Genomic DNA, 57,378 nt, shown 5'->3' on the forward strand with positions numbered 1-57,378 from the left:
CGGCACGCCCTCGCGGGCCGTGCTCGACAGCGTCGCGGTCGCGACCGCCGTCCGGGCGAAGGTAATGGTCGTCGACTGCGTGGTCACCCCGTCAGCCGCCGTCACCGTGATGACGACCCCGTCGGTCGCGTCAGCCGCAGCGCGAGCAGCAGCCGCCGGTGCCGCTTCGAGTGCCTCGATCGTGACCGTCGCGTCGCGGTCGGCGGGGATGGCGTCGACCACCGGGTCGGCGGACCCTGCCAGCGGCACCTCGTACTCGAGGACGCCGGCGTCGAAGCCCTCGACCGGCGTTCCGTTCACCCGCAGCGCGGCGAGGCTCGCCTCGGTCGCGACCGACGGTGCGAGCGCGTAGATCTCGACCTCCGAGACGACCAGGTGCGTGTTCGCATACGCCGTCATGACGACTCGGACGGCACTCGTCGTGACGCCGTCGAGGTCGACGTCGACGACCGGAGCCGTCCCATCGGTCGGGACCGGCACGGCGACCGCCCCACCCGGAGCGTCGATCCACGCGCCGCCGGCGTCGCGGACCTGCACGGTCAGTGCACTCGGCCAGCTGTTGGTGCTCCCGTCCTTGTAGGCGTAGAAGGTGACGTGCTCGATCGTGTGCTCACCGCCGAGCTCGTAGCTCAGGGTGTCGCTCGCCGGCTTGTTCGACGAGCGCCAGTTCGACCAGCCCTTGTCGTTGCGCACACCGTTCTTCGTGTTGCTCGCCGGGTAGCCGGACTCGGTGGACGTCGCACTCGCGACGGTCGTGGCGTCCGGAGCGATGTTCCGCTCACCGGGCGCCGTGACGATGATCGACAGGAGTGCGTCGACCGGTGCCGCGGCCGGGTCGTTCGATGCGGCCGCACCGCGCACCTGCACCACACCGGTGTCGGCGAGGTCGGCGTCGTCGAGGGTGCTGAAGTCCCACGTGACGGCCGTGTCGAAGCGGTTGGCACTCGCACCGATCTGCGCCGGGACCGTCGTCGGTGCCGCAGCGATGACGGCGCTCGCCGGGGACCCCGCCGCGACCGTCAGGGAGACCGGTTCGGTGGTCGTGAAGCCGCCGATGTCGACGGTGGCCTGTGCGGTGAACGCCGCGCCCCACCCGTCGGTGCCGGAACCGTTCACGACGATCGTTCCCGGCGTGTTCCAGTCCACGCCCGAGGTGTCCCAGGTGACCGGAACCGGAGCGCCCTGGACCGCGCCGTACAGTGGCACTACGGTCGCGGGCAGCGCCGCCGGAACACCGGCGACGGTCTGCAGCGCGACCGGCTGCACTCCCGTCAGGGCGGTGTCGACGATGTTCCACGTCTGGTTCGCGCCGTTGTTCGACTGGTAGACGCCGACGGCGGCACCCGTGGTGGTGGACTGCCCGCCGACCTCGAGGGCCTGGCTCGTCCCGACGTTCACGAGGCTCCACTCGGAGCCGTTGGTCGTCGTCGGGATCCACTGCAGCGAGGGGTCGGCCGCAGCCTGTTCCCGCGTCGCAGCGACGAGCGAGGTGCCGGCGGAGTTCGCGGCGAGGAGTGCCCCGGACGAGCTGCGGACGGCGTAGCGGTCGGTGTTCGTGCCGCCGCCCGAGAGGAGCTCGGCGGTCCACACCTGTGCGGCACCGGTCGTGGCGTCGGAGGCGCGCGGGGTGATCGTGCCGGCCGGGACGGTCCCGGTCGTGGCCGCGGCGGTGAACGCCTTCGCGCTCTGCTTGCCGACGAGCTGGTAGGCGTGTCCGTCCTGGAACGGCGCCGCGTCGGCTGCGACACCGGTCGCACCGTCGACGAGGAAGGTGGTGACGGACTTCGCCGGGACGGTGAGCGTCGCCTGCTTCGTCACCGGGTCGATCGACACGGCGTCGCCCTGCACGAGTGCGTTGGCGGTGACGTCGTCCGCGGGGGACTCCGTCGTCACGATCGGCGTGACCGTCGCCCCGGGAGCGATGTCCGCGAACTTCGACAGGTCGATGGTGATCGTCCGAGCCGAGGTCGACGGGTTGGCGTGCACGAGGGTCGCGCCGGTGCCGTCGGCACGGAGTGCCGTGGTGGTCTGCGCGTCGGTGGACGGGATGAGGTGGTCACCGGGCTGCACGTAGTGGGTGAAGTTGCGGAGCGTGTTGTACTTCGCGTTCGTCTTCACGGAGCAGCTCGGGTCGGCGTCACCGTCGGCGATGCGTCGCTCGGAGTCGCCCTCGGCGTTGCAGTCGAAGTCGATGAGGACGCTGCCCCAGTTGAGCTTCTCGACCTTCTCCATGTTGTAGAGGTCCTCGACGGGCTGCCACAGCACCCACGCCGTCGGCTCCAGGTTGCGGAGGTCGTCGATGAGGTGCGTCGCCATACCGATGCCGTTGTCGATGTTCGTGAGGTTGTGCTTGCCACTGGAGTCCCAGTTGCCCTCGACCTCGCTCATCCACAGCGGCTTGCCGGCGGTCTTCGCGATGTCGCGTGCGACGACGCTGCCGCCCTGGCCGTAGCTGTGGACGTTGAGCTGCGTGACGAGGTCCTTGGCGGTCTGTGACCAGCCGTTCCAGTTCGTCGCGAAGATGCCGGGGTTGGTCTCGTCCATGGCCGCGATGACGGCCTCGGTCGAGGTGCCCTCGGCGGCGAGGCGCTCGGCGAGGGCCTTGATGACGGTGTCCTGCATGGCCGGGCCGATGTGCGCGCCCTCCTGGCGTCCGCCGCTCGGCCAACCGGTGCTCTGGTCGATCGTCGTGCCCCAGTAGTTGGTGTTCGGCTCGTTGAACGGGTCGATGGTGTCGAAGTCGATGCCCGTGTCGGCCTCGAGGTGGTCGACGACGGTCGTGAGGTACGCGACGAAGTCGCCGACGCTCTCCGGCTTCAGCTGCTCGTCGGCGGCGTTGAAGTTGCCCGACGCATAGCCGCTCTCGGTCATGAAGTAGGGCGGGGAGTTGCTGAAGGCCTCCCACTTGGTGATCTTGTCCTTGAGGGCCGTGAGCCACCAGCGCTGGGTCTCATCGGCGTCGAAGTCGTAGGAGGCCGGGTCGTCGGCGTCCCAGGCGGCGGCGTAGCGGTCGCGGTCGGCGTAGTCGGAGGTGATGGGGCCGTCGGAGTCGCTCGCGGCGAGGTCCGGGTTCCACCAGCCGTCGACCGCGCCGCCGGCCCGCAGGTAAGGCGGGACGTCGCTCGCGTTGCCGCCACCGATGTTGTAGCGCGCGATGTTGAGGTTGAGGCCGTCCTCACCGAACACCTTGTCGAAGAGGTCCTGGCGGACGTCCGCGGGGTAGTTCCCGGTCGCGTTGGCGAACCAGACCAGGCTCGTGCCCCAGCCTTCGAACGCCTCGTTCTGGTAGGCCGGGTTGGGGGTGATGGTGAGGGGAGTGCTCTCCGCGGCGGCCGCAGGTGCGGCCTCCACGGTGGCGAGTGCTGGTGCGATCGCGGCGATGCCGAGGGCGACGGCGACGGTCGCTCCGATCGTTCGTCGGCGGACTGGTGACGGCAGTGTCATCGGTGGTTCCTTCGTTGGAGGCCGTGGTGCAGGGGATGTTCACGTGAACATCCGGCGGCGTCGAACCACCGTGTTCACGTCAACATTTCCGACGAGTATGGGCGACCCCTCGCTCGGGTGTCAAGGCTGGCCCGGTCGCTGAGGTCCCCGTTCCGGTCCTTTCCGGTCACTGAGGCCCCTACGCCGGTCACTGAGGTCCCCGTTCCGGTCACTGAGGTCCCCGTTCCGGTCACTGAGCCTGTCGAAGTGCGGAGGTGGGCATGTCGACCGGCGCAAAGACCGGGGCTTCGTTCGCCGAGCTGGTCGAGGTGTCGCCGGGGGCATTTCGACAGGCTCAATGACCGCGTGGAGTGTCTCGCTCGCCTCAGCGCGCGGGCGGGGGAGCGGTGCTCGCGCGGACCACGAGGGAGGTCGGGGTGAGGGGCTCGGTGGAGAGCTGCGGCCCCTCCTCGATCTCGCGGAGGAGCGTGGTGATCGCCCGGCGTCCGATCTCGTCGAAGTCCTGGTGCACTGTCGTGAGCGGCGGCCAGAACGAGTCCGACTCCGGGGTGTCGTCGAAGCCGACGACGCTGATCGACTCCGGCACGGCCCGCCCGCGCTCGTGCAGGGCTCGCAGGAGTCCGAGCGCCATCTGGTCGTTCGAGGCGAAGACGGCCGTGATCTCCGGGCGCTCGGCGATCTCGAGGCCGATCTCGTACCCCGAGGTCGTCGACCAGTCGCCACGGAACGCGGGCGGCGGCGTGATCCCGGCCTCGCGCAGGGTGTCGGCCCAGCTCTGCTCGCGACGAGCCGCCGAGTACGAGGTGCGGGGGCCGGCGATGTGCCAGACGCCCTGGTGCCCGAGGTCGAGGAGGTGCTGGGTGGCGAGTGCCGCACCCTGCGCCTGATCGTTGTCGACGACGGGGTAGTCGGTGCGTGCCGCGGAGTCGATGACGACGACGGGGAGACCTGCGGGCAGTTCGACGTCTGCGCCGTCGACGATGTGCGACTCGATGACGATGATGAGTCCGTCGACGTCCTGCTCGCGCAGGCTGTCGAGGGCGACCGCGACGTCGCGTTGCGTCGGGTACTCGACCGGGACGACCGTGACTGAATAGCCGGCCCGTGCGGCCTGGACCGTGATCGCGTCCAGGGTGCGCATGTTGCCGTAGGAGGAGAGCGTGAACATTGTGATCCCGATGCTGCGGGTGCGACCCGATCGCAACGCCCGCGCGGCCTTGTTGGGACGGTAGCCGAGCTCGGTCATCGCCTCCAGCACGCGGTCGCGGGTGCCGTCGTCGACGTTGGTCAGCCCGTTCGCGACGCGGGAGACGGTCTGGGAGGAGACGCCGGCGTGCGCCGCGACGTCCGCCATCGACGGTGCTCGCCTGGCGCGGCCAGGCGCTCTCCGGGTGGTGTCCGTCATGGTCTCCCTATCGTCGCATCCATCCTTGCATGTTGACGTGAACATGCTATGGTACCGATCAGATGTTGACGTAAACATCCACCGCGATCCCTCCCCCGCACGGCTCCACCGCACGACGGTTCCGCCCGAATCCCAGCAAGGAAGCTGCCCATGACCACCACGACCGCTCGCACCGGCCGGCCACCAGCGGTCCGTGTCCACCGACGCGACCGCCGGGATTGGAAGGGCTGGGCGTTCATCGCCCCCTTCATGATCGTCTTCGCGCTGATGATCATCGCCCCGCTCGTCTACGCGCTCTACCTCAGCTTCTTCCAGGAGAAGCTCATCGGCGGCAACGCCTTCGTCGGCTTCGACAACTACGCCCAGGTGCTCCAGGACCCGAAGTTCTGGGAGCCGTTCGGTCGCGTCGCACTGTTCTTCGTCGTGCAGGTGCCGATCATGCTCGCCCTGTCGCTCACCGCGGCGCTCGCGCTCGACAGCGCCAGGCTTCACGGCGCCGCCTTCTTCCGCATCGCGCTCTTCCTGCCGTACGCCGTCCCGGGCGTCGTCGCGGCGCTCATCTGGGGCTTCATCTACGGCGACCAGTTCGGTCTCGCCGGCAGCTTCAACGACCTCGTCGGCGCCCAGATCCTCGAGCCGTTCAGCTCCCAGGCCGTCCTCGCCTCCATCGGCAACATCGTGACGTGGGAGTTCATGGGCTACAACATGCTCATCTTCTACGCCGCCCTCCGCGTCGTGCCCGGTGAGATCTATGAGGCGGCCGAGATCGACGGGGCCGGACAGTTCCGCACCGTCTTCAGCATCAAGATCCCCGCCCTCCGCGGAGCGCTCGTCATCGCGACGATCTTCTCCGTCATCGGCTCCTTCCAGCTCTTCAACGAGCCGAACCTGCTGAAGAACCTCGCGCCCAACGTGATCACGAGCAACTTCACGCCGAACATGTACGCCTACAACCTGTCCTTCGCCGGTCAGCAGTTCAACCTCGCGGCGACGGTCGCGATCATCATGGGCGTCATCACCGCCGTCATCGCCTACGTCGTGCAGGTGCGCGGCTCCCGACAGGAGAACAGCTGATGGCCACCGTCTCGAACCCGACCGTCCGCCCGCAGACCGTGTCGACCCGGACCGCCCGCAACCCGCGCGCCTTCGACCGGCCCACCCGGAAGCGCCACGACCCGCGCCGCAAGCGCTCGATCGTCCTCACGATCGTCATGGCCGTGTTCCTCCTCTACTCGGTCGTCCCGATCCTGTGGCTCCTGATCAACGCGACGAAGTCCCAGCCCGACCTCTTCTCGTCCTTCGGCCTCTGGTTCGGCGACGGCGGGTTCAACCTCTGGCAGAACATCGTCGACACGCTCACCTACCGCGACGGGCAGTTCGTCGGCTGGTTCGGCAACACACTGCTCTACGTCGTCGTCGGCGCCGGTGGGGCGACGCTGCTCGCCACGATCGGCGGGTACGGCCTCGCCAAGTTCCGGTTCCCGGGCAAGCGCGCCGTGTTCGCGATCATCCTCGGCTCCATCGCGGTGCCGGGAACCGCGCTCGCCGTCCCGACCTTCCTGCTGTTCAGCCAGGTCGGCCTGACGAACACGCCGTGGGCGGTCATCCTGCCCTCGCTCGTCAGCCCCTTCGGCCTGTACCTCATCTGGACATACGCGGTGGATGCGGTCCCGACCGAACTGCTCGAGGCCGCCCGCATGGACGGCGCGGGGGAGTTCCGCACCTTCTTCACGATCTCGCTGCGACTCCTCGGCCCCGGCATCGTCACGGTGCTCCTCTTCGCGATCGTCGCGACCTGGAACAACTACTTCCTGCCGCTCATCATGCTGTCGGAGCCGACCTGGTATCCGCTCACCGTCGGCCTCAGCCAGTGGAGCGCCCAGGCCACCGGTGTCGCCGCGCAACCGATCTTCAACCTCGTGATCACCGGATCGCTCCTGACCATCGTCCCGATCGTCATCGCGTTCCTCTTCCTGCAGCGCTTCTGGCAGTCGGGCCTCAGCGCCGGCAGCGTCAAGGGCTGATCCTTCCTGCGGTCTCGGTTCCTGAGCTTGTCGAAGGGCCACCCGCACCCAACCCGCTTTCCCACCGGTCCCTGAGCTTGTCGAAGGGCCACCCGCATCACCTCCTCCTCCCAACGCAGTGAAAGGAAACACCCATGAAGCGCATCTCACCGTCTCGCACGGTTCTGCGCCGCGCGGCCACGGCGGCCGTCGCGTCCGCGATGATCGGAGCCTCGCTCGTCGCCTGCTCGTCCGGCGGCGGCAGCACCGCCTCGGGCGACGCCAAGGACATCGAGTCCGCCCTCGAAGCCGGTGGCGAGATCACCTACTGGTCCTGGACGCCCTCCGCCGAGGCGCAGGTCGCCGCGTTCGAGAAGGCCTACCCCAAGGTCAAGGTCAACCTCGTCAACGCCGGCACCAACACCACCGAGTACACGAAGCTGCAGAACGCGATCAAGGCCGGTAAGGGTGCCCCCGACGTCGCGCAGGTCGAGTACTACGCCATCCCGCAGTTCGCGCTCAGCGACTCCCTCGTCGACCTCAACGCCTACGGTTTCGGCGACCTCAAGGACGACTACAGCCCCGGCCCGTGGAGCTCCGTCAACATCGGCGACGGCCTCTACGCCCTCCCGCAGGACTCCGGCCCCATGGCCATGTTCTACAACAAGACGGTGTTCGACCAGTACGGCATCGCCGTGCCGACCACCTGGGACGAGTACATCGCGGCAGCCGCACAGCTGCACGCGGCCGACCCGTCGAAGTACATCACCAACGACTCCGGTGACTCCGGCTTCGCGACCAGCATGATCTGGCAGGCCGGTGGACGTCCGTTCACCGCCGACGGCACCAAGGTGAGCGTCAACCTCGCCGACGAGGGCTCCAAGAAGTGGGCCGACACCTGGAACCAGCTCGTCGAGGGCGACCTGCTCTCCAGCGTCCCCGGGTGGAGCGACGACTGGTACAAGTCGCTCGGCAACGGCAGCATCGCGACGCTCATCACGGGCGCCTGGATGCCCGGTGTGCTCGAGTCGTCCGTCGCCGAGGCCTCCGGCCAGTGGCGCGTCGCCCCGATCCCGACCTACGACGGCAAGCCCGCCAACGCCGAGAACGGTGGCGGTGGCCAGGTCGTGCTGAAGCAGAGCAAGAACCCGGCGCTCGCCGCGGGCTTCCTCAAGTGGCTGAACAACGACGAGGACAGCGTCAAGGTCTTCCTCGACAACGGTGGCTTCCCGGCGACGACCGCCGACCTCAACTCCGACGAGTTCCTCTCCGCAGCTCCCGAGTACTTCGGTGGCCAGAAGATCAACGAGGTCCTCGTGCAGGGCGCGAAGGACGTGTCGACCGGTTGGCAGTACCTGCCGTACCAGGTCTACGCGAACAGCATCTTCGCCGACACCGTCGGACAGTCCTACGCGAACAAGGCCGACCTGAACGACGGTCTCGCCGACTGGCAGAAGCAGCTCGTCGAGTACGGCAACACGCAGGGCTTCACGGTCACCGAGAAGTAGTCGAACGGCACCTGTAGCACCAGCACCATCGACCGCGGCCGGTCGGAGGGTCCTCCGGGATCCGCTCCGGCCGGCCGTGGTCGCTCCATCCGCACCCCTTCATCACGGAGCCCCAGCATGCCCACCTTCTCCATCGGCGCCGACGACTTCCTGCTCGACGGCCGGCCGTTCCGGATCCTCTCCGGAGCCCTCCACTACTTCCGGGTGCACCCCGAGCAGTGGGCGGACCGCATCGCGAAGGCGAAGCTCATGGGCCTCAACACCATCGAGACCTACGTCGCGTGGAACCAGCACAGCCCCGAGCGCGGCGTGTTCGACACCACGGGCGTGAACGACCTCGAGCGCTTCCTCGGCCTCGTCGCCGACGCCGGCATGTACGCGATCGTGCGTCCCGGCCCCTACATCTGCGCCGAGTGGGACAACGGCGGCCTGCCCGGCTGGCTGCTGCACGACCCCGAACTCGGCCTCCGTCGCAGCGAACCGCGCTACCTGGCCGCCGTCCGCGAGTACTTCGAGGCGCTGCTCCCGATCGTCGCCCCGCTGCAGATCGACCGCGGCGGTCCCGTCATCCTCGTGCAGGTCGAGAACGAGTACGGCGCCTACGGCGACGACCACGACTACCTCCGCACGCTGACCGCGTGGACCCGCGAGCTCGGCATCACCGTGCCGCTGACGACCGTCGACCAGCCCACGGCCCAGATGCTCGAGGACGGCAGCATCCCCGAACTCCACAAGACGGGCTCCTTCGGCAGCCGCTCGCTCGAACGCCTCGCGACCCTGCGTGAGCACCAGCCGACCGGGCCGCTCATGTGCTCGGAGTTCTGGGACGGCTGGTTCGACCACTGGGGCGAGCACCACCACACGACGCCGGTGGCGGAGACGGCAGCCGACCTCGACGCGCTGCTCGCGGCCGGCGCGTCCGTGAACATCTACATGTTCCACGGCGGCACGAACTTCGGGTTCACCGGCGGCGCGAACGACAAGGGGCAGTACCGCTCGCACGTCACCTCCTACGACTACGACGCGCCCCTCGACGAGGCCGGCCATCCGACGGAGAAGTTCTTCGCCTTCCGCGACGTGATCGCGAAGTACGCCGAGGTGCCGACCGAGATTCCGCCCGCTGCGACGGACGCCCCGGCGTTCACCGCGTCCTTCGGGCAGGAGGTCCCGTTCGCGGACGTGGCCGACGAGATCGCGCCGCTCCAGGCGTTCGACCGGATCCCCACGATGGACGAACTCGGAGCGTTCAGCGGTCTGGCGCGCTACCGGGCGTCGCTCGGTGGACGCGGCGGGGTGCTCAGGTTCGCCGAGGTGCGCGACCGCGTGGTCGTCTCCGTCGACGGCGTGCCGGTCGGCGCGCTCACCCGCGAGTTCAAGGAGCGATCGATCGTGATCCCGGCGGGTGAGACGCTCGAACTCCTCCTCGAGAACCAGGGTCGCGTCAACTACGGCAAGCGCCTGGGAGAGCCGAAGGGGATCATCGGGCCCGTGTCGCTCGACGGCGTGGAACTCACGTCGTGGGGCATCGCCCCCGTGGCCCTCGACCGTCTCGACGCCGTCGTGGACGCCGCAGTCACGCGCACGGCTGACGCGCCGATCAGCGGTGCCGGGCCGGTCCTCCTCACCGCCAACGTCACGCTCGACGCGCCCACCGACCTGTTCCTCGACACCGCGGCCTGGGGCAAGGGGCTCGTCTGGGTGAACGGCTTCCTGCTCGGTCGCTACTGGTCGCGGGGGCCGCAGCACACGCTGTACGTCCCCGGTGGTCAGCTCCGTGCCGGGGAGAACCGCTTCACGGTGTTCGAGTTCCACGCGCTCACGACGCCGACGCTCTCCTTCCTCGCCCGCCCCTCGCTCGGCCCGACCGAGTTCTAGCCGCCCACCCGCCCCGGTCCCTGACCCCAATCCCGGTCCCTGAGCTTGTCGAAGGGCCCCAAAACCGCTCCCCGCCCTTCGACAGGCTCAGGGACCGATCCAAACGCAGCACCGCAACCCCGGTCCTTGACCGCAACAACCCCGGTCCCTGACCTCAACCCCGGTCCCTGAGCTTGTCGAAGGGCCAGCGCACCACCCCGCAGCACCCCACGATGACGTGAAAGGACGCCGCAGCATGCGACGAGCGACGAGACGACCCGACCGATCGACACCGGATGGAGGTGCCGCCGTCCTGCGGCGGGGCGGTCTCGCCGCCGGTCTCCTGACGGTCGCGATCGTCGGAGCCACCGCCCTGACGGCCGGGAGCGCGACCGCTGCCGAGGCGCCCGCGGCGACCCTGCTCAGCTGGGGCGACCCGGCGGCTCCCGCGGAGCTCGTCGGCACTCCGGTCACCGGTGTCGCCGCCGGTCTGGGCCACGCCGTAGCGCTCGGCGCGGACGGCACCGTGCTCGCGTGGGGCGCCGACGGCTTCGGCCAGGCGACCGTCCCGAGCCTCACCGGGACGATCACCCAGGTGGCAGCCGGCACGAACCACTCGCTCGCGCTCGCCGCCGACGGCACCGTCACCGCCTGGGGTCGCGACGCCGACGGCCAGGCCACGGTCCCCGCAGGACTCGACCGGGTCCTCCGTGTCGCCGCCGGCGGACCGAACTCGGCCGCCGTCCGCGCCGACGGCACGCTCGCGCTCTGGGGTGACGACGCGTTCGGACAGAACGACCTCCCGACCGCGCTCGACGGTGCACGCGTCACCGACGTCGCCATCGGATCCGGCTTCACCGTCGCCCTCACCGACGACGGCACGGTCGTCCCCTGGGGCCGGAGCGACGCCGGGCAGCTCGAGCTCCCGACGGCGCTCGCCGACGAGGACGTCGTGCAGCTCGCCGCCGGCACCGACCACACGCTCGCCCTCGCCGACGACGGCACCGTCCTCGCCTGGGGTGCGGACGGCTCCGGCCAGACCGAGGTGCCGGCGTCCCTCGACGGGGTCGACGTCGTGCGTGTCTTCGCTGGTCCGTACCTGTCCGGGGCGATCGCCGCCGACGGATCGGTCACCGTCTGGGGCGCCGACGACGCTCGTGCGGCACTGCCCGACGGTCTACTCGCGGCCGGTGTCGCGCTCAGCGAGACGGGAGCTGTCGCCGCGGCCGGTGCGGTCCCCGTCGCCGGTGGCACGAACGGCGGCCCGGGCAACACCGTCGACTCCCTGCCAGGCGGCACCGATCCCGGAACCGGGTCGGGCGGCGAGCCCGGGGCGAACCCTGGGGCCGGTCAGGCGGGTTCGGGCACGAACGCGGGCGGCGCCGGTGGGCTCGCCGTGTCGGGCGTCTCGATCGCCGCCGCGGTGATCGTGGCCGCGGTGCTCCTGCTCGCGGGGGCGCTGCTCATCCTCCGCCGCCGTCGGATCGCAGCCTCGAGCGCCGCCGAGGACGCCTCCTCCAGCGGCGGTGTCGGACGCAGTGGCGTCGCGGGCGCGGTCGTCCTCGCCCTCGGGCTCTCCGGTGCCCTCGTCACGGCGGACGCACCACGTGCCGAGGCCGCACCGAGCTACCCCAGCCCGACGGTCGACGAACTCGTCGCGAACGACTTCGTCCTCTACTTCGCGAACGCCGGCAGCACGGTGACCGACGCGGTCTCCGCCGGCGACCACATCGGGCTGTACCAGTCACGCACCGACCAGGCCTACGGGGTCGACGCCGCCACCGGCGCGTCCTGGGGATTCGTCGCCGACGAGAACAGCAACCCGACGCCCAACAGCTCCTCCGGGACCGAGAAGACCGCCTCCCTCCGGTACGACGCACCGCCCGCGGGCAGCTCACTCCCGACGCGGTCGGTCGACTACGCCTTCGACCTCCCTGCCGGCGACTACGAGGTCACCCTCGGGTTCAACCTGCCGAGTGGCTGGGCGGCACGACCGCTCGACCTCCGGGCCGAGGGCGAGACGCTCGCCCAGGTCATCGCGCCGGCTGGCGCCCTCCTCGAGCAGCAGCTCACCGTGAGTGTCGACGACGGCACCCTCGACCTCGAGGTCCACAGCCCCGCGGGTCGGACCAACACCTACACGGACCCCGCGGTCAACTCCATCGTCATCCGGGCACCACACACGGCGTCCACCGAGGTGCTCGCGGCGAAGATCCGAGCCGTCACGCTCGACGAAGGGCAGCGCGCCGGTTACGTCGCCGACTCGCTCGCCGTCCTCGACGCGGCGATCGCCGACGCCCAGGCGCTCGTGGACGCCGGGTCGACCGACACCGCGGCACTCACGGCCGCCTACGACGCGCTCGGGGCCGCACTCACCGCACTCCGGCCGATCGTCACCTACGACTCGTTCCGCCCGGGCCAGGCCTGGGTCGACGACCAGGGCAACCCGATCCAGGCGCACGGCGGGCAGGTCGTGCCGTCGACGGACGCCGACGGCCAGCCGATCTACTACTGGTACGGCGAAGACCGGTGGAACGGCTACGCGAGCAGCCGCGGGGTGCACGTGTACTCCTCGCGCGACCTCTACAACTGGACCGACGAGGGCCTCGCGCTGCAGGCCCTGTCGACCGCCGACCAGCTCACGACCGATCCGGCCGCAGCCGAGCTGTACGCCGACTACACAGCCCGGCAACGCGCGGCGGTCGTCCGCGACCTCCTGACGGTCCCGAGCGACCCGGCCGTCCCGGCGGCGATCCTCGAGCGGCCGAAGGTCATGTACAACGCCGCCACCGAGCAGTGGGTCATGTGGATCCACACCGACGGACCGAGCGCGACGTCCGACGCGCAGTACGCGAAGGCGACCGCCGGGGTCGCGGTCTCCGACTCACCGACCGGCCCGTTCCGCTACGTGGACAGCTACCGCCTGAACGTCGCGCCCGAGGGCGAGCCGAACTACCAGCCCGACAGCCCCGGTATGGCGCGCGACATGAACCTCTTCACCGACGTCGACGGCACCGGCTACATCATCTACGCGAGCGAGGAGAACCTGACCCTCTTCATCTCCAAGCTGTCGTCGAACTTCATGTTCCTGTCGGCACCCGTCGACCGCGCCGTGAAGGGCGAGGACTTCACCCGCACCTACATCGGTGGGCAGCGCGAGGCGCCGGCGGTGTTCGTCTACGACGGCACGTACTACCTGATCACCTCGGGCGCGACCGGCTGGAACCCCAACCCGGCCAAGTACGCCACCGCCGACTCGATGCTCGGGGAGTGGACCGACCACGGCAACCCGGTGACCGGCTCCGGTGCGTCGACCACCCACGGCAGCCAGAGCACGTCGGTGATCCCCATCGACGCGGCCGCCGGCAAGTTCATCTACCTGGGCGACCGCTGGACGCCGTCCGACCTCCGAAACGCGCCGGCCGTCTGGCTCCCGCTCGAGTTCGGCGACGACGGGTCCCTGTCGCTGAAGTGGTACGACGAGTGGACGCTCGCGGACCTCGAGGGGAAGGGCAAGGTCGCGGTCGACGTCGACGTGCCGGCGACCGTCCGGCTCGGCGACGCGAGCACCCTGCCGAGCGAGGCGCAGGTCACGGAGGGCGGCACGACGACCACGCGGACGATCACGTGGGACACCGCGGCGCTCGCCGTCCCCGGCCCGGTCTCGCTGACCGGCACGGTCGAGGGCGTGTCCCGCCCGGTGACCCGGCAGGTGACGGTCGTCCCGAAGGACCTCGTCTACCTCGTCGACGCCGGGGGATCGGCGTCGCCCGAGTACGACGCGATCCGCTCGGTGGCGGACGCCGACGGCACCCTGCTCAACTCGACGTTCGACCGCACGCTCGGGGCCGACCCGGCCACCGGCGCGAACTGGGGCGTCGTCGGCGCGGAGACAGGCACGACCGACGGGCCGTTCTCGGAGTCGCTCCGCTACGTCGCGAGTTCCGCGACCGACCGCACGCTGGAGTACGCGTTCGACTCCCTCGACGCGGGGAGCTACGACGTGTACGTCGGGCTCTACGACCCGTGGTCGCAGTGGGCGGACAACCGGCGGGCGGACATCGGGGCGAACGGGACGACGCTGCTCAGCGCACAACCGATCACCGGCACCCCGACCGTGGCGACCCTGTCGTCCGTGCAGCCGGACGCGGACGGACGCCTGTCGATCACCCTCGACCCGGTCGGCTCCGGTGGCGGCACCGACGTGCAGCTCTCCTGGATCATGATCGTCCGACGCTGACGGCATCCGCCTGAGGCACACGTTCCCTCGCCCATTCCCGGGCGAGGGAACGTCCGTCCGCCCGAATCCGGGCGAACGGACGGACCGGCGCGGGACGTCAGCTCGGGTGGTCGGACTCGTCGAGCCACCGGAAGGTGTGCGCGACGGCGTCGACGAGGGCGACGAGGACTTCGATCGCCGACTGCGGGAGACGTTCGGACCCGACACGCCCGAGGACGCTGCAGGACAACACGAGGGCGAGGGAGCGAGGCCGGTCGACCTGCCGGGGGACGAAGTAGTCGATGCGCACCAGGTCGAGCGGCTTCCCGTCGGCGGTCTCGCGGTCGACCCGAAGCGCCCGGGTCACGGGCAGCGGCCCGAACCACTCATCGGTGATCGTCACCGGGCGGCCGCCGACGGGAGGCCGGGACCAACGCTCGGGCAGCCGGTCGTCGAGGTACCCGAGTCGGGCCTCCGCCGTCGCCTGCGCCACGAGGATGTTGGCTGGGATCATGGCGCCGCCGCGAGGAGCGACGGGCAACAGCACATCGACGCCGCCGTTCGCCGCGGCGTTCGAACGGAGCGCTCGCAGCTGGTCGCGGAGGACCGCTCTGAGCCTGGCGATCTCCGTCGACGACGCGCGAGCAGGGTCCGACGGCACCAGCCGATCGACGATCGCCTCGATGGGCTCCTCCGCCGGCAGATGGGCCCAACCGGGCGGGAGGACGAAGCCGTAGCGTCCGACAGCGGCACTCCGGGTGGCGCCCCCGTGTGTCGGCATGGTCATGGGTGCTCCGTTCCGGTTGTCCGGAGGTCGCGCGCGGCGTCGGCCGCGCGGCGCTCGGCCCAGAACGCGACGAGCTGACCGACGACGATCGCGGCGAGGCCGAGCCACACCGCGACGGCGAGATCGTGCGGCCACCCGGGGTCGAACGGGAGCTTCGCCTCGACGCGCTGCGAGACCAGCACCCCGGCGAGCTGGATGCCGCCGAAGACGCCGGCGAAGGCCTGTCCGGTACGTCGGTGCCGCCCCCACCAGGCGAGGCGCAGGGTGGGGACCAGGAGCGCGACCGGGAAGACCGCGTACCACCACGCCGCCGGCGTCCACGGTCTCGGACCGTCGCCGGGGAAGGCGAGGGGGACGACCGCCGCGATCAGCCACGTCACGATGAGGACGCCGGTTGCGAGCAGCGCGACGAGGACCGATCGGGGGACGGCGACGCGGGTCGATCCGGTCGCGGTCACGAGCGCCCCGCCTCCGGATCACCGGGAGCGGCGGACCCGCGAAGCACCTCGTCGAATGCCAGCGACCTCGCGAGGACGTCGAGTTCGGGCTGCAGTCGCGCCATGAGTGACAGGTCGTAGTCGGCATAGGCGATCGACACATAGGCCGTCTGGAGCCGCCAGCCGTAGCTGCGCACCGCCGTGAGCGTGCCGTCTGCCGCACGACGACGCTTCACCGCGACGACTCCGTCGCCGAGATGCGGCGAGACGAACGGCTCGATCTCCGGTACCCCGTCGAGCCCCGGCTGGTCCAGCTGGAGGAACGACTCGAGCGAGCGGTACGGACCGAGACGGGAATCCGTCGCGGTGATGCGGACGATGCGGGCCGGTCGGCTGAGATCCGGGGCGTAGGCCACGGACCAGGCGGTGCCGGTGCCGTCTCGACTCAGCGACAGCTGGATGAGGTCGTCCCGCAGGGCGGTCCGCTTGAGGAAGGCGAACCGTGAGCGCTTGGCCACCCGTCTGGACACGGCGTCCGCCCAGGAGCGCGGCTCGTCGAAGTCGCCGAAGGGCCACACGTGCGGGACCCAGTGCCAACGGTCGAGATCGATGCCGCGCAGGTGCACGGTGAGGACGGCCGGGTGGACCTCGGCGCCGCCTCGGGAGCCGTCGGTCACGGTCCGTCTCCGTCCGTCGTCCCTGCTCCGCTCAGCGAGGGGAAGGTCTGCGGTTCGATCAGGTCGAAGGCGAACGGTCCGTCGGGCGCCGGCCGGACGATGCCGTTGTGGCCGCCCGAATCGGTCGCCGTGTACGACCCTTCGAAGTCGGGCACCGTGGGCACGAGCGCGTACTCGTCGACCTGTTCGCGCTGCGTGTCGCCCGTGAGCGGGATCAGGGGGATCGGCTCCTGATGGGCGGCTGGAGCGCGATCGTTGGGTGCCAGGTCGGGCAATGCGCTGGGCGAGCCCGCGGCGATCGCCCTGCCCGTCGTCGTGCCGATCATCGCGAAGATGTCGATCTTGTTCGTGAGGTAGTACTCGGCGGCCGCCTGCTGATCCGCGCCCTGCCGTACGAGGGTGTCGAGGAAGTCGTCGGCGTTCGCGTTTCTCGACGTGGTCGTGGGGATGCCGGAGAGCGATCCGACACCTCCGGGCGGAGCATCCATGTTGCGGAGGAGCGCTTTGATCGGCCCCTTCGCGAAGCGGCTGAACGGGATGAGCCCGATGAGGTCCCACGTGAGCTGTGACTCCAGGCCGCGTTCGCCGGTTGCCATCGCGGCACCGGTCATGCCGGCTTGGAGCAGGCCGACCCCGAGTCCCATCGCACCGACGATCCCGATGGCGATCGGGATGCCGGGTACGGCGGCCAGGCCACCCGTCACGACGGTCGCGACGACGAGCGCGGCGATGGCGAGGACGGCGGCGATGACGAGGACGACGACCGCCGCCACCGTGAGGAAGTCGTAGACGGCACGACCCCAGTCGTCCCACCAGGTGTCGTTCATACCGTCGCCGTCGACGGCGGTGGTGATCATCGACGCGGCGGTGCGACCGGCGTTCTCTGCTCGGATCGTCGCGTTCTCCAGGTCGACCTGCGCCTGCGACTGGGCGATCCGTGCGAGTTCCAGGCGGTTCCAGGCCAGGTTCGACGTCTCCCGGGTGGACGCCGCGTCCGTCGCCGCAGGGTCTGCCTGCGCAGTCGCAGCGGCCTCGAACTTCTCCAGGTAGTCGGTGTTGGCGCTCGCATGCTCGCTGTCTGCGGCCTCAGCGGCGGCGATGGCGTCGCGTTCGTCCTGTTGCGCGGCTTCGAGCTCGGTCGCGTAGTAGTCGAGCGCCTGCTGCACCGCGCGGTAGCGGGGCTCGGTGAGCGCCAGGTTCTCTCCGAGGTACTCGGCGTTGTTCCGGTACTCGATGACCGCGAGGCTCGTCTGCTCGCCGAGCTCGATGGACTGCAGCTGGGCGGCCGCCTCGGTGATGGTGTCGGCGATGCTGCCGTACGTGCCCGCCCAGGTGCGGAGAGCAGCCGGGTCTCCTGCGATGGGGCTCATCCTTCGTCCTCGGTTCCTGCAGCGGCCGCCGCGCTGTCGGTCTCCCAGCTGTCGACCTCGTCGGCGATCGCGGTGCCGAGTCCGTTGAGCGTGGTGATGGCCTCGGAGAAGTCCTTTCGGCGGCTGTCCCAGCCTGCCGCGAACTCCTGCAGGGTCCTGGCGAGCAGCTCGTGCGGCACGAGGTCGCCGGCCGTGGCGGTGTTCTGCTCGGCCTCGTCGAACTCCGCTTTGATCACCGCGAGATTGGCGGTGGTGTCACGGATGAGCCCGGTGTCGACCACGAACTGGTCCATCGATACTCCTTTCGGCGGAAGCATCCAGTCTATGAAGCCGGGAACGCGCCCTCCATGGGGAGGACTCCCCACGCCCGTCGTCGGGTCCCGGGATCGGGCCGCGATGTCGGGGGCGACGGCTACCATTGGTGGGTGGTCACAGCTCTGTATCGCCGGTATCGGCCCGAGACGTTCGCCGACTTGATCGGTCAGGCGCAGGTGACCGATCCCCTCATGACGGCCCTGCGCACCAACCGCGTCAACCACGCGTACCTGTTCAGTGGTCCACGTGGTTGCGGCAAGACGACGTCCGCGCGCATCCTCGCCCGTTGCCTCAACTGCGCCGAGGGCCCGACCGACACCCCGTGCGGTGTCTGCGCGAGCTGCGTCGACCTCTCCCGCGACGGCTCCGGCTCGCTCGACGTCGTCGAGATCGACGCAGCCAGCCACAACGGTGTCGACGACGCCCGCGACCTCCGCGAGCGCGCGATCTTCGCGCCCGCGCGCGACCGCTACAAGATCTTCATCCTCGACGAGGCGCACATGGTCACCCCGCAGGGCTTCAACGCCCTGCTGAAGATCGTCGAGGAGCCACCGGAGCACGTGAAGTTCATCTTCGCGACGACCGAGCCCGACAAAGTGATCGGCACGATCCGCTCGCGCACCCACCACTACCCCTTCCGGCTCATCCCGCCGGCACAGATGCTCGACTACGTCCAGCAGCTGTGCGAGAGCGAGCACGTGGGTGTCGAGGCCGGCGTGCTGCCGCTCGTCGTCCGGGCCGGTGGCGGTTCCGCCCGCGACACGCTGTCCCTGCTCGACCAGCTGATGGCCGGCTCCGAGGGCGACTCCGTCGACTACGAGCGCGCGGTCGCCCTGCTCGGCTACACCCACACGGCGCTGCTCGACGAAGTGGTCGACGCCCTGGCCACCCGCGATTCCAGTGCCGCCTTCAGCACGGTGGACCGCGTCATCCAGACCGGCCAAGACCCACGTCGCTTCGTCGACGACCTGCTCGAGCGACTCCGCGACCTCATCGTCGTGGCCGCCACGGGCGAGAACGCGGCAGCGGTCCTCCGAGGGCTCCCGCAGGACGAACTCGACAAGATGCTGGCCCAGGCGCGGGCGTTCGGCATCGCCGAGCTGTCGCGCACGGCCGACGTCGTGAACGAGGCGCTCACCCAGATGACGGGCGCGACGTCGCCCCGGCTCCACCTCGAGCTCATGATGGCGCGCATCCTCGTGCCCGCAGCCGACGACTCCGCTCGTGGTGCGTTGGCACGGGTGGAGCGGCTCGAACGTCGCATCGGCGTCGAAGGAGCTGCCGCCGAGGGCGGCCAGGCAGCGGTCACGGCACAGCCTGCGGTCTCGGCGCAGACCGTGGTCGCCGACCGCGCTCCGGCCCCTGCCGGCGCGGTGCCCACGAGCACCGCGGCTCCCACCCCGACCACCGGTTCCACCGCGCCCGCACCTTCCGGCCCGTCCGCGGCTCCCGATCGTCGACCGGTGCAGGAGTCCGACCACGCGCAGCCCGCCGCCCCTCGGGTCGGCCCGGTCACCCTGCAGCACATCCGCGACGCCTGGCCCGAGATCGTGGCGCGGGTCGAGAAGGCCGACCGCAAGGCATGGATGATCGTCGTCAACACCCAGGTCGGCGGGTACTCGGACGACGACGTCCTGACGCTCGTCTTCGCGAACAACAGCGACCTCAACGACTTCAAGGCACGTCACGCCCCCGGCACCGGTGTCGCGGAGGTCCTGCGCACGGCGGTCCTCGACGTCCTCGGCGTGCGGGTGAAGTACCTCGCCAAGGTCGCCGGTGCCGACGAGCCGCCGGCACCGCGGGCCACTGCGCCCGCCACCGGCGCTCCGTCGTCGGAGTCGTCCGCCTGGTCGACCCCGAGCCTCCCGCAGACGGTCGCCGCCCCCGCCGCCCCGGAGTCGTCCGGCGGCACCGGCGGGTCGGGAGCCCGCTCCTCGTGGCCCACCGTCGCACCAGCCGGTGGCGAGTCCCCAGCCGCCGAGCCGACGAACGCCGATCCGTCGGCTGCTGCGTCGTCGGCACCCGCGTCGTCGGTCACCGCCCCGGTCGAGGAGCAGACCTCCGTGTCCGCTTCCTCGTGGGCGACGGTCGCGCCGCCGGCTGACGAGTCCGAGCCGTCCCCGGTCCCTGAGCCGTCTGCGGTCCCTGAGCCGTCTGCGGTCCCTGAACCTGTCGAAGGCCCCACGTCATCGCCCACGCCTGCCTCGGCGTCCCAGCCGTCCCCGGTCCCTGAGCCTGTCGAAGGGCCCACGTCGTCTGCCGCGCCTGCTTCGGCGACCCGGCCGTCTTCGGTCCCTGAGCCTGTCGAAGGGCAGCCCGGACGACCCGCCGGATCCGGAGCACCCGAGACGCCGGCCGGCTCACCCGCGCAGCGGCAGCCGTCGACCCCGCCGCGCCAGCAGGCACCAGCCCGAGGCCCGTCCAACGGCGACGCGCTCGGCTCGCGCACCGTCACCTGGGACGTCGTCTCGATCCCGTCAGACGACGACGCACCGCCGCCGGACGACGAGCCGCCGTACCCCGACCCGTTCGAGTCGTCGGCTCCTGCTCCGTCCCCTGCGGCCGGCGCGCCAGCAGTAGGTCCCGCCGGCGCACCGCAGGCCGCATCGGCTGCCGCGCCCGTCGCCGAGCAGCGCCCGCAGCCCCCGGTCCGGATGCGCCAGGCGCCTCCGGTGCCGACCACCCACCCCGCGGGCGACAACCGGTACGGCGAGAGCGTCGTCCGCGAGCTCCTCGGCGCCACATTCATCGAGGAGCAGCCGCACGAGCCGCGCTCCGGAGGGCGGTAGGCCATGTACGAGGGAATCGTCCAAGATCTGATCGACGAGTTCGGGCGGCTGCCCGGTATCGGTCCGAAGTCGGCGCAGCGCATCGCGTTCCACATCCTCCAAACGGAGTCGTTCGACGTGTCGAAGCTCGCCGAGTTGCTCACCGTCGTCCGCGAGAAGGTCAAGTTCTGCGAGATCTGCGGCAACATCTCCGAGCAGAACCTCTGCAGTGTGTGCCGCGACCCGCGCCGTAACCCGGCTCTGATCTGCGTCGTCGAGGAGCCGAAGGACGTCGTCGCCATCGAGCGCACGCGTGAGTTCCGCGGCTTCTACCATGTGCTCGGCGGCGCGATCAGTCCGATCGACGGCGTCGGCCCCGACGACCTGAACATCCGTCGCCTCATGCAGCGCCTCGCCGACGGCACCGTCACCGAGGTCATCATCGCGACCGACCCGAACCTCGAGGGGGAGGCGACCGCCACCTACCTCAGCCGGCTGCTCCTGCCGATGGGCATCCGTATCACGCGCCTCGCCTCCGGTCTCCCCGTCGGCGGCGACCTCGAGTACGCCGACGAGGTCACCCTCGGTCGTGCCTTCGAGGGTCGCACCGTCGTCAGCGGCTGATCACCCCGCCTCGTCGCCCGCCCCTCCACCCCCTCTTCTTGCCATCGGTCCGTTCTCAGGAGTCGGCCGGTGTGTCGGGGCTGGTGGGTTCCGCCGCGCCGACGGACTCCTGAGTCAGGGCAGCCGGGCGCGCCTCAGGCGTCGGCAGAGGGCGCCGGCCACTCGGCGACCACCGGGCGGGCCGACAGTTGTCGGCCGATGGCGGAGAAGCCGAGCTTGCGGGCGACGGCGCGTGAGCCGGGGTTCGTGTCGGCGGCCCGCCACTGGGGGAGGAGTCCGGCGGCGAGTGCGTGCTCGACCGCGGTCGAGGCGAGCCGGGTCGCGAGGCCGGTCCCACGAGCCTCCGGGGCGGTCAACGCCGTCACGTGCGCGACGCCCAACGGCCACGACCGGTAGCCGGCGACGGCGAGGACCCGACCGTGCTCGCGCACCGAGAACAGCGGAGACGTGATGCCGAAGATCCCGCTCTCCGAGGCCTCGTCGTCGCCCACCTTCGACAGCAGCGACTCGATGGCAGGGTCACTCGCCTTGCTCGCCACCACGTCGATCTCCTCGGCCGGTCGGAACCGCCCGGGCAGCAGGTAGTCGAGTGTCGCCGGTCCGAGGACCTCCGCGACCTGCACCCGTGAGCGGAGGAACTCGACCGTCCCGACGCTCCTCGGGGATTCGTCCTCGATGGCGAGCCGCCTGGCGGTGTCCTCGTCGGGCACGATCGCGAGGGCACTGCCGTCGATCTCGACGACGCCGATCCATCCGGGCGGGCACGCCATCGAGCCGGCGTTCACGACGACGGCGACGCGGCCGGCGGAGAACCGTGCGGTCGGCGAGGCGAGTCCCTGCCAGAGGCGTCGCACCGTCGCGAGCACCCGCGCGTCTTCCTGCTGCATAGGCCAACCCTACCGAGGCCCAACCGTCTCACCGCCGCAGGAGATCGGGCCGACAGCAGGACCGGACGGGCCGAAGCATCCTGCTGCCGGGCGGATCTCCTGCCTCTGAGCGGGTGAGGGTGCCCTTCGTCACATGAACGGCGCGGAATGCCCGGATGGGTAGGATGATCGCTGGGCCGCTCGTGCCCGCACCGACTTCCCCAGGAGATCCGATGGCATTGATCGTGCAGAAGTTCGGCGGGTCCTCCGTCGCGGACGCCGAGAGCATCAAGCGCGTGGCGAAGCGCATCGTGGAGACCCGCAAGGCGGGCAACGAGGTCGTCGTCGCCGTCTCGGCGATGGGCGACACGACCGACGAACTGCTCGACCTCGCCCACGAGGTGACGCCCATCCCGGCGCCCCGCGAGCTCGACATGCTGCTGTCCAGCGGTGAGCGCATCTCGATGGCGCTCCTCGCGATGGCGATCAGCAGCATGGGCTACGTCGCACGCTCCTTCACCGGCAGCCAGGCCGGCATGATCACCGACGCCCAGCACGGCGCCGCACGCATCGTCGACGTCACCCCCGTGCGCCTGCGCGAGGCCCTCGACGACGGTGCCATCGTCATCGTCGCCGGTTTCCAGGGCTTCAACCGCGACACCCGCGACATCACCACGCTCGGTCGCGGCGGCTCCGACACCACGGCCGTCGCGCTCGCCGCAGCCCTCGACGCCGACGTCTGCGAGATCTACACCGACGTCGACGGCATCTTCACCTCCGACCCCCGCGTCGTCCCGAAAGCCCGGAAGATCGACCGCATCTCCAGCGAGGAGATGCTGGAGCTCGCGGCCTCGGGTGCCAAAGTCCTCTACATCCGCGCCGTCGAGTACGCACGCCGCCACGGCGTCACCCTCCACGTCCGGTCGTCCTTCAACAACAACGAAGGCACGCTCGTCCTCAACGACGCGAGCCGCAACAACCCAGGAGCAGGTGAGGCACCCATGGAGCAGCCCATCGTCGCCGGAGTCGCGACCGACCTCAGCGAAGCCAAGATCACCGTCGTCGGTGTCCCCGACCTGCCGGGCAAGGCGGCGGAGATCTTCACGATCGTCGCGAAGTCGGGTGGCAATGTCGACATGATCGTCCAGAACGTGTCGACCGCCGTCTCCGGCGTCACGGACATCTCGTTCACCCTGCCGAAGCCCGAGGCGCAGCAGGTCCTCCGCGCGCTCGCGGCCGAGCAGGAGCGGGTGGGCTTCTCGGCCATCCAGCACGACGACCAGATCGGCAAGCTCGCCCTCGTCGGGGCCGGCATGCGCACGAACACCGGCGTCTCGGCGAAACTCTTCGAGGCACTCAGCGCAGCGGGCATCAACATCGAGATGATCTCCACCAGCGAGATCCGCATCTCGGTCGTGACGCGCGCCGACACCCTCAACAAGGCCGCCAACGTGGTCCACTCCGCGTTCGGTCTCGACGGCGAGGACGAAGCCGTCGTCCACGGCGGCACCGGCCGCTGAGCCGGCCCTTTCGGCAAGCCGAGCCGACCGAGGACCGACGGGCGCGATCCCGCCGATCCTGATGCAAGATGGTTCACAACAACCCCCTGAAACCAGAGGAATCCCCATGAGCAACGGTGTACGTGTCGGTGTCGTCGGAGCGACCGGTCAGGTCGGCAAGGTCATGCGCCGCCTGCTGGAGGAACGCGAGTTCCCGATCAGCGAGATCCGCTTCTTCGCGACGGCTCGCTCGGCGGGCACGACGCTCCCGTTCCGTGGCCAGGACATCGTGGTCGAGGACGTCGAGACGGCCGACCCGAGCGGCATCGACATCGCCCTGTTCTCGGCCGGCGCCACCGGCTCCCGCACGCAGGCTCCGCGGTTCGCCGCTGCCGGTGCACTCGTCATCGACAACTCGAGCGCGTGGCGGATGGACCCCGAGGTCCCGCTCGTCGTCAGCGAGGTGAACCCGCACGCCATCAAGGATGCGGTCAAGGGCATCGTCGCGAACCCCAACTGCACGACCATGGCGGCCATGCCGGTCCTCAAGGTCCTCGACGCCGAGGCCGGGCTCACGCGCCTCATCGTCAACACCTACCAGGCCGTCTCCGGGTCCGGGCTCGCCGGTGCGGCTGAACTCGCCGGCCAGATCGAGGCCGCGGTCGCTCAGGGCGACCTCACCCGACTCGTCCACGATGGTTCGGCGATCGACTTCCCGGCCCCCGAGAAGTACGTCGCCCCGATCGCCTTCGACGTCATCCCGCTCGCCGGTTCGATCGTCGACGACGGACTGGGCGAGACCGACGAGGAGAAGAAGCTCCGCAACGAGAGCCGGAAGATCCTCGAGCTCCCCGAGCTGCTCGTGTCGGGTACCTGCGTACGCGTGCCGGTGTTCACGGGCCACTCGCTCTCCATCAACGCCGAGTTCTCGCGCGACCTGTCGGCGGAACGAGCGATCGAGCTGCTCCGCGATGCTCCGGGCGTCCAGCTGTCGGACGTTCCGACGCCGCTCGAGGCCGCCGGTGCGGACCCGTCGTTCGTGGGGCGCATCCGTCCGGATCAGAGTGCGCCGGCCGGGAAGGGCCTCGCGCTGTTCATCTCGAACGACAACCTCCGCAAGGGTGCCGCCCTCAACGCGGTGCAGATCGCCGAGATCGTCGCCGCCGAGCTGCTCGCACAGCCCGCAACGGTCTGACCGGCCTTCCCTCCATCCGATCGGGGACGACGACATGGCCCGCCAGCGACCACGCCTGCGCCGACGGTGGTTGGCCGCGTTCATCGCGGCGGCCATCGCCGTCACCGCGGTGATCACCGTGAGTGGTCTGCGTGCCGACGTCCAGCAGACGACGGTCGCGCGCGCCGACACGGCCGGCTCCGAGGTCGCCGTCGGACCACTCGTCGCGTTCTACGGCGACTCGTACACGAAGGGCTCGGCGGCGTCGTCGCCGGCCGCCCGCTGGTCATCGCTCGTCGCGCAGGCCGAGGGTTGGACGGAGTACAACGCCGGCTACCCGGGTCTCGGGTTCGTCCGCAAGCGCGACAAGGTCGGCGACGTCACGGGCGATGTCATCGCGCAGCACCCCGAGGTCCTCATCGTCGCGCTCGGCATCAACGACAACTTCGAGTGGACCGGCAACGAGCAGGCGATCCAGGAGGCGATCCTGCCGGAGTTCCAGCGGCTGCGCGACGGGCTGCCCGGCACCCGCATCATCGTGGTGGAGCCCTGGTGGTACACCGCTGAGCGGCCGGCGTCCGTCGATCAGATCATCGGATGGGTGCACGACGCCGCCGACACCATCGGGGCCGACTACATCTCCGGTGCGTCGCACTGGCTGGACGAGGACCCGGCGACCTGGATCTCAGCCGACGGCCTCCACCCGAGCGACGCCGGGTACGCGCACCTCGCGCAGCGCATGCTCGAGGAGCTCGACGCCCTCACCCCTGCGCTCCCCGGACGCTGAGCCGGCGGCCAGGCAGTCGGGACGAAGTGTCTCGACATCGAGCGATCTCACCGCACGCGATCAGCGACAGCACGCGGGTGGAGAGCTCGGGCCTCGCCGCGACTAGACTGCTCTGGTGACCGAAACCATCGACGTAGCCCTCATTGGTGGTGGCATCATGAGCGCCACGCTCGCCGCCCTCATCCACCAGGTGCAGCCTGACTGGAAGGTCGAGGTGTACGAGCGCCTGAGCGACGTCGCACTCGAGAGCTCCAACCCCTGGAACAACGCCGGGACGGGCCACGCCGCGCTGTGCGAGCTCAACTACATGCCGCAGGACGCCCACGGCCAGGTCGACCCGGCGAAGGCCATCGGCATCAACGAGCAGTTCCAGCTCAGCCGTCAGTTCTGGTCGCACCTCGTCGAGGAGGGCCTGCTCGGCGCACCCGACACCTTCATCAACCCGACCCCGCACATGACCTTCGTGCGCGGCGAGAAGGACGTGGAATACCTCCGGAAGCGCTACGAGGCACTCAAGGACCAGCCGCTCTTCGCCGGCATCGAGTTCTCGGAGGACCCGGCCGTCATCGCCGAGTGGGCTCCGCTCCTCATCAACCGTCGTGCCGTCGGGGAACGCATCGCGGCCACCCGGATCACCGCGGGCACCGACGTCGACTTCGGTTCGCTGACGCACAAGCTCTTCGGTGCGGCACCGAACACGCACGTCCGCACCAACCACGAGGTCCGGTCGCTCAAGCGGCTGAAGGACGGCACGTGGCGCATCCGTGGCCGCCAGACCCTCGGTCGTTCACCGATGGAGATCAACGCCCGCTTCGTCTTCGTCGGCGCCGGCGGATGGGCGCTCAAGCTGTTGCAGAAGTCCGGCATCCCCGAGATCAAGGGCTACGGCGTCTTCCCCATCGGCGGGCAGTTCCTCCGCACCGACAACCCTGCAGTGGTCTCGAAGCACCAGGCCAAGGTCTACAGCCAGGCCTCGGTGGGCGCGCCGCCGATGTCGGTCCCACACCTCGACACCCGCGTCGTCGACGGTCAGGCGAGCCTCCTCTTCGGTCCGTACGCGACGTTCAGCCCGAAGTTCCTCAAGCGCGGATCGATGCTCGACCTCGTCACCCAGGTACGCCCGCACAACCTCCTCCCGATGCTGGCGGTCGCCAAGGACAACCCGAGCCTCATCACGTACCTCATCGGCCAGCTCCTGCAGTCCCGCAAGCAGAAGATGGACAGCCTCCGCGAATTCCTGCCGACGGCGAAGGACGAGGACTGGTACCTCATCGAGGCCGGGCAGCGCGCCCAGGTCATGAAGAAGGACAAGGCCAAGGGCGGCGTCCTGCAGTTCGGCACCGAGGTCATCACGGGCGCGGACGGCACGATCGCGGGACTGCTGGGCGCTTCCCCCGGCGCGTCGACGGCCGTACCCATCATGCTCGACGTCCTGCGCAAGTGCTTCCCCGACCGGATGACCGCGTGGGAGCCGAGGCTCCGCGAGATGATCCCGACCTACGGCTCGACGCTGAACGACGTGCCCGCGACGGCCGCGAAGGTCCTCGAGAGCACCGCCGAAGCCCTCGACATCTCGCTGTAGCCGCTGCACGGGCGCTCGCCCGGTCTGTCGTCGGATGCCACAGGTGTAGCTCGGGAACCCTAAGCTTGCCTGGTGGCGAAACTGTACTTCCGATACGGGGCGATGAACTCCGGCAAGAGCACCGCTTTGCTCCAGGCGGCGTTCAACTACGAGGAGCGCGGCCACCGCGTCCTCCTCGCCAAGCCCTCCCTCGACACCAAGGGCGATGCCGCCATCGTCAGTCGCCTCGGCGTGACCCGCGACGCCGACTTCCTTCTCGGTCCTGACGACGACGCCGTCCGGGTGTTCGCGGAGCACCGTCGCCGCGTGGCGCAGGAGACCAGCCAGGACGTCAGCTGCCTGCTCGTCGACGAAGCCCAGTTCCTCCACGGGGAGCAGGTGGACGACCTGCTGCGGATCGCGCTGCTCGAGGGCATCCCGGTCCTCGCCTACGGCATCCGGACCGACTTCCAGACCGTCGCGTTCCCCGGGAGCCGCCGCCTCCTCGAAGTGGCCCACAGCCTCGAGGAACTCAAGACGATCTGCCGGTGTGGTCGGAAGGCGATCTTCAACGGTCGGCGGTTCGGCGACACCTTCGTGTTCGACGGCGACCAGGTCGCCATCGACGGCACCACCGTCACCTACGAATCGCTCTGCGGCGTCTGCTACCTGCAGGAGTCCGGCGGACGTCTCTCCAGCACCCCCACCGCTCGTCCCACCAACGAAGGATCACACGCATGAAGCTCTCCGTCATCGGCTGCGGCTACCTCGGGGCAGTGCACGCCGCCGCCATGGCATCGATCGGGCACGAGGTCGTCGGTATCGACGTCGACCCGGCCAAGATCGAGGCGCTCGCCGCCGGGCGCTCACCGATCTTCGAGCCCGGCCTACCGGGGCTGCTGCTGGCAGGCGTCGAGTCGGGCCGCCTGCGGTTCAGCACGGACATGGCCGATGCGGCCGGGGCCACCATGCACTTCGTCGCGGTCGGCACGCCGCAGAAGGCCGGCTCCAACGCGGCCGACCTGCGCTACGTTGACGCGGCGGTGACGGCACTCCTGCCGCATCTGTCGGCAGGCGACGTCGTCGTCGGCAAGTCGACCGTCCCCGTCGGCACCGCTGCGCGGCTCGCTGAACTCGTCGCCCCGACCGGCGCCGTACTCGCATGGAACCCCGAGTTCCTGCGGGAAGGCTTCGCCGTACAGGACACCATCGCGCCCGACCGACTCGTGTACGGGCTGCCGCCGGCTCCCGAGGACGCCGCCGTCGCGCGAGCCGCCTTCGACGAGGTCTACGCCCAGGCACTCTCGACCGGCACACCGCTCGTTGCCACCGGGTACTCGACCGCGGAGCTCGTGAAGGTCGCCGCGAACGCGTTCCTCGCCACGAAGATCTCCTTCATCAACGCGATGGCGGAGATCGCCGAGGTCACCGACGCCGACGTCACGGAGCTCGCCGACGCGATCGGCTACGACGCCCGGATCGGTCGCCGCTTCCTCAACGCCGGTGTCGGGTTCGGCGGCGGCTGCCTGCCGAAGGACATCCGCGCCTTCACCGCTCGCGCCGAGGAGCTCGGTCGTGGGGAGTCGGTCGCCTTCCTCAAGGAGGTCGACGCGATCAACCTGCGTCGCCGCCAGCGCGTCATCGACCTCGTCGTCGAGGAGCTCGGCGGGAGCGCCTACCAGAAGCGGGTCGCGGTGCTCGGGCTCGCCTTCAAGCCCGACAGCGACGACGTCCGCGACTCGCCGGCCCTCGACGTCGCCGTCGGCCTCAACGGCCTCGGCGCAGTGGTGCTCGCCTTCGATCCGGAAGCCGTCCCCAACGCGCGTCGGCTCCACCCGCAGCTGACGTTCGCGGACTCGGCCGAGCAGGCCGTGACGGACGCGGACATCGTCGTCGTCGTGACCGAGTGGAAGGCGTTCCGCGCCTTGGACCCGTCGGCCGTCGCCGAGTTGACCGCGGGCAAGACGATCGTGGACGGACGCAACTGCCTCGACGTGGACGCCTGGCGGGGCGCCGGGTGGCGTTACATCGGTCTCGGTCGTCCGTGACCGGCGACGAGTAGCCGGACGACGAGCACGATCGTCGCGCCGAGCAGTCCTCCGGCCGCATTGGCGTAGACGTCGGCGATCGTCGCGACGCGCTCGGGGAGCAGGGTCTGTCCGAGTTCGATCACGACCGAGAACAGGGTCGTCGTCAGCGGCGCGATCCACCAGAGCCGCAGCGGCAGCTCCAGGGCGAGCAGGGCACCGAGCGGGATGAACAGCACGACGTTCGCGGCGGATTCGACGAAGCGGTAGTCGAACCATGCCGGGGCACCGGCGGCCTGCAACCGGTCGAGGATCGCGAGCAGCGTCGTCCGGCCGTCGGCGTCGACTGGCGTCGGCCAGAATGCGATGCCGAGCATGACGCACAGGCAGAGCAGCAGCAGGATCCCGATCACGATGCGCGGCGTGCGGGTCATCTGCGGTGCGGCTCCGGATCGGTCGACAAGGGTGCTGACAGCACCCCGTAATCGTAGGCCATGAGCGGCCGTGAACCCGGTTGTCGCGTGCGCCGTCCACCCCTGAAAGGGGGCGTGCACCGACCCTCGGAAGCCGTCACCCGGCGGTTAGGCTGTGCCTACCCGAACAAGGAGCACTCTTGGCTGACCCACGCCCGGCGACGGCCGGCATCCGCCTGCCCGGCCGTCGGCGTTCGCGTCTGTGGTGGATCGCACTCGCCGTCCTCCTCGTCGTCCTCGCGCTCGGAGCATGGCTCGGCATCCGGGCGTCTCTGGCGAAGAACGCGCTCGAAGCCGCCCAGTCGGAGGCGAAGTCGCTCCAGTCGGCCGTGCTCGCGGGCGACGCGAGCGGCACCGAGGCCACGCAGCGAGCACTCACCAAGCACACCGGCGAGGCGGTGTCCCTGACGAGCGATCCCATCTGGCGGGCGGCCGAGGCGGTCCCCTTCCTCGGCGTGAACTTCTCCGCGGTGCGACAGGCTGCCGCCGCGACCGCCGACGTGGCGGTCGATGTCGTGCCGAAGGTCGTCGAGATCGCCGATCAGGTCAACCTGTCGTCCCTGCTCCCCGGGGACGGCTCGATCGCGACGGAGCCGCTCCGCGCCGTCGCGCCGACCGTGGCCGAGGCGGCAGCATCGGCCGACGCCATCGCCGGGCGCGTGGACACGATCGGCACGGACGGCGCGCTGCCGGTGGTCGCCGACGCCGTCGAGAAGCTCACCCGGACGATCACCGGTGCCTCCACGATGCTCGACACCGCGGCGCGGGCCACGGCGCTCCTGCCGGACATGGCGGGTGGAGCCGGCCCCCGGAACATCATGGTGATGATCCAGAACAACGCGGAGCTGCGCTCGAGCGGTGGCATCGCCGGGGCGGTGGCCCTCATCCACGCGGAGAACGGCGTCATCTCCTTCGTCGGCACCCGGGGGAGCGACGACTTCTCCGGGTTCCCCGCCCCCGTGCTGCCACTCACCCCGTTCGAGCAGAACGTCTACACCGACAACCTCGGTCGGTACATCCAGGACACCAACCTCACGGTCGACTTCAGCCGCACCGGGGAGCTCGCCGCAGCCATGGGGACCCAGGTGTTCGGCGTGCCCATCGACACCGTGGTCGCCGTCGACCCCTACGTCCTCGCACACCTGCTGGAGGCGACCGGACCCGTCGCCCTTCCGGACGGCACCGAGCTCACCGCCGACAACGCCGCGAAGACGCTGCTGAGCGACGTCTACGCCCGGTTCCCCGACCGGCTCGTCCAGGACGCGTTCTTCGCCGCGGTCTCGGGTGCGGTGTTCGAGGGCATGATCTCCCGCTCGCCCGACCCCGGGGCGCTCGTCCAGGCCCTGTCCGAGTCCGGCGCGGAGAACCGTCTCCACGTGTGGAGTGCGGTCCCCGCCGAACAGGCGTTGATCGCCCAGACGAGCCTCGCCGGGATCCCACCGGCGACCGATGACGCGGCCGTGTACACCGGGGTCTACCTCGAGGACCTGACCCGCGCGAAGATGGACTACTACCTGGAGACGAAGGTCGACATCCGCGACGCCCGGTGCACGAAGCAGGGCGCCGAGTACGTCGTCGCCGTGACCCTGACGTCCACCGCGCCGGCGGATGCCGCGACTTCGCTGCCGGACTACGTGACCGCGGGCGGGCGCTTCGGCACCCCCGCGGGAGACATCGCGACGCGCGTCGTGATCCACGGTCCGCTCGGCGCAACCCTGCTCGGTGCGAGCGACGGCGAGGACCTGCCGGTCAAGGCCGTGGCCGACCCGAACGGGCGTCTCTACGCCCAGACCGACGTGACCCTCACTCCGGGGGCGACAACGGAACTCGTCTTCACGGTGCTCGCTCCGAAGGCCTCCGACGTACCCCCAAACCTGGTCACAACCCCCGGAATCACGGGCAAAACGACCATTTCGGCCTTCCCTCGGTGCGGCTCCTGACATAGCATGACAACACCTCAGGAAGCCACGCACCCGAATTCGTGACCCTGGGGAACCTCGCGCGGACGCCCACCCGAAATCGGCGGACGCAGGGGGTATTCGACGTTCCTTGGGGATATCAACATGAAGCGCACCCTTGCCCTAGCATCGCTCTGCCTCCTGGCAGTCTTCGCGGCCCCGACCGCCGCGAGTGCAGCGACCGACTCGTCCACCTACGGCCCTGCCGGCTGTGCGACCCTCACACCGGTGTCGGTGACCCAGGGGGAGTCGACCGTCTTCCGCTGCGACGGCACCTTCGATCCCGGCACTCCGGTGACGGTCACGGTCGCCGGGCCCGGCTGCAGCATTCCCGCTGCGAAGCCGAACACCGCCGGCGCGACCGAACAGGCCGCCGAACAGAGCGCCGTCCCGACGTCCGGCACGTTCAGCACCGACGCCGCCCGCGCGTTCGCGGTGACGATCGAGACCAGCAAGACCGCCTCCGGCACCTGCATGGTCACGGCGACCCAGGGCGCGACCACGGAGAGCGCCTCCTTCCAGGTCTCGGAGCGCGAGTTCGCCTCGACCGGCTTCGACGGTGGAGCGCTGCCGTGGATCGGCGGAGGCCTCCTCGTCGTCGGTGCCGGCGTCGTCGGCGCGATGGCGATCCGTCGCCGCAAGACGGCCTGATCCGTCGGTCGGGATGCGTGGTCCGGGCGGTCATCCGCTCGGACCACCGATCCCGACGGGAGGGCACCTCACCCTCCTGGACGGCGGCGTGGCACGGTTCTCGCCCGGCTTGGCGTCAGACGGACAGGTCGTACCCCCAAAGGTGGTCACATCCGCGGAATTCCGCGGTTTTTCAGCCCTCGTGAGATGACGGCTGCCCTAGCATGATGACGGCCATGGAGGCCACGAGTGATCAGTGCTCGGCTCCAGGCCGTGTCCGCATGTCGCATCACGCAGCGCATGCGCCATCCGCACACCTAGGGGCCCGCACATGAAACGAACTCTCTCCGCCGCCGCACTCGTCCTCCTCGCCGTCGTCGCGCTGCCCACCGCAGCCAACGCGCTCGAGGGCGACAGCTACGGTCCTGGCAGCTGCAACTCGATCACACCGGCGAGCGTCGCGCGCGGCGCGGCCGTCTCATACTCGTGCTCGGACTTCTGGGCGGCGAACCAGACGGTGTCGATCACCATCGACTCCTCCGCGGCCGGCGCCTCCGCTCGCACGCTGTCGACCGTCGCCGACGCCGCCGGCGACATCCAGGTCTCCATCGACACCGCTGCGGACCCTGCCGGCACCTACACGCTGACCGCGACCCAGGGTGCCGTGACCGACTCGTCGGACTTCACCGTGCTGGACCCCGCAGATGCTGCTGCGGCCGCCGCATCAGCATCCGACCCGTCTGCCGGAGGCAACGCCCTCGCCGACACCGGGTTCGCCGGAACCGCCCTCCCGTGGGTCGCCGGCGGGCTCCTCGCCGTCGGTGCCGCCGCGCTCGGTACCGTGGTCGTTCGTCGCCGCCAGCAGGCGTGAGAGCACGGGTCGGCCGGGCGGCGATGGCGGCGTCCGGCTGATCCGGTCCGGGATCCACCGATTCCAGGAAGTGGCGAACAGCCGCTGAAAAATCGGCTATCCTAGACAAGGCCTTCGGGCCATCGGGGTGTGGCGCAGTTTGGTAGCGCGCTTCGTTCGGGACGAAGAGGTCGTGGGTTCAAATCCCGCTACCCCGACAGCAAAGCCCGGTCAGACGAGAAATCGTCTGGCCGGGCTTCTCTGTTTCCTCGGCTGGTGGTCCGCCGGGCTGGCGGGTTGCACATCCCGCTACCCCGACAGTACAAGCCCGGCAGATACGCAAGTATCCGCCGGGCTTCTCTGTTTCTCCGGGGGTCCCGGTCCCTGAGCCTGTCGAAGGGCGGCCACCACCGGGGGTCTCGGTCCCTGAGCTTGTCGAAGGGCAGCACTTCGACAAGCTCAGTGACCGGCGGAGGGCGCTCAGTGACCGGCGGAGGGCGCTCGATACCAGCGGAGGATGCTCGGTCCCGGGGGTCTCGGTCCCTGAGCCTGTCGAAGGGCGGCCACCGCCGGGGGTCCCGGTCCCTGAGCCTGTCGAAGGGCAGCCACCACCGGGGGTCTCGGTCCCTGAGCTTGTCGAAGGGCAGCACTTCGACAAGCTCAGTGACCGGCGGAGGGCGCTCAGTGACCGGCGGAGGGCGCTCGGTCCCGGGGGTCCCGGTCCCTGAGCCTGTCGAAGGGCAGTCGGCCCCGGTCAGACCACCGTGCGACGGGGGAGGAGCGTCACGAGCGACGCCTCCGGCCGACAGGCGAAGCGCACGGGCGCATAGATGGACGTCCCGACACCCGCCGAGACGTTCAGGTACGCCGAGCGGAGGGCATGACGCCAGACGCTGAGCCCCTTCACCTGCTTGCGAGGGATGTCGCAGTTCGTCACGAGTGCCCCGTAGCCCGGCACACAGACCTGGCCGCCGTGGGTGTGCCCCGCGAAGATGAACTGCGCCCCCTGCGTCACGAACGCGTCGAGCACGCGCCGATACGGAGCGTGCATCACGCCCACGGTCACGGTGTGCGCCAGCGACGGGTCGTCGGTCTCCAACGTCTCCGCGTCCAACCGTTCGTCGATGAGCGCCGTGAGCGTGTCCAGGCGGTCGAAGTGCTTGTGCGGGTCGTCGACGCCGAACAGGTCGAGGCGGGTCCCGCGGACCGAGATCTCACCGACCGCGTTGTTGAGGTCGATCCAGCCGAGTTCGTCCATGAAGAACCGCTCGAGCGCGCCAGTGTCGAGGGTCGTCGGGGAGACGTGCTTCGAGGAGGTCTGTGTGAAGTACTTGAAGGGGTTCTTCGCAGACGGCCCGTAGTAGTCGTTCGAGCCGTGCACGAACGCCCCCGGAATCCCGGCGAACACCGAGAGCGCAGCCCGGATCCCGTCGATGCCCTGCTCGTGTCCCAGATTGTCGCCCGTGTTGATCACGACGTCCGGCCGGAGATCCGCCAGCGACCGCAGCCAGGCCTGCTTCCGGCGCTGCCAGGGCGCCATGTGGAGGTCGGACAGGTGCAGCACGGTGATCGGCTCGGCGTCGTGTGGGAGGACCGGGGCGGTCACCCGGCGCAGCGTGAACGCGTTGCGCTCGATGACCGACGCGTACCCGAAGGTGAGGGCCCCGAGCCCTGCCGCGACGGCCGCTGCCGTTCCGAGTCTGCCGCCGGTGCTCATGGGTGCCGCCATCGATCGTCTCCTCCTCGGTCGCAGAGTGGTGCCGACCGTCCCACGAGCGTACCCGCTGGCCCCTCCGAAGACGCCCGGAGCGGTCCCCGCACAGACGACGGAGGGCCCGATCGAATCCGATCGGGCCCTCCATGCTGGCGTCAGGACGCTAACAGCTGGTCTTGGAGACCGTCACCGTCACCTTGCCGTCCTTGCGCGCCGCCGTACCGGCCGGTGGATCGACGCCGGTCACCTTCGGGGTCGTCGCCGCGGGATCGACCACGCATTTCTGGCCGACGTTCGCGAAGCCGGCACCCTGGAGGGCCGCCTTCGCCTCGTCGTACGTCGCGGCGCCGCTCACGTCGGGGACGGTCGCCAGGAGGCCGTTGCTGGTGTACACGGTCACGATGGAACCCTTCGGCACCGTGCCCGACGGGTTCGTGCTTGCGGCCTGGCCTGCTGGCAGTGCAGAGTCGCCGGCGCCGCCGTTCGCGAAGCCGAACCCTGCGTCCTCGAGGAGCTTCTGCGCTTCCTCGATCGTCTTCCCAGCGACGTCCGGCACCTGCACCGACTGGCCGTTGATGAGCGACGGGTCCGCTTCACCGAACGCGTCGCCGCCGAACTTCGCGTTGGCAACAGCCATGATCTTCGGCCAGATCTCGTGACGCAGCACCGCTACCTGCGTTCCGCTGAAGTAGGTCCGGCGCAGGTTCACGTGCCCGCTCGCGTTGAAGACGCCGACCACGGTGGCAGCCTTGGTGCTCGCACCGCTCATCCAGGTGGCTTCGTTGTTGTCGGTCGTGCCGGTCTTGCCGATGAGCGGGATACCGTCGCCGATGCGCGAGCTGACGGCGGTTCCGCCGCCGGAGAACGTCGACTGGAGCGCGACGTTCGCCGTCGCAGCCACGTTCGTCTCGAGTCCCTGGCGACAGTTCGCCGCAGGTACGGGGATCTCGGTGCCGTCGGGCTTCACGACGCGATCGATCGCGATCGGGTCGCAGGTGATTCCACCCGCAGCGAAACTCGCGAAGGCGGTCGCCATGCTGAGCGGAGCGATCTCATTCGTGCCGAGCACGGTCGCCGGGGTCTGCACCAGCGGAGTACCGTCTGCGCGGTGGACCCCCATGGCTTCGGCGGTCTTGCGGATGCCGCAGAGGTCCAGCTGCTTCGCCATCGCGATGAAGCCGGTGTTGATCGACGCCTTGGTGGACTGTGCTGCCGTGTACTGGCCGCCGTTACCGCCCTCGTCGTTGCCGGGGTTCCAGTCGGACCCGGCGTAGACGGTGCCGCCGTCGGCGCACGAGTCCTTGAACGTGCCCCAAGGGGAGCGCTTGCGTCCGTCGACGCCCTCGTTCAGGCCGTGACCCTCCTTGAGCCATTCGGCCAGCGTGAAGGTCTTGTACGTCGATCCGGGTTGGAAGCCGGTCGAGCCGCCGTACTCTTCGTCGGTGTTGTAGTTGACTGCAGAGAAGTTCGCTCCGGTGGCCAGGACGTCGGGGTCGTTCGAGTAGTCCTTGTTCTGCGCCATCGCGAGGATGCGGCCGGTGCCTGGCTGAACCGTGACCCCGACTGCGCCGATGTCGAGCTGTTCGCTGACCTTCGGGATGTACTCGTCGACCGCATTCTGCGCCGCGGCCTGAAGATCGAGGTCGAGCGTCGTGAACACGCTGTAGCCGCCACGGTTGAAGGCCGCCCAGCGCTCATCCTCGGTGGCGCCGAAGATCGGGTTGTTCTGGAACACGCGTGTGACGTAGTCGCAGAAGAATCCGGCGCCAGGGCTGACGTTGACCGCCGTCTGGCAACCCGTGCTCGCCGGGTTGATGGTGGGCGTGATCGCCGTCACGATCGCGGCGTCGTACTGCGCCTGCGTGATCTTGCTCTCCTTGATCATCTGATCGAGGACGTAGTTCCGGCGTTCGAGGGTGAGCGCATAGCCGTTCGCCGCGCCGTTCGTCTCGCTCTCCGGACGGTCGAGACGCAGGGTCTCCGGGTTGTTCACGATCGCCATCAGTGCAGCGGCCTGCTCGAGGGTGAGGTTGGCGGCGGAGGTCGCGAAGTAGTAGTTGGCCGCAGCCTCGATGCCGTAGGTGCGGCCGCCGAAGCCGGCGATGTTGAGGTAGCCGCGCAGGATGTCCTGCTTGCCGTAGCGCTTCTCGAGGCCGATGGCCATGCGCATCTCCTTGAGCTTGCGCTCCGGGGTCGCCTTCGTCGCCTCTTCGTACGCGGCCTTCATCTTGGCCTCGTCGGTGATCGCTTCGGCCTTCTGCACGAGCACGTTCTTCACGTACTGCTGGGTGATGGACGAACCACCCTGCAGGTCGCGGCCGGTCGCGCTGATCGCGACGGCGCGGATGGTACCCGTGAGGTCGACGCCACCGTGCTCGTAGAAGCGCGGGTCTTCAGCGGACACCGCGGCGTCCTTGACGAACTGGTTGATCTGGTCCCAGCCGACCTCGATGCGGTTCTGCTGGTAGAAGGACGCGAGCAGCTGCGGGGTTCCGGCACTGTCGGTCGCGTAGATGCTCGACTTCTGCGCCAGCTCGTCGAGGCCCAGGTAGTCGGGGATGCCGTCGAAGATGTTGATCGTGCTGTTGGTCGCCATCCCGGTGACAGCGAGCGCCGGCGTGATGGTGGCGGTGACGAGGACACCCGCTGCGACGCTCAGCCCGAGAAAGCCGAGGAAGCCGCCGAGCACACCGGTGGCCGTGCGATGTTGTTGAGGCATGGATCGATGCTAAGCGACAATCCTGAAAAAGGCCCGCTCAGCGCCGCGTTGAAACCGGATCGTTGCCGCCGCGCGATGGTCTGCGGCTGCCGGGGACGAAGTGTCCGGCAGCCGCATCCGATCACCCGGGTGAGCCGTTCCCGTTGCCGTTCCCGGCACCGCCGCCGTTCCCATTACCGTTCCCCGGGGCTGCAGGCCCGCCGTCCTCGCCGGTCCCATCGGTGTCCCCGCCGTCGCCCGGCGCCGGTGTCGGTGCCTCGCTCGGGGCTTGCGTCGGGTCGGACGTGGGCGTCGGGGCGGGGGTCGAGTCCTCGTCGCTGCCGCCGGAACCGTCGCCCTGCAGCGTGGCTCGATCGGCTTCGGGGAAGTCGCCGCCCGGGTACTTGGCGAGCGCGGCCGACATGACCGCCGGCCAGATGTAGTGCCGCATGGACGCCACCTGGGTGCCGCCGATGTAGGTGTCGCGGAGGTTGACGTGCCCGCTGACGTTGAAGGTGCCGACGACCGTCGCTACGGTCGTGCTCGCGCCGCTCATCCAGGTCGCCTCGGCGTTGTCGGTGGTCCCTGTCTTGCCGATGAGCTCACCATCACCGCGGGTTCGGTTCCCCGACTCTGAAGCCGTACCGTTGGTCACGACGCCCTGGAGCACGTCGTCAGCGGCCGCCGCAACCTTCGCATCGACGGATTGACGGCAGTTGGCGGAAGGGACCTCGGCGGTTGAGCCGTCGGGCTTCGTGATCGAGTCGATCGCGATCGGGTCGCACGTCTTGCCGCCGGCGGCGAGCGTCGCGAAGGCGGTCGCCATGCTCAGCGGAGCGACCTCGTTGGTGCCGAGCACGGTCGCGGGGGAGTTGTTCAGTGGCGCGCCGTCGGCACGGTGCACGCCCATCGACTCGGCGGTCTTGCTGATGTCGCAGAGGTCGAGTTCCTGTGCCATCGCGATGAACGCGGTGTTGATCGACTGCTGCGTGGCGCGTCTTACGGTGTAGGACCCGGATTCGCCCTCGTCGTTCCGCGGACTCCACCCGGCCTCGGCTTGTTCCGTCCCGCCCGGCACGCAACTGTTGGTGAAGGTGCCCCAGTCGGATCTCCGGTTGGCGTTGATCGACTCGTTGACGCCCTTGCCCGACTTCAGCCAGTCCGTCAGCGTGAAGATCTTGTACGTCGAACCGGGCTGGAAGCCACCCGAACCGCCGTACGCCTGATCGGTGTTGTAGTTGATCGCGCTGTAGTTGGCGCCGGTCGCGAGGACGTCGGGGTCCTGCGAGTAGTCCTTGTTCTGGGCCATCGCGAGGATCCGCCCGCTCCCCGGTTGCACGCTCACCGAAACGGCACCGAGGTCGAGCTCCGTCGTGGTCTTCGGCACGTACTCGTCGATCGCGGCCTGCGAGGCGTTCTGGAGGTCGAGGTCGAGGGTCGTGAAGACGCTGTACCCGCCACGCTTGAAGTTCGTCCACCGTTCGTCCTGCGTCGCGCCGAAGATCTCGTTGTTCTGCAGCACCTGGGTCACGTAGTCGCAGAAGTAGGCGGACGACCCGGCCGCGGAACAGCCGGTGATAGGAGGCACGATCGTCGGGGTGATCGGGATCGCCACCGCGGCGTCGTGCTGCTCCTGGGAGATCTTCTGCTCCTTGAGCATCTGATCGAGCACGTAGTCGCGTCGCGCCTTCGTCAGGGCGTAGCCGTTCGCCGCGCCGTTGTCGGCGCTGTCGGGCTTGTCGATCCTGAGGTTCTCGGGGTTGTTGACGATGGCCAGCAGCGTCGCAGCCTGCTCCAGCGTGAGGTTCGCCGCCGTGGTGTTGAAGTAGTAGTTGGACGCGGCCTCGATGCCGTAGACGCGTCCCCCGAAGCCGGAGATGTTGAGGTAGCCGCGGAGGATGTCCTCCTTGCCGTAGGTCTTCTCGAGCCCGATCGCGAGCCGCATCTCCTTGAGCTTGCGCTCCGGGGTCGTCGCGGTCGCCTCCTCGTAGGCCGCGTCGCTCTCCTTCTTGTCGGGGATCGCCTCGGCCTTCTGCACCAGGACGTTCTTCACGTACTGCTGGGTGATGGAGGAGCCACCCTGCGTCGATCCTCCGGCGGCGTTGTTGACGACCGCGCGGACGGTGCCCGCGAGGTCGATGCCACCGTGCTCGAAGAAGCGGGGGTCCTCAGCCGAGACCGCCGCGTCCTTGGCGAACTGGGAGATCTGGTCCCAGCTGTCCTCGATGCGGTTCTGGTCGTAGAAGGACGCGAGCAGCACCGGGTTGCCGGCGGAGTCCTTGGCGTAGATGCTCGACTTCTGCGCGAGCGAGTCGAGTTGGAGGTAGTCGGGGAGGCCGTCGAAGACGGAGATGCCCGTGGAGGTGGCGAGGCCGGTCATCGCGATGGCAGGGGTGACTGCGGCGGTGGCGAGGACACCGGCGGCGACGCTCAAGCCGACGAAGCCGAGGACGCTCTGCGCGACCGTCTTCGCGGGGGTACGTGGTTCAGGCATAGGATCGAAGGTAAGCGGGGAAACTGTGAGCGAGCTTCACTTGGGGCTCGCCATGAAGATCCCCTGCGCGTCCGCCTCTCCGTGCGGAGCGCCCGATCGAGGAGAGACATGACCCGCTGGGAGTACCTCACCACGCCGTTGATGATCCACAACACGGCTGCCATTCTGAACAACTGGGGCGGGGAGGGTTGGGAGCTCGTCCAGGTCGTCACCGGTCCGGAGGGTGGGCTCGTCGCCTACCTCAAGCGCCCCATCGCCGACTGACCCGACGCCCGGAGGAACCCCCATGTCCCAGATCGCCGACCGACTCGCCGAGCTCGGTATCACCCTGCCCACCGTCGTCCCGCCCGTCGCCGCCTACATTCCGGCGGTGGTCTCAGGCGACCACGTCTTCACCTCGGGCCAGCTGCCCATGACCGACGGCAAGCTCCCCGCCACCGGCAAGGTCGGTGAGGGCGACGGACTCGTCTCGCCCGCCGACGCCAAGGCGTACGCCCGGACGTGCGCGCTCAACGCGCTCGCCGCGGTGGAGAGCCAGATCGGCTCGCTCGACCGCGTCACCCGCATTGTGAAGGTCGTCGGCTTCGTCGCCTCCGACCCGGCGTTCACCGGCCAGCCCGGTGTCATCAACGGTGCGTCAGAGGTCCTCGGCGAGATCTTCGGCGATCTCGGCGTGCACGCCAGATCCGCCGTCGGCGTCGCCGTGCTCCCGCTCGACTCGCCCGTCGAGGTGGAGCTCATCGTCGAGTTCGCGTAGCGCCTCCCCGCGCCACATGCACGAGAGCCGGGCGGAATGACTGATTCCGTCCGGCTCTCGTGCTTGGAACGTCGGGTTACGTGCTCTTCACCATTTTGTCGGTGATGATCTGCATGACCGTCGTGTCGGCGAGCGTCGTGGTGTCGCCCACCTCGCGGCCCTCGGCCACGTCGCGGAGGAGACGGCGCATGATCTTGCCCGAGCGCGTCTTCGGCAGTTCGTTCACGAGGTAGACCTCCCGTGGGCGGGCGATCGGACCGATCTGTTCGCCGACCCAGCTGCGGAGCGCCCCGGTGATGTCCGCGAGTCCGGACGCCTGCTCGAGGTGGGACTCCTTGATGATGACGAAGGCGACGACCGCCTGCCCGGTGGTCTCGTCGGCCGCACCGACCACGGCGGACTCGGCCACCATCTCGTTGGCGACGAGTGCCGACTCGATCTCAGCGGTCGAGAGTCGGTGCCCGGAGACGTTCATGACGTCGTCGACACGGCCGAGCAGCCAGACGTCGCGGTCCGAGTCGAGTCGGGCGCCGTCGCCGGCGAAGTAGAACGGGCCGCCCTCGACGTTCCAGAACTTCTCCCAGTAGGTCTCCTTGAACCGCTCGGGGTCGCCCCAGATGCCGCGCAGCATCGACGGCCAGGGCTCGGTCACGACCAGGAGTCCGCCGCCGCCGGCACCGACCGCGTCACCGGCGTCGTCGACGACGTCGATGGCGATGCCCGGGATCGGGACCTGCGCGCTGCCGGGCTTGGTCGACGTCACACCGGGGAGGGCCGACACCATGATCGCCCCGGTCTCCGTCTGCCACCAGGTGTCGACGATCGGCGCGACCTTGTTGCCGATGATCTTGCGGTACCACATCCACGCCTCGGGATTGATGGGCTCACCCACCGAGCCGAGCAGGCGGAGCGACGACAGGTCGAACTGCTTCGGGATCTTGCGACCGAGCTTCATGAAGGAGCGGATCGCCGTCGGAGCGGTGTAGAAGATGCTCACGCCGTACTTCTCGATGATCTCCCACCAGCGTCCCGGGTGTGGGGCGTCCGGCGTTCCCTCGTAGAGCACCTGCGTCGCGCCGTTCGCGAGGGGTCCGTAGGTGACGTAGCTGTGACCGGTGATCCAACCGATGTCGGCCGTGCACCAGTACACGTCGGTCTCGGGGTGCAGGTCGAAGACGTTCTTGTGGGTGAACGCCGTCTGCGTCAGGTAGCCGCCCGAGGTGTGCAGGATGCCCTTCGGCTTCCCGGTGGTGCCGGAGGTGTAGAGGATGAAGAGCGGCTGCTCGGCGGGGAAGGGCTGCGCCTCGTGCTCGGGTTCGGCGTCGGCGATGGCCTCGTGCCACCAGAGGTCGCGCCCGGCCGTCCAGTCGACCTCGTTCTCGCCGCGACGGACGACGAGCACGTGGTCCACGGTCGCCTGCTCGGGCAGCTCGCCGCGGCTCGCGAGTGCCGCGTCGACGGCGGGTTTGAGCGCGGAGACCTTGCCCTTGCGGTACCCGCCATCGGCGGTGATGACGAGCTTGGCCTCCGCGTCGTCGATGCGGGAGCGCAGGCTGTCGGCGCTGAACCCGCCGAAGACGACCGAGTGGACCGCGCCGATGCGCGCGACGGCGAGCATCGAGACGATCGCCTCCGGGATCATCGGCAGGTAGATGGCGACCCGGTCGCCGGCTTCGACGCCGAGGCTGGTGAACAGGTTGGCCGCGCGCTTGACCTCGGCCGTGAGCTCGGCATAGGTGATCGTGCGGGTGTCGCCGGGCTCGCCCTCCCAGTGGAGGGCGACGCGGTCGCCGTTGCCGGCTTCGACGTGCCGGTCGAGGCAGTTGTAGGCGACGTTCAGCTCGCCGTCGTCGAACCAGGTCGCGAAGGGAGGGTTCGACCAGTCGAGGGTCTTCGTGAACGGCTTGCTCCACGTGAGGAGCTCGCGGGACTGGTCGGACCAGAAGGCGAGCCGGTCACTCGACGCCCGCTCGTAGAGCTCGGCGCTGGCGATCGCCTGCGCGGCGAACTCCTCCGACGGTGGGAATCGTCGGTCTTCGTGCAGCAGGCTGTCGATCTGAGTGCTCATCGTGTGTGTCTCGCTCCCTTGCGAATCCGCGTTCCTGACCCGACCTGCCGAGGCGGGTCGAGTCCGTGCCATGCACGAGCGTAGCGCGTTCTCGGTTGCGGATTTGTCACTCATCCGAACAAACTCGTTGGCCCAGTCTGTGAATGATCTGGGCATGGTAGGGAAACCACTCGATCTGGGGTCGTCTGAGTGCTTGTGTTCACCGTCGACTGGCGTACACTTGGACCCGGCCGAATACACATTCGTGCATGCAGTGCCAGCGATTCCCCCCAATCCGGCACTGTAGAGGCGGCACCCATTCCCCCCAATGGGTGCCGCCTTCTTCTGTCTCCGGCGCCGGCTGCAGGCGGCCGAGGTCGATCATCGGAATATTGCTTATAGTTCTGCCACTATCAGCTCTATGCTTCTGACATGACCGATCTCGTGCTGGCCGTCGTCGTCGACATCGTCGGTTCCCGCCGTCTCGACGATCGCAACCGCGCTCAACGCGCGATCCAGGACGTCTTCCTCCAGGTGGAGGCCACCTGGCAGGCCGAGCAGCCGCTGCGTCCCACGGTCGGCGACGAGTTCCAGGTCGTGTACGCGGACGTCGCGACCGCGCTGCGGGCCACCACCCTCGCGCGGCTCCTGTTCCCCGAGGGGGTCGACTGCCGGTTCGGCCTCGGCTGGGGCGAAGTCACGGACATCGACGCCGGGCAGGACGCCATCATCCAGGACGGCTCCGCCTGGTGGCGGGCCCGAGCCGCCATCGACGAGGCGCATCGTCGGGAGGACAAACGTCAGCCGTACCTGCGATCGTGGTTCGAGGGCGAAGCGCCCCAGGACGGAGACGCCATCGTGAACGCACTCCTCACCTTGCGCGACCACACGATCGATCAGATGCGGAACCCCCGACAGCGACAGCTCGCCGCGGGCGCGCTCCTCGGCCGATCGCAGGAGTCGATGGCGGCCGACGTCGGCATCTCGCAGTCCGCGGTGTCGCAGAACCTGCAACGATCGGGCGGCGCCGCGCTCGTCTCGGCCCTCGACCTGCTCGCCGGAGCGCCGACTCGATGACCACGGCCGTCCTGCTGCTCATGATCGGGGTCGTCGACATCTGTCGTGGACTGATCCGCGGCCCGCGCTGGTCGCCGGCGGTCGGGCTGGTGGTGGTCTGGCTGCTCGCCGTGTCGGGCCTCGGGCTCGACTGGTGGTGGCCGACGCTGACCGCCCTCGTCGCCCTCGGATGGATCGTGGCCATGCCGTCCTCGGACACCTCGCGACCACGCGGACTCTGGCCCGTGCTCCTGCTCGGTCTCCTCGTCGTCGCCTCCGCACTCGTGTTCGGTGCGGGCGGGACAGCCGACAGCCCCGCAGCGCAGGTGTACGCGGGGTTCGACCTCGGCGTGCTGCAGGAGGTGCCCCTGGCCCTCGCCGTCGCAGCCGGATCCACGCTCGTCTTCCTCACGCGGAGCAGCAACCTCATCGTGCGGGCGTCGCTGCGCCGCGCGCGTGAGGACGATGAGCCGCAACCGACCGCGACGCCCGCCTCCGCTTGGACGGTCAAGATCCGCGGTCGCGAATGGGGGAGCGTCGAGCAGGGCGGCGTGCCGCGGCGTCCGACGACCCAGCTGCTCGGCGGCCGACTCATCGGCCCGCTCGAACGGGTCTTCATCGTCGTCCTCGCGCTGAGTGGCACCGGCATGGTGATCGCCGCCCTCGTCGCGGCCAAGGGCATCGTGCGCTTCCCGGAGATCTCCGAGGATCGCGGGGTCGGCGGCAAGGCGGAGGAGTTCCTCGTCGGCAGCTTCACGAGCTGGGCGATCGCCGCTGCTGCGGTGCTCTACCTCTGGGTGATCGCGGCCGGGTGAGGCGCCACGGGGTCCCGCATCGGTTCGCGCGGGACCCCGTGCCTCATCGCTGCTCGAGGAAGGCCGCGAGCTGCTGCTGGTCGGGGTACGACGCCTGGGCGCCGGCCCCGGTCGCCGCGTAGCTGCCGACGGTCGAGGCGAATCGAGCCGCGTCGACGAGTTCGTCGCCGGCAGCGAGTCGCAGCGCGAGGGCGCCCATGAACGCGTCGCCGCAGCCGGTGGTGTCGACGGCGTCCACCGTCGGCGACGGCACCGACGTCGGGTCGGCCTCGCCGTCGATCACGACACTGCCTGCGGCCCCGGTCGTGACGACGGCTCGTCGGATGCCGTGACTGCGCAGCGCCGTGGCGGTCGCCTCCCACCCGGCCTCCTCCGGGTCGACCCCTGCCAGGTCGGCCGCCTCGTGCTCGTTCACGAGCAGGACGCCGGTCGACTGGAGGAGCTCCTCGGGCACCGGACCGTAGGGGGAGAGGTTGAGGAGCACGAGCGCGCCGGCCGCAGCGCCCCGCCGGGCCGTCTCGAGCACGGTGTCGATCGGCACCTCGAGGCACAGGCAGGCGACGCCGGCACCGTCGAGCGCCGTCCACGCCTCGCCGATCCGATCCTGCGTGAGGGTGCCGTTCGCCCCGGGCGACACGATGATCGTGTTCTCCCCGGCGTCGTCGACGGTGATGACCGCGGTACCCGTCGCGGCGTCGTCACGTCGGGCGATCCGGGTGACGTCGACCCCGGAGCTCGAGAGCGACTCGAGCAGGAGGGCCCCGTGTGGGTCGTCGCCGACCGCGCCGACCATGGTGACGTCGCCGCCGAGTCTGCCCGCGGCGACCGCCTGGTTGGCGCCCTTGCCGCCGGGGATGACGGCCAGTTCGGATCCCGTGAGCGTCTCCCCGGGCTGCGGGAAGCGTGCCGTGCGGACGACGAGGTCCGCGTTCAAGGACCCGACGACGACGATGCGTGGACTCTGCATGATGACCTTCCTACGCTGCCGAGGCGGTCTCGGCCGGACGGACCTCGGCGCTCGCGGGTTTCGGGATGAGGAACGACACCAGCAGGGCGACCGCGGTGATGCCCGCGCCGACCAGCATGGCACTCGTGTACCCGGCCGTCGACGTCCCTCCGGCGGGCGCGACGGCGATCTGGACGGCGGGGAGGACGACGAAGCTGAGGCCGGCGCCCAGGTTGAAGGCGCCCGCGTTCAGCCCGGGCAGGAAGCCCGGGTTCTCCTTCGGTGACAGGACGATGCCCAGCCCGTTGAGCATGATGTTGCCGATGCCCGCGTACGTCGCACCGATGAGGACGGTCGTCGCGATGAGGACGGGGAGCGAGTGCACGCCGACGAGCGCCATGATGACGATCGAGACGATGCTGCCGATGAGGCCGATGCGGAGCACGTTCAGGTAGCCGAGCGTGGGCGCGAGACGACCGGCGAACGGGCCGACGAGCCAACCGACGAGGGCGACCACGATGAACCCGCCGACGAGCAGCCAGTCCGCCGCCGCGAGCTTGCCGGCCTCGTTGAACGCGGTGAGCAGTGCGGCGATCGACACGACGAGCGGGAGCACGCCCCACCAGTCCATCCTCGTGCCCTTCGAAGGCTGCGAGTTCGCGGCCCACAGGACGACGAAGACGATCGCGACGGCTGCGATGACAGCCATGGTCCAGAAGACGGAACGGAAGCCGTGGTTCGTGACGAGCCATCCGCCGGCGAGGGCGTCGATCCCGGCGATGCCGCCGTTGACCGCGGTGATGAGGCCCATCATGGCGCCGTACCGCTTGGGGTCGGTGACCTCGGCGCGCAGCATGAGCAGGGTGATGGGCACGACCGGCCCGGACACGCCCTGGATGATGCGGCCGACGAACAGCATGTCGACGTTCACAGCGAGGGCCGCGACGACGGTGCCGACGAGCATGACGACGAGCATGCCGGTCAGGACGCGCTTCCGGCCGATGATGTCGCTGAGGCGGGGGAGGAAGACGGAGAACAGCGCCGCCGTGGTGAAGAACATGGTCTGCGACAGGCCGATGGTGGCGTCGTCGGTCTGCAGCTCACGCGCCATGCTCACGAGCGCGGGGCTCAGCATGCTGGCGTTCAACTGGAAGGCGACGCACGCGGCGAGCAACGCCGTCATGAGGGCGCCGATGCGGACGGCGGGCTTCGTGGAGCTCAGGAGGTCGCTCACAGCTCGATCTCCCCGATGTTCTCGAGGGCGTCGGTGACGAGGCCCCAGAAGCGTGCGTGGTCGAGCTCGGTCGCGGCCCAGGTGCTGCAGTCGTCCGGAGCCGGGCTGCGGAAGTCGGCGACCGTCATGCCGAGGGTGAGCGTGCCCGTGAGTTCGATGTCGATCGGCACCTTGACGGTGCGCACGATCGTCGGGTCGATCACGTAGGCGACGGCGCACGGGTCGTGCACGGGCGGGCTGTCGAAGCCCTGTGCGTCTTTGTAGGTGGTGCCGAAGAACTCGAGCAGCTCCTCGACGAAGCGTGCCGGGCCGGTGCCGATCGCGGCGATCCGCTCGACGACCTCCGGGGTGGCGAGGGCCTGGTGTGTGAGGTCGAGGCCGACCATGACGACGGGCCAGCTCTCGTTGAAGACGATGTGCGCGGCCTCGGGGTCGATCTTGATGTTGAACTCGGCCACCGCCGACCAGTTGCCGACGTGGTAGCCGCCGCCCATGAGGACGACCTCCTTGACGCGCTCCACGATGCGCGGCTCCTTGCGGGCTGCGAGAGCGATGTTCGTCAGGCCGCCGGTCGGGACGAGGGTGATCTCGCCCGGTTCGTGCGACATGACGAGGTCGATGATGAGGTCGATGGCGTGCCGGTCGTCGAGGGCGATCGCCGGTTCGGGGAGGACGGGGCCGTCCATGCCCGATTCGCCGTGGATGTCCGGCGCGTTCTCGAGCGGGCGCACGAGCGGGCGGTCGGCACCGGCGGCGAACGGCACGTCGGTGATCCCGGCGATGCGGGCGACGGCGAGGGCGTTCCGGGTGACCTTCGGGAGCGTCTGGTTGCCGACGACGGTCGTGACGGCGAGCAGCTCGATCTCGGGGTTGCCGTGTGCCAGGAGGATGGCGATCGCGTCGTCGTGGCCTGGGTCGCAGTCGAGGATGATCTTGCGGGGCATGGTTCTCCACATCGTTGGGGTGCTGGGGAAGCGGGCGACAGGGCACGTAAAGCGCTTCAGGTCCGCCGGGAGCAGCCTACGTCAAGCGCTTTAGGTTCGCCAAACCGGGTCGTTCGGCCCAGGGTTCCGCGGCCCCGATACGATCGACGGGTGCCCCTCGAACCGAACGATCTCCAGCCACGCGCCGCCCGTCGTGTGACGGCGGCGATGGTGGCGGAGCGGGCCGGGACGTCGGTAGCGACCGTGTCGCTCGTCGCCAACGGCAAGGATGCCGGTCACGTGTCGGCGCAGAACGCCGAACGGGTGCGCCAGGCGATCGCGGAGCTCGGCTACGTCGCCGACCACGCTGCGCGGGCGCTCGCGAGCGGGTCGAGCAACCTGGTCGTGTTCGTGACGCCGGATGCGTCGAACCCCTACTTCGGCGCGGTGATCCGCGGGCTCAGGGCCGGCCTCGGCGACGCGTACCAGCTGCTCGTGTCGGTGACCGGGGAGGGCGACGTGCCCACGGCGGCGGCGCTCGGCCGATTGGCGGCCCTCCGGCCGGCCGGGGTCGTGGTCGACGCGCCGAGCGAGGCCTTCCTCGAGGAGCTCCGGCTCGACACCGCGCTCGTGTTGCTCGACGCACCCCGCCTCCCGACGACGACGGCGGAGGCCGCGTCCGGGGCCGTCGCCGCCGACCGTCGTGCCGTCTCCGTCGACTTCGACCTCCTCGGCGGTGTCCGAGCACTCCTCGACCACCTCCACGTCCTGGGTCACCGGCAGCTCGGGTACCTCGGCGGCCGCACGGCGACGGACACGTTCCTCCTGCGTCGACTGCTGCTCGAGCGTGAGGCCGCCGTGCGCGGGATGCGGGTGCATGCGGACGATCGCGCGGAGAGCATCATCGACCTCGAAGCGGCGGCCGCGGCGTTCGTCGACAGCTGGCCGCGGTGGCGCGACGCCGGGGTGACCGCGCTGGTCTGCGCGACCGACACGCATGCGTACGGGGTGCTGCAGTCGGCGCGGGCGATGGGCATGCCGGTGCCGGGGGAGCTCGCGGTGGTCGGGTTCGACGACCTGGCGTCGTCGGTGGTGAGCGACCCGCCGTTGACGAGTGTGCGGTTGCCCGGCGAGGCGCTCGGTCGCGCAGGCGCCGAGCAACTCCTCGCCCGGATCGAGGGCCGGACGGTGGCACCCGCCCCGGTGATCGGTGCGGACCTCGTCATCCGCGCTTCGACGATCGGCCGCTGACACGGGTCGATGTCCGCCTGACGCCGCTCCACAACCGGGGTCCGATGCGTGAGGTCGCGGGATCCGCGCCCCGCGCCTCGCGGCTCGAGCCGGCGCTTCTACGCTCGCCACATGCCCGATCGCTTCGTCGTCTCCGTCCCGCCCGACGCCGCTCCGCCTGACCCTCCGGAAGCGGCGGTCGACGCCGAACCCGCGCGTGCGGGCGAGTCGCGCGGGGTCACGGCGCTCGCCGACTTCGGGGCTCTCGCTCCCTACCTCGCCGATCCGGGGGTCACCGACCTCTTCGTCAACGGCTCGTCCGGCCTCTGGCTCGACCACGGTGCCGGGCTCGTCCGCGAGGCGGGGTGGCGCTCAGACGAGGCGACCATCCGTGCGCTCGCGGTCCGTCTGGTGGCGAGAGGCGGGCGGCATGTCGACGAGGCGACGCCGTGTGTCGACGTGCGTCTGCAGGACGGGGTGCGGGTCCACGTGGTGTTACCGCCGGTGTCGACCCGGGGGACGCTCCTGTCCATCCGGGTGCCGCGGGACGAAGCGCTGGGGTTCGATGCGTTGCAGGCCGCCGGGATGTTCCCTGCGGCGGTCGCCGAGCTGCTGCGCGACGCGGTCGCCGCCCGGACGAACATCCTCATCACCGGCGCGGGCGGCTCCGGGAAGACGACGCTGCTCGGCGCACTGCTCGGCCTCGCCTCACCCGCCGAGCGGCTCGTCGTGATCGAGGACGTCGCGGAGCTGCGGATCCTCCATCCCCATGTCGTCGCGCTGCAGTCGCGCCAGGCCAACCTGGAGGGGGCCGGCGGCATCGACCTCGAGCGCCTGCTGCGCGAAGCCCTCCGCATGCGCCCCGACCGGCTCGTCCTCGGCGAGTGCCGCGGGCCCGAGGTGCGCGAGCTGCTGTCGGCGCTCAACACCGGGCACGACGGTGGTGCCGGAACCCTCCACGCGAACTCCGTGACCGACGTTCCCGCCCGATTGGAGGCGCTCGGTGCGCTCGCCGGTATGAGTCAGGAGGCCGTCGCCCGTCAGGCGACGAGTGCCATCGGACTCATCGTGCACCTGGCGCGACTTCCCGTCGGACGGCAGGTGGTCGCCGTCGGCCGTCTCCTGATCGACGAACACGACCGCCTCTCGGTCGAGGAGTTGCCGTGAGCCGGCTGCGGGTCCTGCGGCGGGTGATCGCGGCGCTTCCCGGCGCGGCCCCACCCGATGACGACGGTCCCGCCCGCGTGGCGCGCACCACCCGTCGTCTGGCCGTGCTGCTGGGTGCCGGCGTCGCACCCGGCAGCGCCTGGAAGCATCTCGCTCTGGAGGCCGACGCCGATGCGCGGACCCGATCAGCAGCGGTGTCCGTCGGCCTCGCGACGGGTGAACCGGACGATGAAGCCTGCCCGACGAGGGATCATCGGGCCGACGCGGCGGTGTTGTCAGCGGTGGCCGATGCTGCAGCGCGTGGCGGCGATCTGCCGGCGGCGATCGCCGCCATCGCTGATCAGGAGACGGGTGCTGGCGCCCGGACGGCCTGGGCGGGCCTGGCCGCCGCTTGGCAGGTCGCTGCGATCAGCGGTGCACCACTCGGTGTCTGTCTGCGGGACCTCGCCGGGTCGCTGCGCGAATTGGACCGCATCGGTCGCGACGTCGGCACGGCGCTCGCCGGGCCGTCCGCGACCGCGAGGCTGGTGCTCTGGTTGCCGCTCGTCGCCGTCCTCCTCGGGATGGCCCTCGGCTTCGACACGCTGCGGACGCTCTTCGCGACGCCTCCTGGGCTCTGCTGTCTCGCGGCCGGTGTGGCGTTCCTCATCCTCGGCGCGCGCTGGAGTTCGGCGCTCAGTGCGCGGGCGGGCAGGCGCGACCCCGCACCGGGGTTGTCGCTCGACCTCGTCGCGGTGGCGATGGCGGGTGGGGGAGCGGCGCCGGCGGCCCGGTCGATCGTCGAGGAAGCGTGCGAGCGGTTCGCCGTCCCCTACGACGGTGCCACGATCACGAGCGTCCTCGCCCTGTCGGCCAGGGCGGGCATCCCCGCCGGTGAGCTGCTGCGTAGCGAGGCGGAGCAGCAGCGTGATCAGGCGCGGTCCGATGGCGAGCGTGCTGCAGCGATCCTCGCGACCCGCCTCATGATCCCGCTCGGGGTCTGCATCCTGCCGGCCTTCCTCCTCGTCGGTGTGGCTCCGCTCCTCCTCAGCGTCATCACCTGGACGACGCTCGGGTTCTGACGATCCGGTCGACGCCGAACTGCCTGCTTCCGTCGCGGGACTGCTTCAGCCGCGGGAGCGTGGGAGTGCGCGCCAGCAGCGTGCTCCGATGAGCACGGCGATGGCGATGATCACGATCGGCACGAGGATCCACGCGACGTCGCCGGACCAGCCAACGCCGATGCCGTCCTCGTCGGCGAAGGCGAGTACGTCGACGAAGAAGAACCGTGCGTGCGCTTCATCGAGCGTCGACTGCTCGACCACCGAGAGCATCCCGAGGGTGAACAGGGCGAACGAGAACCAGTAGGCGAGGATCGCGACACCGCCCCAGATGATCCCGATCGACCAGGTCGGTCGCAAGCGGGCCGGGTCGTCGGCGTAGCGGGCGGCCAGGGCGCGTGGTGAGCCGAGGTCAGCCAGGGCGATCGTCATCGGTCGCTGATCGACCGAGAGTTCGTCTCGGAGCGACCGGATGATCGAGCGGCGTTCCCGCCCCGTGACCACGGCCTCGAGGTGCCAGTCGAGGCGCTGCAGGTACGAGTCACGTCGCCAGCGGTCCGCGAGGCTCAGTCCGCGTGCAGCGCGCTCGGCGAGCAGGTCGTCCGCTGTGGGGCGCTTCTGATCGATCATGCTGATGCTCCTTCAGGGTCGATTCCTCGTTCGGCGATGTCGGTCATCGCCCTCCAACGGGCGATGGCGTCGAGCCTCGCCGCGTCTCCTCGTTCGGTGATCGCGTAGTACTTCCGTGCTGGGCCGCCCGAGGAGGCGACCCGACGTGCGGTCACCAGTCCGTCTCGTTCGAACCGGCTGAGGACCGGATACACGACGCCGGTCGCCAGGTCGGCCAGGCCGAGGGCTCGGAGTCGTTCGACGAGCTCGTACCCGTAGGTCTCGCCGCGGTGCACGGTGGACAGGATGAGCATCGGCAACACGCCCCGGAGGAGTTGCGAGTCGCGTACCGCCAACTGTTCATCCATGACTATTACTCAAGCATGAATAGCCGCTGGGTGCAAGGCGAGTTCGCTCCACAACCGACCTGTCGACCCGGCCTGTCGCCGTCGTCGGCTCCGCCCGCGCGTAGCTGGACGCGTTCGCCGAACATGGAGGTGTTCGTGCCACGAGCGCAGCACTCCGGTGCGGGGAAGGAACATCATGATCACGATCGGTCGTCGAGTCGAGCAGAGCATCACGCGCGAGGTGCGGCGCGTCCTGCAGGACGAACGGGGATCCGCCACGGCGGAGTACGCGGTGGCCACGATGGCGGCCGTCGGGTTCGCAGGACTCCTCGTCGCCATCCTTCGCGGAGACGAGGTGCGGGGCATCCTCACCGACCTCATCCGACGAGCCCTGACGGCGAACGGTTGAGTCGTGCGGCTGAAGGTTCCGACATGGCGTTCGGAGCACGGCGCGGTGACGGCGGAGTTCGCAGTGGTCGTGCCGGCCGTCGTCCTCGTGCTGGCGATGGGGCTCTCCGCGGTGCAGGTGGGGCTGACCCAGCTCCGCGCGACCGACGCGGCGGCGGACGCCGCCCGGAGCCTGGGGCGAGGCGACGACGCCGGGACCGCGGCGGGTCGGGTCGCGCGCGTCCTCCCAGGGGCGACCATGACGAGCGGCGTGGAGGGCGACCTCGTCTGCGTGCGCGTCGACGCGGTGGGCGGATCCGGCCTCGCCGGCGTCATCCCGGTGTCCGCATCCTCCTGCGCCATGGGCGGCGGCCGATGAGCGTGAGGTGGCGCCTCCTGGTCCTCCGCGCGAAGGACGGGATCCAGGAGGAGAGCGGGGCCGGGTCGGTTCTCGCGGCAGGCATCCTCGGCGCCCTGGTCGCCGTCCTCCTGGCGATTCTGCCCGTCGCGACGCTGTTCGCCGCTCATCAGCGAGCGGCGAATGCGGCCGACGCAGCCGCGTTGGCGGCAGCCGACACCGCGTCCGGCCGTCTCCCAGGCTTCCCCTGCGAAACTGCTCGCATGGTCGCGGCGCGCAATGACGCGTCGCTCGGCACCTGCAGTGTGGAGGGCGTCACCGTCCTCGTCGACGCCACTGTCGACACGGCCTTCGGCGCCATCACGGTCGCCGCGAGAGCCGGACCTCCTCCGGAGGCGTCCGGTGAAGTCGTCGGGGTGCCCGTGACCGCCACCTATTAAGAGGTAGCGGCGCGAACGGTCAGCCCTGACCGGAGTCGGTCGTGAAGACCGCCTCCAGGAAGCGGTAGTCGACGGCGCTCGGGGCACCGGAGTCGTCGTACTCCTCGCCGGTCGTCCGGGCGTACCGGTAGACCTTGCCGGCGGTGCCGCTCGGCACGTCGACGGTGGGCGTCGGTGATCCGTGGTCGCTGAGTCGGGCGCTGATCGTCTTGCCCTCCAGTGGACCGTCGGTCAACTTCACGGTGTAACTCGTCTGGGTACTCATGGCAGACATTCTGCTCCGAACGCCGCAGAACGCAAGGGGATGGACACGCGCGTGGCCTCCCCACGATTGGACAAGCCTGCTGTGCACGTGTGTATGGTGTGCCTGATGGAAGGAGCCTCGTGGCAGGCAAGAAACTCGTGATCGTAGAGTCACCGACCAAGATGAAGTCGATCGCCGGATATCTCGGTGACGACTACGAGGTGCTGTCCTCGGTCGGTCACATCCGCGACCTCATCGAGCCGAAGAACCTTCCCGCCGAGCTCAAGAAGGGCTCGCTCGGCAAGTTCTCGGTCGACGTCGACAACGGCTTCGAGCCGTACTACGTCGTCTCCGACGCGAAGAAGAAGACCGTCGCGGACCTCAAGCGCGCGCTCAAGAACGCCGACGAACTCCTCCTCGCGACTGATGAGGACCGCGAAGGCGAGGCCATCGCGTGGCACCTCCTGCAGGTCCTGCAGCCCAAGGTCCCCGTCAGCCGCATGGTCTTCCACGAGATCACCAAGGACGCCATCCTCGCCGCGAAGGACAAGACGCGGCCCCTCGACACCGACCTCGTCGACGCCCAGGAGACCCGCCGGATCCTCGACCGTCTGTACGGGTACGAGATCTCGCCCGTGCTCTGGCGCAAGGTCGGCCCCGGACTGAGCGCCGGACGCGTGCAGTCCGCCGCCACCCGACTCGTCGTCGACCGGGAGCGCGAGCGCCTCGCCTTCCGCGCCGCCTCCTACTGGGACGTCATCGCCCGCTTCCTCCCCGAAGCCGACGCCACCGGAGCGCCCTTCACCGCACGTCTCGTCCGGCTCGACGGCGACCGCGTCGCCACCGGCCGCGACTTCGACGACCTCGGACAGCTCAAGGGCAGTGCCGTCCCGCTCGACGAACAGCGGGCCACGGCGCTCGCCGCAGCACTCGAGCAGTCCAAGGCGACCGTCCTCTCCGTCGAGTCCAAGCCGTACTCCCGCCGGCCGGCGGCTCCCTTCACGACCTCCACGCTCCAGCAGGAGGCCGGTCGCAAGCTCCGGTTCTCCGCTCGCCAGACGATGAGTGTCGCGCAGTCGCTGTACGAGAACGGTTACATCACGTACATGCGTACCGACTCGCCCTCGCTGAGCAAGCAGGCGATCGACGCGGCCCGGAAGCAGGCTGCTGCCCTCTACGGTGCCGAGACGGTGCCCGACAAGCCTCGCCTCTACAGCGGCAAGAGCAAGAACGCGCAGGAGGCGCACGAGGCGATCCGCCCCTCGGGCGACACCTTCCGCACGCCGTCCTCGCTCGCCTCGACGCTCCGCGGCAACGACTTCAAGCTGTACGACCTGATCTGGAAGCGCACCGTCGCAAGCCAGATGGCCGACGCGAAGGGCTCCACCGCGACGATCACGCTCGAGTCGAAGACCGACGCGGGCCGCGCCGAGTTCACCGCTTCCGGCACCGTCATCACCTTCCGCGGCTTCCTCGCCGCCTACGAAGAGGGTCAGGACGAGGACCGCAATTCGCAGGACGACGCGTCCGAGGCGAAGTTGCCGCCCCTCACCGAAGGCCAGCAGCTCGGTATCGAGGACCCGGAGGCGAAGGGGCACGAGACCTCGCCGCCCCCGCGCTACACCGAGGCCAGCCTGGTGAAGCGGCTCGAGGAGCTCGGTATCGGCCGTCCGTCCACGTTCGCATCGATCATCTCCACGATCATCGACCGCGGCTACGTGACGCAGCGCGGCCAGGCGCTCATCCCGAGCTGGGTGGCGTTCAGCGTCGTCCGTCTCCTGGAGGAGTACTTCGAGGAGCTCGTCGAGTACGACTTCACTGCTGAGATGGAGAACGACCTCGACCGGATCGCCGGCGGCTCGGTCGACCGCGTCGACTGGCTCAAGGGCTTCTACTTCGGCGACGACTCGGGTCGCGGCCTGCGTCAGGTCATCGACAACCTCGGCGACATCGACGCCCGCCGCATCAACTCGATCGTCATCGACGACGGCGTCACGCTCCGCATCGGCAAGTACGGCCCGTACCTCGAGGTCACGCCCGACGGTCCGCCGCCGGCCGAGGGAGAGGAAGCCCCGACGCCGCGTCGGGTCAACCTTCCCGAGGACCTCGCGCCCGACGAGCTGACGCCCGCGAAGGCGCACGAGCTCATCGACGCACCCGTCGTCGGCGATCGCGTCATCGGCGTGAACCCGACGACCGGCAAGGAGATCGTCGCGAAGGACGGACGCTTCGGCCCGTACATCACCGAGGTCGACCCGGAGCCCGAGGCGGAGCTCTCCGTCGACACGGCGACCGGCGAGGTGACCGAGCCTGCTGCGGGTGCCAAGAAGAAGGCCCCCGCCAAGAAGAAGGCGGCGGCCGAGAAGCCCCGCACCGCGTCGCTCTTCAAGTCGATGGACCTCGCGACCATCGACCTCGAGACCGCGCTCAAGCTCCTCGACCTGCCGCGGGTCGTCGGTGCCGACCCCGAGTCGGGTGAGGAGATCCTCGCGCAGAACGGTCGCTACGGTCCGTACCTGAAGAAGGGCACCGACACCCGGTCGCTCACTTCCGAGGACGACATCTTCGCGGTCGACCTTCCTGGCGCTATCGAGCTGTTCGCACAGCCCAAGTACGGAGCCCGGAAGGCGTCGAGCGCCCTCAAGGAGTTCGAGGCCGACCCCGAGAGCGGCAAACCGATCAAGATCAAGGACGGCCGCTTCGGCGCCTACGTGACGGACGGCGTGACCAACGCGACGATCCCTCGTGGCGAGGAGGTCGACGACGTCGACTTCGAGCGAGCGGTCCAGCTCCTCGCGGACAAGCGTGCGAAGGGCCCGGCGAAGCCGAAGGCCGGTCGCAAGGCTCCCGCGAAGAAGGCACCCGCGAAGAAGGCTCCGGCCAAGAAGACACCCGCGGCGAAGACGGGGGCCGCCAAGACGGCTGCCACGAAGTCCGCGACTGCCACGTCGACCGCCCGTTCGGAAGCGGCGAAGAAGGCTGCCGCGACCCGTGCTGCGAACAAGGCGGCTGCGGCGAAGGCCGACGCCGTCACGTGAGCGGGGGAGGACGCCCTCGGGGCCTGTTCATCACCCTCGAGGGCGGCGACGGTGTCGGGAAGTCGACGCAGGCGCGACTCCTGAGCGACTGGTTCGAGCAGCAGGGGCGGACGGTCGTCCGGACTCGCGAGCCGGGCGGCAGTGAGCTCGGTGTCGAGATCCGCGAGATCGTGCTGCATCACCGAGGCGACATCAGCCCGCGTGCCGAGGCCCTGCTCTACGCGGCGGACCGCGCTCACCACATCGCCACCGTGGTGCGCCCGGCCCTCGCGAGGGGCGAGGTCGTCCTGCAGGACCGGTACCTCGACTCGTCGGTCGCCTATCAGGGCAGCGGGCGCGTGCTCGACGCCGAGCAGATCCGCGGCATCTCCCTCTGGGCTGCCGAAGACCTCCTGCCCGACGTGACCGTGCTCCTCGATCTGGACGTCGCGGTCGCGCGCGGTCGTCTCGACAACGCCAACAAGCGCTTCGACCGGCTCGAGGCCGAGGCGCAGGACTTCCACACCCGGGTGCGGGAGTCGTTCCTCGCCCTCGCGGCCGCGGAGGCCGAGCGGTTCCTCGTCGTCGACGCTGCGCTCCCACCTGAGCAGCTCGCCGC

General features: G+C 69.7%; 47 protein-coding genes and 1 tRNA gene (2 of these 48 cut by a window edge). 29 read left to right on the top strand and 19 right to left on the bottom strand.

The features are described from left to right. Together CCK91_RS17275 and CCK91_RS17280 are read right to left on the bottom strand one after the other, a co-directional pair. Positions 1-3,444, bottom strand: partial view of a glycoside hydrolase gene (locus CCK91_RS17275; protein WP_086475052.1) — the 5' portion only. The gene continues 462 nt to the left of window position 1, outside the view; the window shows 3,444 of its 3,906 coding nt (coding positions 1-3,444); it begins with the start codon at positions 3,442-3,444; its stop codon lies beyond the left edge, outside the window. A gap of 364 nt (positions 3,445-3,808) precedes the next feature. Next, positions 3,809-4,849 carry a LacI family DNA-binding transcriptional regulator gene (locus CCK91_RS17280; RefSeq protein ID WP_240773772.1) on the bottom strand — a complete coding sequence of 347 codons (1,041 nt, stop codon included), beginning with the start codon at positions 4,847-4,849 and terminating at the stop codon, positions 3,809-3,811. A 150-nt stretch (positions 4,850-4,999) separates the two neighbouring features. Here CCK91_RS17280 and CCK91_RS17285 point away from each other — a divergent pair, with 150 nt between their 5' ends. The 5 genes from CCK91_RS17285 (at position 5,000) to CCK91_RS20105 (ending at position 14,454) form a co-directional block, all read left to right on the top strand. Beyond that, positions 5,000-5,923, top strand: coding sequence for a carbohydrate ABC transporter permease (locus CCK91_RS17285; protein ID WP_086475054.1), 924 nt, complete (start codon positions 5,000-5,002; stop codon positions 5,921-5,923). Beyond that, a complete protein-coding gene (locus CCK91_RS17290; protein WP_086475055.1) occupies positions 5,923-6,873 on the top strand; it encodes a carbohydrate ABC transporter permease in 951 nt (316 codons plus the stop codon). Before CCK91_RS17285 ends, CCK91_RS17290 begins: the two co-directional genes overlap by 1 nt. A gap of 134 nt (positions 6,874-7,007) precedes the next feature. After that, a complete protein-coding gene (locus CCK91_RS17295) occupies positions 7,008-8,360 on the top strand; it encodes an ABC transporter substrate-binding protein (protein WP_086475056.1) in 1,353 nt (450 codons plus the stop codon). Positions 8,361-8,477: 117 nt separating this feature from the next. Beyond that, positions 8,478-10,235, top strand: a complete 1,758-nt coding sequence (locus tag CCK91_RS17300; RefSeq protein WP_086475057.1) for a glycoside hydrolase family 35 protein — start codon at positions 8,478-8,480, stop codon at positions 10,233-10,235. Positions 10,236-10,470: 235 nt separating this feature from the next. Further along, a complete protein-coding gene (locus tag CCK91_RS20105; protein ID WP_086475058.1) occupies positions 10,471-14,454 on the top strand; it encodes a family 43 glycosylhydrolase in 3,984 nt (1,327 codons plus the stop codon). A 97-nt stretch (positions 14,455-14,551) separates the two neighbouring features. Here the strand turns inward: CCK91_RS20105 and CCK91_RS17310 are convergent, their stop codons facing one another. Genes CCK91_RS17310 through CCK91_RS17330 form a run of 5 tightly spaced genes read right to left on the bottom strand, consistent with a single transcriptional unit; the run spans position 14,552 to position 17,997 of the window. Then, the gene (locus CCK91_RS17310) at positions 14,552-15,220 is read right to left on the bottom strand and encodes a hypothetical protein (RefSeq protein ID WP_086475059.1); all 669 of its coding nucleotides are present in this window, start codon (positions 15,218-15,220) and stop codon (positions 14,552-14,554) included. Then, on the bottom strand, positions 15,217-15,678 hold the full coding sequence (locus tag CCK91_RS17315; protein ID WP_086475060.1) for a hypothetical protein: 462 nt from the start codon (positions 15,676-15,678) through the stop codon (positions 15,217-15,219). The genes CCK91_RS17310 and CCK91_RS17315 overlap by 4 nt, the downstream gene beginning before the upstream one ends. Then, positions 15,675-16,334 (bottom strand): hypothetical protein, encoded by a 660-nt coding sequence (locus tag CCK91_RS17320; RefSeq protein ID WP_086475061.1) that lies wholly within the window; start codon positions 16,332-16,334, stop codon positions 15,675-15,677. The genes CCK91_RS17315 and CCK91_RS17320 overlap by 4 nt, the downstream gene beginning before the upstream one ends. Then, positions 16,331-17,704: a hypothetical protein gene (locus tag CCK91_RS17325; RefSeq protein ID WP_086475062.1), complete on the bottom strand. Its 1,374-nt coding sequence runs from the start codon at positions 17,702-17,704 to the stop codon at positions 16,331-16,333. The genes CCK91_RS17320 and CCK91_RS17325 overlap by 4 nt, the downstream gene beginning before the upstream one ends. Continuing rightward, positions 17,701-17,997 (bottom strand): hypothetical protein, encoded by a 297-nt coding sequence (locus CCK91_RS17330; RefSeq protein WP_086475063.1) that lies wholly within the window; start codon positions 17,995-17,997, stop codon positions 17,701-17,703. Before CCK91_RS17330 ends, CCK91_RS17325 begins: the two co-directional genes overlap by 4 nt. A 132-nt stretch (positions 17,998-18,129) precedes the next feature. On the opposite strand from CCK91_RS17330, the gene CCK91_RS17335 reads away from it, so the two are divergent. Beyond that, the gene (locus tag CCK91_RS17335; RefSeq protein WP_207568253.1) at positions 18,130-20,808 is read left to right on the top strand and encodes a DNA polymerase III subunit gamma and tau; all 2,679 of its coding nucleotides are present in this window, start codon (positions 18,130-18,132) and stop codon (positions 20,806-20,808) included. A gap of 3 nt (positions 20,809-20,811) precedes the next feature. Beyond that, positions 20,812-21,411 carry a recombination mediator RecR gene (gene recR / locus CCK91_RS17340; RefSeq protein ID WP_056014479.1) on the top strand — a complete coding sequence of 200 codons (600 nt, stop codon included), beginning with the start codon at positions 20,812-20,814 and terminating at the stop codon, positions 21,409-21,411. 134 nt (positions 21,412-21,545) lie between these two features. Here the strand turns inward: recR and CCK91_RS17345 are convergent, their stop codons facing one another. Continuing rightward, positions 21,546-22,298 carry a GNAT family N-acetyltransferase gene (locus CCK91_RS17345; RefSeq protein ID WP_064296091.1) on the bottom strand — a complete coding sequence of 251 codons (753 nt, stop codon included), beginning with the start codon at positions 22,296-22,298 and terminating at the stop codon, positions 21,546-21,548. 212 nt (positions 22,299-22,510) lie between these two features. On the opposite strand from CCK91_RS17345, the gene CCK91_RS17350 reads away from it, so the two are divergent. The 6 genes from CCK91_RS17350 to CCK91_RS17375 all read left to right on the top strand — a co-directional run bounded on the left by CCK91_RS17350 (position 22,511) and on the right by CCK91_RS17375 (position 29,346). Next, entirely contained in the window at positions 22,511-23,797 is a 1,287-nt protein-coding gene (locus CCK91_RS17350) for an aspartate kinase (RefSeq protein ID WP_079706865.1), read from the top strand. A gap of 106 nt (positions 23,798-23,903) precedes the next feature. Further along, positions 23,904-24,971 carry an aspartate-semialdehyde dehydrogenase gene (locus CCK91_RS17355; protein ID WP_086475065.1) on the top strand — a complete coding sequence of 356 codons (1,068 nt, stop codon included), beginning with the start codon at positions 23,904-23,906 and terminating at the stop codon, positions 24,969-24,971. A gap of 34 nt (positions 24,972-25,005) precedes the next feature. Continuing rightward, positions 25,006-25,737, top strand: a complete 732-nt coding sequence (locus CCK91_RS17360; RefSeq protein WP_086475066.1) for an SGNH/GDSL hydrolase family protein — start codon at positions 25,006-25,008, stop codon at positions 25,735-25,737. Between the two features lie 115 nt (positions 25,738-25,852). After that, positions 25,853-27,319, top strand: coding sequence for a malate:quinone oxidoreductase (locus CCK91_RS17365; protein WP_086475067.1), 1,467 nt, complete (start codon positions 25,853-25,855; stop codon positions 27,317-27,319). Positions 27,320-27,391: 72 nt separating this feature from the next. Beyond that, complete coding sequence (locus CCK91_RS17370; protein WP_086475068.1) at positions 27,392-28,039, top strand: thymidine kinase; 648 nt, start codon at positions 27,392-27,394, stop codon at positions 28,037-28,039. Next, the gene (locus CCK91_RS17375) at positions 28,036-29,346 is read left to right on the top strand and encodes a UDP-glucose dehydrogenase family protein (protein WP_086475069.1); all 1,311 of its coding nucleotides are present in this window, start codon (positions 28,036-28,038) and stop codon (positions 29,344-29,346) included. The genes CCK91_RS17370 and CCK91_RS17375 overlap by 4 nt, the downstream gene beginning before the upstream one ends. On the opposite strand, the gene CCK91_RS17380 is transcribed toward CCK91_RS17375, so the two are convergent. After that, on the bottom strand, positions 29,322-29,759 hold the full coding sequence (locus CCK91_RS17380; protein ID WP_086475070.1) for a VanZ family protein: 438 nt from the start codon (positions 29,757-29,759) through the stop codon (positions 29,322-29,324). The two genes, CCK91_RS17375 and CCK91_RS17380, sit on opposite strands and share 25 nt — an antisense overlap. Before the next feature lie 179 nt (positions 29,760-29,938). On the opposite strand from CCK91_RS17380, the gene CCK91_RS17385 reads away from it, so the two are divergent. The 4 genes from CCK91_RS17385 to CCK91_RS17400 all read left to right on the top strand — a co-directional run bounded on the left by CCK91_RS17385 (position 29,939) and on the right by CCK91_RS17400 (position 33,454). Then, on the top strand, positions 29,939-31,738 hold the full coding sequence (locus tag CCK91_RS17385) for a DUF4012 domain-containing protein (protein WP_086475071.1): 1,800 nt from the start codon (positions 29,939-29,941) through the stop codon (positions 31,736-31,738). Positions 31,739-31,861: 123 nt separating this feature from the next. Continuing rightward, positions 31,862-32,407, top strand: a complete 546-nt coding sequence (locus tag CCK91_RS17390; RefSeq protein ID WP_086475072.1) for a hypothetical protein — start codon at positions 31,862-31,864, stop codon at positions 32,405-32,407. Between the two features lie 310 nt (positions 32,408-32,717). Then, a complete protein-coding gene (locus CCK91_RS17395; RefSeq protein WP_086475073.1) occupies positions 32,718-33,257 on the top strand; it encodes a hypothetical protein in 540 nt (179 codons plus the stop codon). A gap of 123 nt (positions 33,258-33,380) precedes the next feature. Continuing rightward, a tRNA-Pro gene (locus tag CCK91_RS17400) sits at positions 33,381-33,454 on the top strand. A 536-nt stretch (positions 33,455-33,990) separates the two neighbouring features. On the opposite strand, the gene CCK91_RS17405 is transcribed toward CCK91_RS17400, so the two are convergent. The 3 genes from CCK91_RS17405 to CCK91_RS17415 form a co-directional block, all read right to left on the bottom strand. Further along, positions 33,991-34,965 carry a metallophosphoesterase gene (locus tag CCK91_RS17405; RefSeq protein ID WP_242664593.1) on the bottom strand — a complete coding sequence of 325 codons (975 nt, stop codon included), beginning with the start codon at positions 34,963-34,965 and terminating at the stop codon, positions 33,991-33,993. Between the two features lie 148 nt (positions 34,966-35,113). Beyond that, entirely contained in the window at positions 35,114-37,669 is a 2,556-nt protein-coding gene (locus CCK91_RS17410; protein ID WP_086475075.1) for a transglycosylase domain-containing protein, read from the bottom strand. A 121-nt stretch (positions 37,670-37,790) separates the two neighbouring features. After that, entirely contained in the window at positions 37,791-40,142 is a 2,352-nt protein-coding gene (locus CCK91_RS17415; protein ID WP_086475076.1) for a transglycosylase domain-containing protein, read from the bottom strand. A 108-nt stretch (positions 40,143-40,250) separates the two neighbouring features. Between CCK91_RS17415 and CCK91_RS19745 the strand changes: the two genes are divergently transcribed. Then, positions 40,251-40,406, top strand: a complete 156-nt coding sequence (locus CCK91_RS19745) for a hypothetical protein (RefSeq protein WP_162852301.1) — start codon at positions 40,251-40,253, stop codon at positions 40,404-40,406. Positions 40,407-40,428: 22 nt separating this feature from the next. Further along, complete coding sequence (locus tag CCK91_RS17420) at positions 40,429-40,899, top strand: RidA family protein (protein WP_086475077.1); 471 nt, start codon at positions 40,429-40,431, stop codon at positions 40,897-40,899. A gap of 76 nt (positions 40,900-40,975) precedes the next feature. Here the strand turns inward: CCK91_RS17420 and acs are convergent, their stop codons facing one another. Then, positions 40,976-42,967 (bottom strand): acetate--CoA ligase, encoded by a 1,992-nt coding sequence (gene acs / locus CCK91_RS17425; protein ID WP_086475078.1) that lies wholly within the window; start codon positions 42,965-42,967, stop codon positions 40,976-40,978. A gap of 411 nt (positions 42,968-43,378) precedes the next feature. On the opposite strand from acs, the gene CCK91_RS17430 reads away from it, so the two are divergent. Next, positions 43,379-44,023, top strand: a complete 645-nt coding sequence (locus CCK91_RS17430; RefSeq protein ID WP_086475079.1) for a SatD family protein — start codon at positions 43,379-43,381, stop codon at positions 44,021-44,023. Next, complete coding sequence (locus tag CCK91_RS17435) at positions 44,020-44,817, top strand: hypothetical protein (protein WP_086475080.1); 798 nt, start codon at positions 44,020-44,022, stop codon at positions 44,815-44,817. The genes CCK91_RS17430 and CCK91_RS17435 overlap by 4 nt, the downstream gene beginning before the upstream one ends. A gap of 43 nt (positions 44,818-44,860) precedes the next feature. On the opposite strand, the gene CCK91_RS17440 is transcribed toward CCK91_RS17435, so the two are convergent. From CCK91_RS17440 to uriH, 3 genes are read right to left on the bottom strand one after another with little or no spacing between them, the layout of a single operon-like run. Next, positions 44,861-45,784: a ribokinase gene (locus CCK91_RS17440; protein ID WP_207568254.1), complete on the bottom strand. Its 924-nt coding sequence runs from the start codon at positions 45,782-45,784 to the stop codon at positions 44,861-44,863. Positions 45,785-45,794: 10 nt separating this feature from the next. Then, the gene (locus tag CCK91_RS17445; RefSeq protein ID WP_369821912.1) at positions 45,795-46,997 is read right to left on the bottom strand and encodes an MFS transporter; all 1,203 of its coding nucleotides are present in this window, start codon (positions 46,995-46,997) and stop codon (positions 45,795-45,797) included. Next, complete coding sequence (gene uriH, locus CCK91_RS17450; protein WP_079003118.1) at positions 46,994-47,941, bottom strand: uridine-preferring nucleoside hydrolase UriH; 948 nt, start codon at positions 47,939-47,941, stop codon at positions 46,994-46,996. Before uriH ends, CCK91_RS17445 begins: the two co-directional genes overlap by 4 nt. A gap of 150 nt (positions 47,942-48,091) precedes the next feature. Between uriH and CCK91_RS17455 the strand changes: the two genes are divergently transcribed. The 3 genes from CCK91_RS17455 (at position 48,092) to CCK91_RS17465 (ending at position 51,378) form a co-directional block, all read left to right on the top strand. Then, positions 48,092-49,171, top strand: coding sequence for a LacI family DNA-binding transcriptional regulator (locus CCK91_RS17455; RefSeq protein ID WP_369821913.1), 1,080 nt, complete (start codon positions 48,092-48,094; stop codon positions 49,169-49,171). Between the two features lie 111 nt (positions 49,172-49,282). Beyond that, positions 49,283-50,317, top strand: coding sequence for a TadA family conjugal transfer-associated ATPase (locus CCK91_RS17460; protein WP_086475081.1), 1,035 nt, complete (start codon positions 49,283-49,285; stop codon positions 50,315-50,317). Continuing rightward, positions 50,314-51,378 carry a type II secretion system F family protein gene (locus tag CCK91_RS17465; protein WP_086475082.1) on the top strand — a complete coding sequence of 355 codons (1,065 nt, stop codon included), beginning with the start codon at positions 50,314-50,316 and terminating at the stop codon, positions 51,376-51,378. The genes CCK91_RS17460 and CCK91_RS17465 overlap by 4 nt, the downstream gene beginning before the upstream one ends. Before the next feature lie 45 nt (positions 51,379-51,423). Here the strand turns inward: CCK91_RS17465 and CCK91_RS17470 are convergent, their stop codons facing one another. Continuing rightward, the gene (locus CCK91_RS17470; RefSeq protein WP_242664594.1) at positions 51,424-51,987 is read right to left on the bottom strand and encodes a hypothetical protein; all 564 of its coding nucleotides are present in this window, start codon (positions 51,985-51,987) and stop codon (positions 51,424-51,426) included. Further along, a complete protein-coding gene (locus CCK91_RS17475; protein WP_086475083.1) occupies positions 51,984-52,334 on the bottom strand; it encodes a PadR family transcriptional regulator in 351 nt (116 codons plus the stop codon). Before CCK91_RS17475 ends, CCK91_RS17470 begins: the two co-directional genes overlap by 4 nt. Positions 52,335-52,509: 175 nt before the next feature. Between CCK91_RS17475 and CCK91_RS17480 the strand changes: the two genes are divergently transcribed. From CCK91_RS17480 to CCK91_RS17490, 3 genes are read left to right on the top strand one after another with little or no spacing between them, the layout of a single operon-like run. Beyond that, positions 52,510-52,722: a DUF4244 domain-containing protein gene (locus CCK91_RS17480; RefSeq protein WP_086475084.1), complete on the top strand. Its 213-nt coding sequence runs from the start codon at positions 52,510-52,512 to the stop codon at positions 52,720-52,722. 45 nt (positions 52,723-52,767) lie between these two features. Beyond that, the gene (locus CCK91_RS19750; RefSeq protein WP_165767083.1) at positions 52,768-53,079 is read left to right on the top strand and encodes a TadE family type IV pilus minor pilin; all 312 of its coding nucleotides are present in this window, start codon (positions 52,768-52,770) and stop codon (positions 53,077-53,079) included. Beyond that, the gene (locus CCK91_RS17490) at positions 53,076-53,498 is read left to right on the top strand and encodes an Rv3654c family TadE-like protein (RefSeq protein WP_086475086.1); all 423 of its coding nucleotides are present in this window, start codon (positions 53,076-53,078) and stop codon (positions 53,496-53,498) included. Before CCK91_RS19750 ends, CCK91_RS17490 begins: the two co-directional genes overlap by 4 nt. 19 nt (positions 53,499-53,517) lie before the next feature. On the opposite strand, the gene CCK91_RS17495 is transcribed toward CCK91_RS17490, so the two are convergent. Further along, positions 53,518-53,763 carry a hypothetical protein gene (locus tag CCK91_RS17495; protein WP_064294660.1) on the bottom strand — a complete coding sequence of 82 codons (246 nt, stop codon included), beginning with the start codon at positions 53,761-53,763 and terminating at the stop codon, positions 53,518-53,520. 161 nt (positions 53,764-53,924) lie between these two features. Here CCK91_RS17495 and topA point away from each other — a divergent pair, with 161 nt between their 5' ends. Together topA and tmk are read left to right on the top strand one after the other, a co-directional pair. Further along, a complete protein-coding gene (topA, locus tag CCK91_RS17500; RefSeq protein ID WP_086475138.1) occupies positions 53,925-56,780 on the top strand; it encodes a type I DNA topoisomerase in 2,856 nt (951 codons plus the stop codon). Continuing rightward, positions 56,777-57,378, top strand: partial view of a dTMP kinase gene (gene tmk / locus CCK91_RS17505; protein WP_086475087.1) — the 5' portion only. It continues 34 nt past the right edge of the window; 602 of the gene's 636 nt are visible here — the first part of the coding sequence; the start codon lies at positions 56,777-56,779; the stop codon falls past the right edge of the window. Before topA ends, tmk begins: the two co-directional genes overlap by 4 nt.

It is taken from the genome of Plantibacter elymi (nom. nud.) (assembly GCF_900177795.1).
GTDB classification, from domain to species: domain Bacteria; phylum Actinomycetota; class Actinomycetes; order Actinomycetales; family Microbacteriaceae; genus Plantibacter; species Plantibacter elymi.

What these genes read in the sequence shown, in the direction of transcription:
- CCK91_RS17280 (WP_240773772.1), bottom strand. Translation starts at nt 4,849, where the DNA reads ATGACGGACACCACCCGGAGAGCGCCTGGCCGCGCCAGGCGAGCACCG.
- CCK91_RS17285 (WP_086475054.1), top strand. Translation starts at nt 5,000, where the DNA reads ATGACCACCACGACCGCTCGCACCGGCCGGCCACCAGCGGTCCGTGTC.
- CCK91_RS17290 (WP_086475055.1), top strand. Translation starts at nt 5,923, where the DNA reads ATGGCCACCGTCTCGAACCCGACCGTCCGCCCGCAGACCGTGTCGACC.
- CCK91_RS17295 (WP_086475056.1), top strand. Translation starts at nt 7,008, where the DNA reads ATGAAGCGCATCTCACCGTCTCGCACGGTTCTGCGCCGCGCGGCCACG.
- CCK91_RS17300 (WP_086475057.1), top strand. Translation starts at nt 8,478, where the DNA reads ATGCCCACCTTCTCCATCGGCGCCGACGACTTCCTGCTCGACGGCCGG.
- CCK91_RS20105 (WP_086475058.1), top strand. Translation starts at nt 10,471, where the DNA reads ATGCGACGAGCGACGAGACGACCCGACCGATCGACACCGGATGGAGGT.
- CCK91_RS17310 (WP_086475059.1), bottom strand. Translation starts at nt 15,220, where the DNA reads ATGACCATGCCGACACACGGGGGCGCCACCCGGAGTGCCGCTGTCGGA.
- CCK91_RS17325 (WP_086475062.1), bottom strand. Translation starts at nt 17,704, where the DNA reads ATGAGCCCCATCGCAGGAGACCCGGCTGCTCTCCGCACCTGGGCGGGC.
- CCK91_RS17330 (WP_086475063.1), bottom strand. Translation starts at nt 17,997, where the DNA reads ATGGACCAGTTCGTGGTCGACACCGGGCTCATCCGTGACACCACCGCC.
- recR (WP_056014479.1), top strand. Translation starts at nt 20,812, where the DNA reads ATGTACGAGGGAATCGTCCAAGATCTGATCGACGAGTTCGGGCGGCTG.
- CCK91_RS17345 (WP_064296091.1), bottom strand. Translation starts at nt 22,298, where the DNA reads ATGCAGCAGGAAGACGCGCGGGTGCTCGCGACGGTGCGACGCCTCTGG.
- CCK91_RS17350 (WP_079706865.1), top strand. Translation starts at nt 22,511, where the DNA reads ATGGCATTGATCGTGCAGAAGTTCGGCGGGTCCTCCGTCGCGGACGCC.
- CCK91_RS17355 (WP_086475065.1), top strand. Translation starts at nt 23,904, where the DNA reads ATGAGCAACGGTGTACGTGTCGGTGTCGTCGGAGCGACCGGTCAGGTC.
- CCK91_RS17360 (WP_086475066.1), top strand. Translation starts at nt 25,006, where the DNA reads ATGGCCCGCCAGCGACCACGCCTGCGCCGACGGTGGTTGGCCGCGTTC.
- CCK91_RS17375 (WP_086475069.1), top strand. Translation starts at nt 28,036, where the DNA reads ATGAAGCTCTCCGTCATCGGCTGCGGCTACCTCGGGGCAGTGCACGCC.
- CCK91_RS17380 (WP_086475070.1), bottom strand. Translation starts at nt 29,759, where the DNA reads ATGACCCGCACGCCGCGCATCGTGATCGGGATCCTGCTGCTGCTCTGC.
- CCK91_RS17390 (WP_086475072.1), top strand. Translation starts at nt 31,862, where the DNA reads ATGAAGCGCACCCTTGCCCTAGCATCGCTCTGCCTCCTGGCAGTCTTC.
- CCK91_RS17395 (WP_086475073.1), top strand. Translation starts at nt 32,718, where the DNA reads ATGAAACGAACTCTCTCCGCCGCCGCACTCGTCCTCCTCGCCGTCGTC.
- CCK91_RS17405 (WP_242664593.1), bottom strand. Translation starts at nt 34,965, where the DNA reads ATGGCGGCACCCATGAGCACCGGCGGCAGACTCGGAACGGCAGCGGCC.
- CCK91_RS17410 (WP_086475075.1), bottom strand. Translation starts at nt 37,669, where the DNA reads ATGCCTCAACAACATCGCACGGCCACCGGTGTGCTCGGCGGCTTCCTC.
- CCK91_RS17415 (WP_086475076.1), bottom strand. Translation starts at nt 40,142, where the DNA reads ATGCCTGAACCACGTACCCCCGCGAAGACGGTCGCGCAGAGCGTCCTC.
- CCK91_RS19745 (WP_162852301.1), top strand. Translation starts at nt 40,251, where the DNA reads ATGACCCGCTGGGAGTACCTCACCACGCCGTTGATGATCCACAACACG.
- CCK91_RS17420 (WP_086475077.1), top strand. Translation starts at nt 40,429, where the DNA reads ATGTCCCAGATCGCCGACCGACTCGCCGAGCTCGGTATCACCCTGCCC.
- acs (WP_086475078.1), bottom strand. Translation starts at nt 42,967, where the DNA reads ATGAGCACTCAGATCGACAGCCTGCTGCACGAAGACCGACGATTCCCA.
- CCK91_RS17430 (WP_086475079.1), top strand. Translation starts at nt 43,379, where the DNA reads ATGACCGATCTCGTGCTGGCCGTCGTCGTCGACATCGTCGGTTCCCGC.
- CCK91_RS17435 (WP_086475080.1), top strand. Translation starts at nt 44,020, where the DNA reads ATGACCACGGCCGTCCTGCTGCTCATGATCGGGGTCGTCGACATCTGT.
- CCK91_RS17440 (WP_207568254.1), bottom strand. Translation starts at nt 45,784, where the DNA reads ATGCAGAGTCCACGCATCGTCGTCGTCGGGTCCTTGAACGCGGACCTC.
- uriH (WP_079003118.1), bottom strand. Translation starts at nt 47,941, where the DNA reads ATGCCCCGCAAGATCATCCTCGACTGCGACCCAGGCCACGACGACGCG.
- CCK91_RS17460 (WP_086475081.1), top strand. Translation starts at nt 49,283, where the DNA reads ATGCCCGATCGCTTCGTCGTCTCCGTCCCGCCCGACGCCGCTCCGCCT.
- CCK91_RS17470 (WP_242664594.1), bottom strand. Translation starts at nt 51,987, where the DNA reads ATGATCGATCAGAAGCGCCCCACAGCGGACGACCTGCTCGCCGAGCGC.
- CCK91_RS17475 (WP_086475083.1), bottom strand. Translation starts at nt 52,334, where the DNA reads ATGGATGAACAGTTGGCGGTACGCGACTCGCAACTCCTCCGGGGCGTG.
- CCK91_RS17480 (WP_086475084.1), top strand. Translation starts at nt 52,510, where the DNA reads ATGATCACGATCGGTCGTCGAGTCGAGCAGAGCATCACGCGCGAGGTG.
- CCK91_RS17490 (WP_086475086.1), top strand. Translation starts at nt 53,076, where the DNA reads ATGAGCGTGAGGTGGCGCCTCCTGGTCCTCCGCGCGAAGGACGGGATC.
- CCK91_RS17495 (WP_064294660.1), bottom strand. Translation starts at nt 53,763, where the DNA reads ATGAGTACCCAGACGAGTTACACCGTGAAGTTGACCGACGGTCCACTG.
- topA (WP_086475138.1), top strand. Translation starts at nt 53,925, where the DNA reads ATGAAGTCGATCGCCGGATATCTCGGTGACGACTACGAGGTGCTGTCC.